Origin of the sequence: Pseudomonas sp. B5(2017), from assembly GCF_002112825.1 — a bacterium.
GTDB lineage: Bacteria > Pseudomonadota > Gammaproteobacteria > Pseudomonadales > Pseudomonadaceae > Aquipseudomonas > Aquipseudomonas putida_Z.
In genome coordinates, this window is record NZ_NEIR01000006.1 from 283,536 (window position 1) to 338,509 (window position 54,974).

The following is a 54,974-nucleotide window of genomic DNA, read 5'->3' on the forward strand; positions in this document are numbered from 1 at the left end:
TGACCCTGCTCTGTGTGCTGCTGTTCCTGCCGCTGTCGTTGCTGCTGCGCTATGTCGAAAGGAGGCTGCAACATGGCCAGTTCGGCGTCTGAACTGCTGCTGCAGGCATTGCCGCAGCTGGCTGGCGGCGCGGCGCAGACCCTGGCCATCTCTGCACTGGGCATCCTCTTCGCGACGCTGGGCGGTGTGCTTTATGGCGTGCTGGCAACCTTGGGCAACCGGGCCCTGAACATTGCCTTGCAGGTGTACCTGGAGCTGTTCCGTGCCATCCCCGTGCTGGTCTGGCTGTACCTGGTGTTCTTCGGCCTGCCGATCTTCCTGGCCTTGAGCATCCCCAGCTTCTGGTGCGCGGTGCTGGTGCTGGGCCTGTGGGGCGCCAGCGAGGTGGGCGAGGTGGTGCGTGGCGCGTTGCGCTCGCTGCCGCGCGGCCAGCGCGAGGCGGGGTTGTCGATCGGCCTGGCCGGCTGGCAGCTGTATGGCTACGTGCTGTTGCCACAGGCGCTCAAGCGCATGACCCCGCCGACCATCAATATCTACACGCGGATCATCAAGACCAGCTCGCTGGCGGTGCTGATCGGCGTGGTCGAGGTAATCAAGGCCGGCCAGCAGATCATCGAACGCACCTACGAGTCGGTGCTGATCTACGGCGCCTTGTTCCTGTTCTTCTTCATCGTCTGCTATCCGCTGTCCGCCGCTTCACGCGTGCTGGAACGCCGCTGGGCCCACTCATGAGCGCATTGATCGAATTCCAGGGTTTCAACAAGTTCTTTGGCGAGCACCAGGTGCTCAAGGACGTCGACCTCCAGGTGGCGGCCGGCGAGGTGGTAGTCATCCTCGGCCCCAGCGGTTGTGGCAAAAGCACGCTGCTGCGCTGCCTCAACGGCCTGGAGCAGGCCCACGGCGGCCACCTGCGCCTGGCCGGGCAGGAGCTGCTCGACCCGCGCACCGATTGGCGCGAGATCCGCCAGCGGGTCGGCATGGTGTTCCAGAGCTATCACCTGTTCGGCCACATGAGCGTGATCGACAACCTGCTGCTTGGCCCGCTCAAGGTACAAAGGCGCGAGCGCGCCGAAGCCCAGGCCCAGGCCGAGGCGCTGCTGGCGCGGGTCGGCCTGCTGGACAAGCGCGACGCCTTTCCCCGGCAGTTGTCCGGGGGCCAGCAACAGCGCATCGCCATCGTGCGTTCGCTGTGCATGAACCCCGAGGTGATGCTGTTCGACGAGGTTACCGCAGCCCTCGACCCGGAAATGGTCAAGGAGGTGCTGCAGGTGATCCAGGGCCTGGCCCGCGACGGCATGACCTTGCTCATCGTTACCCACGAAATGGCCTTCGCTCGCGCGGTGGCCGACCGCATCGTGTTCATGGAGGCCGGCAGGATCCTTGAACAGGGCGACCCCGAGAGCTTCTTCACACGACCGCGGACCGCACGCGCGCAGCAGTTCCTGGAGAAATTCTCCTTCGTAGAAAGCCTGCCGAAGACACTGCACAAGGAACTGTCATGAAAACTGCCAACTTCACCAAACTGCTGGCGCCGTTGTTCGGCCTGGCCTTGCTGGCCGGCTGCAACAAGGCTGAAGAACCACCCAAGCCCGCGGCGGCCTCGCCGGCCACCAGCTACCTGGAAACCATCAAGGCCCGCGACAAGCTGATTGTCGGGGTGTTCACCGACAAGCCACCGTTCGGTTTCGTCGATGAGCAGGGCCGCTACGTGGGCTTTGACACCGATATCGGCCGGCGCCTGGCCAAGGACCTGCTGGGTGATGAAAACAAGGTCGAGTTCGTTGCCGTGGAGCCGGCCAGCCGTATCCCGTTCCTGCAGAGCGACAAGGTCGACCTGATCCTCGCCAACATGACCGTGACCCCGGAGCGCAAGGAAGCGGTGGACTTCACCAACCCCAACCTGCGCGTTGCCGTGCAGGCCATCGTCGCGGATGGCAGCCCGGTGCAGAAGCTCGACGACCTGGCCGACAAGACCATCATCGTCACCACCGGCACTACCGCTGATATCTGGCTGACCAAGAACCACCCGGACTGGAAACTGCTCAAGTTCGAGAAGAACAGCGAGTCGCTGCAGGCGCTGGCCACCGGGCGTGGCGATGCCTATGCGCAGGACAACCTGATTCTGTTCAGCTGGGCCAAGCAGAACCCGGGGTACCGCGTGCTGCCTGAGCTGCTGGGTGACGAGGCACCGATTGCACCGGCGGTTAAGAAGGGCAACACCGAGCTGCGTGACTGGGTGAATGCCGAGCTGGCCAAGCTGGGGGAGGAGAAGTTTCTGCTGAAGCTGTATGACCAGTATGTGCGCAAGGAACTGAGCGATGACACCAAGCCGGAAAGCGTGATTGTGGAAGGGGGCAAGTGGCAGGGTTAGTCGGGTAAATGAGGCCGTTGTGGGAGCGGGTTCACCCGCGAACACCGGCGAAGCCGGTGCCATACACCGCGTTGCCTGCTTCGCGGGTGAACCCGCTCCCACAAGGGCTGCAAAGCAGCCCCGGCAATCTCACTGGTTACGCGGCAGCCAATTCAACAGGAACTCATTTACTACCCGCGGATTCTCCAGGCTGGAGATATGCCCCGCAAACGGAATCTGCGCTGCCAGGCAGCCAATGATCCGCGCCATTTCATTGGACTCTTCCGGCGGCCGCGGAATGTCCTGGTCGCCGCAGACAACGATGGTCCGCTCACTGGCCAGTTCTCCCAGCCGCGACAACAGGTCTGGCCGGCCAAAGATCACCCGCCCCATCGGATCGAAACTGTGCCGAATCACCTCGGCGCTGCTCGCCTTCAATGCTGCGCGGAAGCCTTCGCGCACTTCCGGCACAGTCTGCCCGCCTGCATGGAAGAAGATCGGCACGACGATATCCAACAATGGCTCCGGGAACAGCCCCGCAGCACTGGCGGCGTCGAGCAGGCCGAAGTACTTGAGCCGGGTCGCCTCCGGCTCGGCGCCGAGGTAAGTGTCCATCAGCACCAGGCGGTCTACCCGCTCGGGGTGTTCCAGGGCCAGTTGCGCGCCCCACATGCCGCCGACCGACAGGCCGACCAAATGGCATTTGCCAATGTCCAGAGCGTCCAGCAGTGCCAGATGCTGGCGGGCCAGGGCGCCCATGTCGATGGTCGTGGCAGGCGGAGCATCGGAGCCGCCGTGGCCCCACAGCTCGGGGACGATGACGCGGAAGTGTGCTGACAAGGCTTCGATTTGTGGCTGCCACATCTCGGCGGACCACAGGTAGCTGTGGCCGAGCAGGACCGGGAAACCCTGGCCCTGATCGATGTAGCTCATGCGGGCGCCGTCGATTTCGATGAAGTGTCTTTGCATGCAGTGGGTCTCGGCTGGAAGTGTTGTAGGGAATTCGAAATTGTCGGGGGCCGCTTTGCGGCCCATCGCGACACAAGGCCGCTCCTACAAGGATTCGCCTTGAGTTGCGCGGTCCCCTGTAGGAGCGGCCTTGTGTCGCGATGGGCTGCAAGGCAGCCCCTACGGTGCTGGCACCAGACGCAAGGTACTCTGCGCCGGAATCACCCCCATCTGCGCCTTCTGGTACTGCCCCTGCACATACCCTTCGGCCTGATCCGCAAAATGCCTGTCGAACGGCACGCCACTCTGCCCGACCGGGTTGGTGGTCAGCGCCTGCCCGGCATCGGCAAAGTCGACCAGCCGCCGCGTCGACGGCCCATAGGTCACCGGCCATGGCGCCGGGCCGATCTTCGCCGAGAGGTTGTTCGGCACTTCATGGGTGCCCGGTGCGGCGAATGGGCCGACGTTGAACAGCAGGTTCAGCGGCTTTTTAACCCCCAGCGGGTGGTTGTGGGTCAGGGTATGGGCCTTGCCCCACTGCCAGCTGGCCGGGTCACTACCCAAGGTCTCCCGCAGGTGCTTCAAGCTGTTCTGCCACGCCGTGCGCACCACGGCGGTACGGTCGGTGCGCTGGTTGGCTCCGCGGGTGTTCCACCACGGCGAATCGGCATCCGCCGCCAGGCGCGGCAGGGCTGCGTCGATGGCGCGGGTGCTGATCAGCACCGGGAACCAGGTGTCGCCCAGCTCGTCATGCAGGGCCGCGAATGCCAGCTCGTAGAGGAACTGGTTGAACAGCGTGGCACTGGTCGAGTCGAGCGGGTAGTCGCCGCTCCAGGCTGCCAGTTGCTCGACCAGTTCCTTCTCTTCGTCACCTTCGGCCACTGCGCGCAGCGTTGCCAGCAGTGGTGCAAGGGTGCGCGGGCCATGGTCGCTGGCAGTGTCCAGCTGCAGCGCCTGGCTGTTTTGGGTATCCCACTTCACCTCGGCGTTGGCCAGGTGGCGGTCGAGCTGGCGGCCTCGGTCCGGCAGGTTGTAGTAACCGGGTATCGGCACCGCGGCCGGAGGCTGGTAGTTGGCCGAGACAATGTAGCCGCGCGCCGGGTTCTCCTGCTGCGGGTTGACGCTGAAGGGATAGAAGCCGAGCTTGTCGGCCTGCGCACTGGCACCGTCAAGGATGAACGCGGGGTCGACGCCGTCGGGACGGATCGGCAACTGCGCCGCCGCCCACCAGCCGATATCGCCACGGGCATTGGCCCACACCAGGTTCAGCCCCGGCGCATGCACCTTGGCCGCGGCCTCGCGCATCTTGCCCAGGGTATCGGCGCGGTTGAGCTGGTAGAAGCCGTCGATGATCGGGTTTTCGGTCTCCAGGAACGCCCACCACATGGCGATTGGCGTGGGCCCGGCAGTGGCGCCCAGCACGTCGTTGACGATCGGGCCATGGGGCGAGCGGCGCAGGCTGAGGGTGACCGGTGCTTCGCCTTTGACGGCAATCTGTTGCTCGGTCTTTTCCAGCGCCTGCCATTTGCCATCGACCATCACCTGGTTGGCGTCGGCCGGGTTGGTGCGCTCGGCGATCAGGTCGACGTCGTCGTTCTGGAACATGGTCAGGCTCCAGCCGAAGTCGCGGTTGTGACCGAGCAGGGCGAACGGGTTGAGCGCTTGGAAGTAGCCATACAGGTTGAAGCCCGGCGCCGACAGCTCGGCCTCGTACCACACCGCCGGCACCGCAAAACCGATGTGCGGGTCGCCGGCCAGCAGCGGCCTGCCGCTGCGGGTGCGGCTGCCGGCCACGGCCCAGGCGTTGCTGCCCTCGAATTGCGGGATGCCCGCATCGCCCAGCGCGTCATGGCTGAGGCGGGCGAGGGCCTCCAGGCTTTGCCAGTCGGCAGCGGCTAGCGGTGTACTCAAGGCGCCCTCGGGCTGCCAGGCGAGATCGAAGATGTTCAGGTACTCAGGGCCCAGCTGGTCGCGGATGTAGGTCAGCGCGGGCTCGGTGCGAAACGCGGCGGCAAAGCTGTAGGCCAGGTAGCCGGCGATGCTCAGGGTGTCTTCGGCGCTGAATGGGCGCGGGGTAATGCCGAGCAGGTCGAATTCCATGGGCTTGGGGTGGCTGGCCTGCCAGCTGTTCACTCCGTCGAGGTAGGCTTGCAGGGCTTGCCAGGCGGGCGATTGCCGGTCCTGACGCTTGGCCATCAGTGCTGCCTGTTCGCGTATGCGCAGGCTGCGGAACAGGGTGTCGGTGGGCAGCAGCTTGTCGCCCAGCACCTCGGCCAGCTCACCCCGGGCCAGGCGGCGCAGGATCTCCATCTGGAACAGCCGGTCCTGGGCATGCACGTAACCGAGGGCACGGTACAGGTCCGGCTCGCTCTGCGCCTGCAGGTGCGGCACGCCGCGGGCATCGTAGCGCACGCTGACCGGCGCCTGCAGGCCGGCAATGGCCACCTCGCCCTCGCGTTGCGGCAGCTTGCCCTGCACGTACCAGTATCCGGCGCCGGCGGCCACGGCAACCACCACGGCCAACAGGGTCAGGCTGCGCTTCATGCAGGCTCCTTGTGCGTTCAAGCGAAAAATGTGGTCCGATGATCGGCGGATTCGCGAACAGAGCATAGCCCCAGGAAGGAGTTTCCATGTCCCTCAGCGAAAAACAGAAAATGCTTACAGGCCAGCTCTATCACGCTGGCTGCCCCGAGCTGCAGGCCGAGCAGATCGCCAACAAGCACTGGATGCACCGCTACAACAGCAGTGTCGAATTGCTCAACGACGCACGTCATGGGCTCCTGGTAGAGCACTTTGGCCAAGTCGGTGAAGGCGCGGTGATCCGCCCGCCGTTCTATTGCGACTATGGCTACAACATCAGCGTCGGCCGTAACACCTTCATGAATTTCAACTGCGTGATCCTCGATGTGCTGCCGGTGCATATTGGTGATGACTGCCAGATCGGCCCCAACGTGCAAATCTATACCGCCGACCACCCGCTCGACCCCGAGGTGCGCCGCACTGGGCTGGAGAGTGGCCGGCCGGTGACCATCGGCAACAACGTGTGGATCGGCGGCGCGGCGATCATCCTGCCGGGGGTGACCATTGGCGATAACGCCGTGGTGGGTGCCGGTAGTGTGGTCACCCGTGACGTGCCGGCAGGCGCGGTGGTGGTGGGCAACCCTGCGCGGGTGCGTCAGCCGGCCCAGGGGCAGTAGCAGCCCACCGCCAGGGTATTGGAGGCACTCACCTGGCGGCCGTCGAGTAGCGCTTTGAGGATCGGCTCGATGAAGCTGTTGCTGGCATTGCACACGGCGCCTTCGCTGTAGGGGCCGAAGTAGGCCAGGTGGCCTTGCCGGTCCCAGATGGCCACGGCCGGAGAGGCGGGCAGGTGTTCGCTGCCGGGCACGCTGGCGAGTGGCTTGAGGGCGGTGAGGTTGGCGGGCAGCTGGCCGTGGCTGTCGGGCTTTTGCAGTACGTGGAAGGTCACGCCCTGGCTGGCGAACTGGTTGACCAGGTCGCCCAAGTGCTGCTGGTTGCCGACGTTGCACGGGCAGGCCGGGTCCCAGAAATGCACTACCCGGATCGGGCCGGGGCCGGCCAGCTCGGGGGGCAACTGCAGCTGGCTGCCGTCGAACAGCGTGGCCTGGTTGTCGAACGGGCGCAGGTAGCGGGCCTGGAAGGTGGTGTAGGCCTGCCAGAGGATGATGGCGCCGACGATGAGGACGAGAGCCATGCACAGTGGTTTGATGATCCGAGTCTTCATGAAGGTTCCGCGGCCCCCTGTAGGAGCGGCCTTGCGTCGCGATGGGGTGCGAAGCGCCCCCAGGATTTGTGCCCCACGCTGAGATTGCCGGGGCCGCTGTGCGGCCCTATCGCGACACAAGGCCGCTCCTACAGGGGATCGGTGGTTGATGTTCGATGGTGAGCAAGCTTGCCATGGCGCGGGCCAGAGCTGAATATCCCAGATCAATACTTGCTTCACTGTGGATGTACCCAATGCCCGCTGCCTTTCACCCCGACCTCCTGCGCACCAGCCTGGCGCCGTTGACCGTTCGCCAGCCGTTGTCGGTGCAGGCGCAGGACTACCAGCGCTTCTATGGCCTGAACCTGTCGGCCCACAGCTGGCTGGGCGGCTTCCAGGCCGCAGGCTTCGAGCTGGTCGGGCAGGCCTGGCTACCCGAGCAGCCGAGCGCGACGCTGTTCCTGCTGCACGGCTATTACGACCATATGGGCCTCTACCGGCATGTGATCGATTGGGCGCTCAAACAGGGTTTCGCCGTGATCAGTTGCGACCTGCCCGGCCATGGCCTGTCCAGCGGCGAGCGGGCCAGCATCAGTGATTTCGCGGTTTACCAGCAAGTGCTGGAGGCTTTGTTCGAACAGGCGCGCACGCTGCAACTGCCGCGCCCCTGGCACCTTTGCGGGCAAAGCACCGGTGGCGCCATCGCCGTGGACCACCTGTTGTACCAGGGCGCGCGCAGCCCCATCGATGGTCAGGTCATCCTGTTGGCGCCGCTGGTGCGGCCCTGTGCCTGGCGCTGGTCGAAGCTGAGCTATCACGTGTTGCGTCACTTCGTGAATGGCATCGAGCGGCGCTTCAGCGAGAACACCAATGACCCGACCTTCCTGCCGTTCCTCGAAGCCGACCCGCTGCAACCGCGCCGCCTGCCAACGGCCTGGGTGGGCGCCTTGATTGCCTGGGTCAAACGCATCGAGGCCGCGCCGCGCAGCACGCGGCGGCCGTTGATCGTGCAAGGAGAGGCGGATGGCACAGTGGACTGGCCGTACAACCTCGAAGTACTCAAGGCCAAGTTCGCCGAACCGCAGATTCTGATGCTGCCCGAGGCCCGTCACCACCTGGCCAACGAGCTGCCGGGCATTCGCCAGCGCTACTTCGACTTCATCGACCAGCGCCTGGGCTGATCACTTCAGGTCGCTGCTGCTCTGGCCAACCGCCAGGCCTGCGCGAACGGCGGCCAGGGCGGCCTGGTAGTAAGCCTTGCCGTCTGGCGACTCGGCAAAGGTGGCGAACTCTTCCAGCTCGGCATCGGACAGGTCGCGATAGACATACAGCAGGGTGTTGTTGAGGTCTTCGCCGATCTGGCCCATCAGGCGCTGGCGCTGGCCGTCGAGCAGGTTCTGAGCCTGGCCGCCGCCGAACAGGCCGGGGATCATCGAGCTGAGGCTGTCGGCCGCCACGCCGGCGATGGCCAGGCTCACTTCGGCGCCGGCTTCGCGCGCCGGCAGGGCCTGGGCCAGGTGGCCGATTATCAGCAGGCGGTCATCGCTGGCCTGGATCTTTGGCAAGCCCTTGGCATTCCTGGCCAGTTCGTCCTTGCGTGTGGCCTTGAGCTCCGCAGCCACCACCTTGCGCCCCAGCGGCGACCGGAAGAAGGCCAGCGCCGGTGCCGGGTTGGCCAAGGTTGCGCGCAGCTGTGCCTGGGCGCGACGGTCCACCGCCTGGGCCTGGAAGCGCTGGTTGCTGTTGTTTACCAGCGCTTGGTACACGGCGGGTGGCAAACTGTTGCGGTAGCGTTCCTGGGCGGCGGTCAGGGCATCATTGAAATGGGCGCGCTGGTCGGGCCAGCCGGCGGCCTTGTACAGTTGATCCAGGTTGTCTGCCCAGACAGGCACGGTGCAGATCATCAGCAGAATCAGGGAAAACAGACGGCGCATTCAGGACTCCTGTCGGCAGGTGGCTATTGTCCGTGGCCGGGCGCCGGTTTGTCGAGATATCCGCGTGCTTCTCGGCCAAGTGGCGCTGTGCGCCGGCATGGCTAATGGATATGATGCGCGCCATGCACATCTCCCCTGAACACCCGATGCTTGCGGCCGTCGTCGACGATCTGGTCACCCATGGCTGGTCCCAGCAGGCGCTTTTTCTGCCTGCCGACCTGGTGCGCGCGCTCGCGGCCGAGTGCCGGCGCCGTGATGCCGAAGGCGAACTCAACCCCGCAGGGGTTGGGCGCGGTGCTGCCCAGGAGGTGCGCGAGGCCATTCGCGGCGACCAGATCCAGTGGATCGACCCTGGCCAGGCCGAGGCCTGCGACCAGTACCTGAGCGCCATGGACCAGCTGCGCCAGGCCATCAACCAGGGCCTGTTCCTCGGCCTGGAAGACTTCGAATGCCATTTTGCCTTGTACCCGCCAGGGGCGTTCTATCGCCGGCACCTGGACCGCTTCCGCGACGATGACCGGCGCATGGTGTCGGCAGTCCTGTACCTGAATGAAGGCTGGCAGCCGCAGGACGGTGGCCAGTTGCGCATGTTCCTGGCGGACGGTGTCGAGCATGATGTCGAGCCGGTGGCGGGCTGCCTGGTGGTGTTCCTGTCGGGCGAGGTGCCCCATGAGGTGCTGCCGGCAGGGCGTGAGCGGCTTTCGTTGACCGGCTGGTTCCGGCGCCGTGGCAATGACCCCTTCTGACCTGCCCAAGGTGCTGGTCAGCGCTTGCCTGCTGGGGCAGCCGGTGCGCTATGACGGCCGCGCCAGTGGCCACCCCGACCTGTTGCAGCGCTGGCAGGCCGAAGGGCGCGTGGTGCCGTTGTGCCCGGAAGTGGCCGGTGGCTTGCCGACTCCACGGCCACCTGCAGAGATACCGGGCGGGCAGGGTGGGGAGGTGCTCGACGGTGGCGCGCAGGTGCTGACGGTGGCGGGCGAGGATGTCAGTGCCGAGTTCCTGGCCGGGGCGCAGCGGGCGCTGGAGCTGGTGCACCAGCATGGCATTCGTGTGGCCGTGCTGAAGGCTGGAAGCCCTTCGTGTGGCAACCGGTTGACCTATGACGGCACGTTCAGTGGTGTGAAGGTGGCCGGGGAAGGGGTGACCACGGCATTGCTGCGGCGGGCGGGGGTGCTGGTGTTCAGCGAGCTGGAGCTGGACGAGGCACAGCAGGCTCTGGCCGGGCTTTCAGCTTAAGCCTGTTCCGGCCCTCTCGCGGGTGAACCCGCTCCCACAGGGACATCACAAGCCTTGAGGGCTGTGGAGAACTTGTGGGAGCGGGTTCACCCGCGAAGAGGCCGGTACAGGCAGCAAAAATCCTATTGCCCGGACGCAGTCTCAGGCACACCCTTGAACCACTTCTGCTCAAGCTCGGCAGTCCGCCCGCTGTCCTTGAGCCGCTGCAGTGCATTGTTCACCGCGCTCTCGAACGCCGGGTTGTCCTTCTGGAACGGGATCACCAGCTGCTTCTCGCCAAACGGCAGGCTCACATCGAGCGGGCCGTCACCTTTTGGTGATTCGCTCGACGGGGTCAGTGCGATGTCGTACTTGCCACTCTCGACACCGGGCAGTACCTCTGCCGCAGGGGCTTCGATGAACTCGGCGCGCAGGTCCAGTTCCCTGGCCAGGTCCTGGCCAAACTCGATCTCGAAACCGGTCAGGTGGTCATTTTCCTTGAATGCGTACGGCGAGTTATTCGCCTGTACGGCAATGCGCAGTTCGCCCCGGTCGGCAATTTCGTCTATCAGCTCGGCCTGAGCCAATGGCGTGATCAGTACCGCCAGCATTACTCCTATGATCGAACGCATTAAAGCCCCTTTCTCTTTGGCAGATGAATAACCTTCGCCACGGCTTTCTTCCTCGCCGTGGTCGAGCGCAGCCTATGACCTTGAAGCCTCGGCATTGTTTAACCCGGATTGAAATATTTCTGCCTGACGATGTGAACATCTGGGCAAACATATCAACTAAGGTGAACCACCGCCGCCACTGGAATACTGGCAGCGGTCAATAAGTGAATCACAGGAGAAGTGAATGAACAGCCTATTTTCGCGTGCTGCCGTTGCTGGTCTGTTGATGGGAGCGTCAATGTTCGCCAGTGCCGCAGATGCCCTGAAGAGCCAGGAGCCGCCCAAGGATGCCAAGGTCTTCATCGTTTCCCCCGCCGATGGCGCCACGGTCGACAAGACCTTCACCGTCAAGTTCGGCATCGAGGGCATGGCGCTCAAGCCTGCGGGCGACAGCACCCCGCACACCGGGCACCACCACCTGCTGGTGGATGTGGATAAAGAGCCGGTGGCCGACATGGCGCTGCCATCCAGCCTGATGCCACAGGCCGGCACCGCGCTGCCGGATGGCCCGCAAGTGCTGCACTTCGGCAAGGCGCAGACCGAGACCAGCATTACCCTCACCCCGGGCAAGCACACCCTGCAGCTGGTGCTGGGTGACCAGTATCACGTGCCGTTCAAGCCGAGCGTCGTGTCGCAGAAGATTACTGTCGACGTGAAATAGGTGTCGGGTTCTTCGCGGGCTCGCCCGCTCCCACATGATCACCACTGGCTTCAAGGCTGGTGTGGACCCTGTGGGAGCGGGCAAGCCCGTGAAGCAGGCGACACCAATGTCACAGGCAAAAAAAGGGAGGCCACCAGGGCCTCCCTTTTTCATGCCGCCAGCGAACTTAGAACAGGACGCGGGAACGGATGGTGCCCTTGACCTGTTGCAGCTTCTCTTGCGCCAGGTCGGAGTACTCGGCGTCAACGTCGATCACCACGTAACCGACTTTCTCGTTGGTCTGCAGGAACTGACCGGAGATGTTGATGCCGTTCTCGGCGAAGACCTTGTTGATCTCGCTGAGCACGCCAGGGATGTTTTCGTGGATGTGCAGCAGGCGGTGCTTGCCTGGGTGCGCCGGCAGGGCAACTTCCGGGAAGTTGACCGAGGATACCGAGGTACCGTTGTCGCTGTACTTGACCAGTTTCTCGGCCACTTCCAGGCCGATGTTGGCCTGGGCTTCGGCAGTGGAACCACCGATGTGCGGGGTCAGGATCACGTTGTCCAGGCCACGCAGCGGGCTTTCGAACTGCTCGTCGTTGGAGCGCGGCTCCACCGGGAACACGTCGATGGCGGCGCCGATCAGGTGCTGGTCCTTGATGGCGGCGGCCAGGTGGTCGAGCTCGACCACGGTGCCGCGTGCGGCGTTGATCAGGATCGCGCCCTTCTTCATCGCGCGGATTTCCTTCTCGCCGATCATCCACTGGGTGGACGGCAGCTCAGGCACGTGCAGCGAAACGATGTCGGCCAGGCCCAGCAGCTCGTTCAGGCTGGTGACCTGCACGGCGTTGCCCAGTGGCAGCTTGGTCAGCGGGTCGTAGAAATACACCTGCATGCCCATGTTCTCGGCCAGGACCGACAGCTGGGTGCCGATCGAGCCGTAACCGACGATACCCAGCTTCTTGCCGCGGATTTCGAAGGAGTTGGCCGCGCTCTTGATCCAGCCGCCACGGTGGCAGGAAGCGTTCTTCTCGGGGATGCCGCGCAGCAGCAGGATGGCTTCGGCCAGTACCAGTTCGGCTACCGAACGGGTGTTGGAGTATGGCGCGTTGAACACGGCGATACCGCGCTCGCGGGCAGCTTCCAGGTCGACCTGGTTGGTGCCGATGCAGAAGCAGCCAACGGCGACCAGTTTCTTGGCGCAGTCGAAGATCTCTTCGGTCAGCTGGGTGCGCGAACGGATGCCGATGAAGTGGGCGTCGGCGATCTTTTCCTTCAGCTCGGCTTCCGGCAGCGAACCAGTGAGGTATTCGATGTTGGTGTAGCCGGCGGCCTTGAGGGTATCGACCGCGTTCTGGTGCACACCTTCAAGAAGAAGGAACCGGATCTTGCTCTTGTCGAGAGAAGTCTTGCTCATCTGCGTAAACCTGTATCCCGGAGAAAAAATGGCGAGGGTGATGCCAGGCGCAAAGGCAGCCTTAGCATGAACAGCGGGAGGGCTATGCTAGCATACGCGACACAATCTGAGCTTATCCCGACAGGTGAAGAGTGCTCAGGGTGACTATGAATAAGTCGAGAGTTCCAGCGATGACTCACCCCGCTGTTATTGATGAACTGATGACCCTTGTCGACCCTGGCAAGGTCCTGACCGACGCAGCTTCCCTGGAAGCCTATGGCAAGGACTGGACCAAGCATTACCCACCGGCGCCCAGCGCCATCGTCTTCCCCAAGACGGTGGAGCAGGTGCAGGCGATCGTGCGCTGGGCCAACACGCACAAGGTGGCGCTGGTGCCGTCGGGCGGGCGTACCGGGCTTTCCGCAGGCGCCGTGGCGGCCAATGGCGAAGTGGTGGTCGCCTTCGACTACATGAACCAGATTCTCGGCTTCAATGCCTTCGACCGCACCGTGGTCTGCCAGCCAGGGGTGATTACCCGCCAGTTGCAGGCCTACGCCGAAGAACAGGGCCTGTATTACCCGGTGGACTTCGCTTCCAGCGGTTCCAGCCAGATTGGCGGCAATATCGGCACCAATGCCGGCGGAATCAAGGTGATTCGCTACGGCATGACCCGCAACTGGGTGGCCGGGCTGAAAGTGGTCACCGGCAAGGGTGAGCTGCTGGAGCTGAACAAGGACCTGATCAAGAACGCCACCGGCTACGACCTGCGCCAGCTGTTCATCGGTGCCGAAGGTACCCTGGGCTTTGTGGTCGAGGCCACCATGCGTCTGGACCGTGCGCCGCGCAACCTCACCGCGATGGTGCTGGGGACCCCGGATTTCGACTCGATCATGCCGGTGCTGCATGCCTTCCAGGGCAAGCTGGACCTGACCGCCTTCGAGTTCTTTTCCGACAAGGGCCTGGCCAAGATCCTGGCGCGTGGCGATGTGCCGGCGCCGTTCGAGACCGACTGCCCGTTCTATGCGCTGCTGGAATTCGAGGCCAGCACCGAGGAGGTGGCCAACGAAGCCCTGGCCACCTTCGAGCACTGCGTCGAGCAAGGCTGGGTGCTGGACGGGGTGATGAGCCAGAGCGAGACCCAGCTGAAAAACCTGTGGAAACTGCGCGAGTACCTGTCGGAAACAATCTCGCACTGGACCCCGTACAAGAACGACATTTCTGTCACGGTATCGAAAGTGCCATCGTTCCTGCGCGATATAGATGCCATCGTCGCCGAACATTACCCGGATTACGAAGTGGTGTGGTACGGCCACATCGGCGACGGCAACCTGCACCTGAACATCCTCAAGCCCGAGCACATGAGCAAGGATGACTTCTTCGCTTCGTGCACCAAGGTCAACAAGTGGGTGTTCGATATCGTCAAGCGCTACAACGGCTCGATCTCGGCCGAGCACGGCGTGGGCATGACCAAGCGAGACTACCTGGGCTACAGCCGCTCGCCCGAAGAAATCGCCTGCATGAAGGCAATAAAGGCCGTGTTCGACCCTAACGGCATCATGAATCCGGGTAAGATCTTCGCACCTGAATAGAAAGCAGTATCCAGAGGAGTCGGCCATGAGTTACCAGCACCAGTACGTAGACGGCACACGCATTCACTTCCCGCTGGGCAAGGTGGTGTGCATCGGCCGTAACTATGCCGAGCATGCCAAGGAGCTGGACAACCCGATCCCCACCGAACCGCTGCTGTTCATCAAGCCGGGCAGCTGCGTGGTGCCGGCCGAGGGCGGCTTCAAGATTCCGGTCGAGCGTGGCTCGGTGCACTATGAGGCGGAAATTGCCGTGCTGCTGGGCAAGCCGCTGTCGACTCATCCGAGCGAGGAAGAGGTGCTGGACGCCATTTCCGGTTACGCCCCGGCGCTGGACCTGACCCTGCGCGATGTGCAGGCCAAGCTGAAGGAAAAAGGCCTGCCATGGGAGTTGGCCAAGTGCTTCGACGGCGCCTGCGTACTGCCGCCGTTCGTGTCAGCCGCCAGCTTCGAGGACGTGACCGACATCCCGGTGCGCCTGACCGTCAACGGCGAAGTTCGCCAGGACGGTAACAGCGCGATGATGCTGAACCCGATCGTGCCGATGATTCAGTACATGGCCGCGCATTTCTCGCTGCAGGCGGGGGATGTGATCCTTACCGGCACCCCGGCGGGCGTGGGGCCGTTCAATGTCGGTGACGAACTGGTGCTGGAGCTGCCGGGTGTGAGCCGCTTCGAAAGCCGGGTGCTCTGACTCGAAACCGCGTCGCCTTCTTCGCGGGTAAACCCGCTCCCACAGGAATATCACAAGCTTCAAACCTGTGGAGAACCCTGTGGGAGCGGGTTCACCCGCGAAGAGGCCGGTCCTGTTTACCGATTTTTCACACCTGATCCGGATAATGCGCGAACCTACGCCCATTTCCCCAGGACCCCTGCATGCCATCTCCCTCCAGCGCCCCGGCAACCCCCAAGCGTCGTTTCTTCCTGCGCTGGCCCTTCGGCCTGGCCGCGGCGGCGGTAATTGGCTATGGCGTGGCCGTGGCCATGCACTGGGATGACCGCGGCGCGTTGTGGGTCAAGGAAAGCTTCGAAAGCACCGCCGAGCGCAGCGAAAGCGTGTGGCTGCCGGACTACCAGGTCGACATCGATGCCAAGCCGCTGCCGGGCATGGACGACGATGAAGCTTCGGATGTGGCCTTCAACCCGCGTACCCGCACCCTGTTCGCAGTCATGGGCAAGAACCCGATCCTGGTCGAACTGAGCCTGGATGGCGATGTACTGCGCAAGATCCCCCTCAACGGCTGGAACAATCCGGAAGGCGTCGCCGTGTTGGAAGACGGCTTCCTGGCAATCACCGATGAGCGCCTGCACGACCTGACCGTGGTCAAGGTGGATGCGCAGACCACCTCGTTGAACCATGATGATTTCCAGAGCCACGACCTGGGCCAGTCGGTGAAGAGCAACAAGGGCTTCGAGGCGGTGGCCTGGGACCCGCTGCGCCAGCGCCTGGTCATCGGCGAGGAGCGCCCGCCAAGGCTGTACACCTGGAACACCGATGGCCGCAGCCCGCTCACGGGCGAAAAGCAGCCGTTGCCCAACGATGAACTGGACCTGCGCAACCTCTCGGCGCTGGGCGTCGACCCGCGTACCGGCCACCTGCTGGCGTTGTCGGCCGATTCCAACATGCTGCTGGAGCTGGACGAGCAGGGTCAGCAGGTCAGCTTCATGACCTTGCTCGGCGGTTTCAACGGCCTGCAGGACACCATTCCGCGTGCCGAAGGGGTGGCCATGGACGACAAGGGCAACCTGTACATGGTCAGCGAGCCGGCCCTGTTCTATCGCTTCAGAAAGAACTGAGCCCAACATCCGACTTTTCGGATGCTGGCATTAAGCTTTACTTCAGTTGTTCATGGTTAGATTCGCCACCCCTATGTCGAGTCTGCCCTCATGCGCCGTTTCGTTCGCCTGTTCCTTGTCCTGGCCGCCATCGGCCTGCTCCTGCTCGGCCTGGCCGGGCAGGAGTTCCGCCTGTTCGAGCGTGGCTGGTTCAACCTCAAGGCCTGGTGGCAGCCCGCCGAGCAGAGCATCGGCCTGGACCGCTACCGGGTGGTGGTGGAGGCGCAGCCGGTCGAAGGGCTGGATGACGACATATCGGCGCTGACCTACGACCCCGACCGCAAGACCCTGTTTACCGTCACCAATGCCCGCTCGGAGCTGATCGAGCTGTCGCTGGACGGCCGCATCCTGCGCCGGGTGCCGCTGACCGGCTTCGGCGACCCGGAAGCCGTGGAGTACGTCGGGCCCAACAGCTATGTGATCACCGACGAGCGTCAGCAGCGGCTGATTCGCGTGCGCCTGGAGGACGACACGATGTTCCTCGATGCCGGCGATGCCGAGCAGCTGACCCTGGGCATTGGCCTGAACGGCAACAAGGGCTTCGAGGGGCTGGCTTACGATTCGGCGGGCAAGCGCCTGTTCGTGGCCAAGGAGCGTGACCCAATGCTGATCTACGAGGTGCATGGCTTCCCGCACGACAATCCTGAACAACCCTATGCGGTGCATGTGGTGCAGGACCGCAAGCGCGATTCGCGGCTGTTCGTGCGGGACCTGTCGAGCTTGCAGTTCGATGAGCGCAGCGGGCACCTGCTGGCGCTGTCGGACGAGTCGCGGCTGGTGCTGGAGCTGGATGTGGAGGGCCGGCCGCTGAGTACCTTGTCGTTGCGCAAGGGGTTCCAGGGGTTGCAGGCGACGGTGCCGCAGGCGGAGGGGATTGCGATGGATGAGGCAGGGACCATCTATCTGGTCAGTGAGCCGAACCTGTTCTATGTGTTCAAACAGCCAGCGGAGTGAGCAGGTGGGGCTGCTTTGCAGCCCATCGCGACACAAGGCCGCTCCTACAGGAAATCGCGTACCCCTGTAGGAGCGGCCTTGTGTCGCGAAACGAGGGCGAAGCCCTCGCAGAAGGTTACTCGGCCTTGAGGCTCTTCACGCCCTCAGAGGTACCCAGCAGCAGCAAATCTGCCGGACGCGCCGCGAACAGGCCGTTGGTCACCACGCCAACGATGGCGTTGATCTGCGCTTCCAGCTCCACCGGGTTGGTGATTTGCAGGTTGTGCACATCGAGGATCACGTTGCCGTTGTCGGTAACCACGCCCTCACGGTACACCGGGTCACCACCCAGCTTGACCAGTTGGCGCGCCACGTGGCTGCGGGCCATCGGGATCACTTCGACCGGCAGCGGGAAGGCGCCCAGCACCGGTACCAGCTTGCTGGCGTCGGCGATGCAGATGAAGGTCTTGGCCACGGCGGCGACGATCTTTTCGCGGGTCAGGGCTGCGCCGCCGCCCTTGATCAGGTTCAGGTGCGCGTCGCTCTCGTCGGCGCCGTCCACGTAGAACTCCAGTTCGCTGACGCTGTTCAGCTCGTAGACCGGGATGCCATGGCCCTTCAGACGCTGGGCAGTGGCTTCGGAGCTGGCGACCGCGCCGTCGAAGGCGGTCTTGTGCTGAGCCAGGGCGTCGATGAAGAAGTTGGCGGTCGAACCGGTGCCGACGCCGACGACGCTCTTTTCATCCAGCTTGGGCAGAATGAAGTCGACAGCGGCCTGGGCGACGGCCTGTTTGAGTTGGTCCTGGGTCATGCGGGCTCCGAGAGGGGCAGGGCGGTTTTGAAAGGAGCCTAGTATAACGGCTCGGGCGGCTTTGCTGTGGTCGCCCGACGTAGCGCTGGGGTAGACTCCCAGCCCTTGTCCCGCGGCCCAGTGATGCATTCCCGATGCTCGAACAGTACGTCAAGAAGATCCTCACCTCGCGCGTCTACGACGTTGCGGTCGAAACCCCGCTGCAGAGCGCCGGGCAGCTGAGCAAGCGCCTGGGCAACCAGATTCTGCTCAAGCGCGAAGACCTGCAGCCGGTGTTCTCGTTCAAGATCCGCGGGGCCTACAACAAGCTGGCCCAACTGACCCCGGAAGAACTGGCCCGTGGCGTGGTCACCGCCTCGGCCGGCAACCACGCCCAGGGCCTGGCCCTGGCTGCGCGCGAGATGGGCATCAAGGCCACTATCGTGATGCCCAAGACCACCCCGGAAATCAAGGTCGAAGGCGTGCGTTCGCGGGGCGGCAAGGTGGTGCTGCATGGCGACTCGTTCCCCGAGGCGCTGGCCTATTCGCTGAAACTGGTCGATGAAAAGGGCTTCGTCTACGTGCACCCCTACGACGACCCGCACACCATCGCCGGGCAGGGCACCGTGGCCATGGAGATCCTGCGCCAGCACCCAGGCCAGCTGGACGCGATCTTCGTGCCGGTGGGTGGCGGCGGCCTGATCGCCGGCATTGCTGCCTACGTGAAGTACCTGCGCCCGGAAATCAAGGTGATTGGCGTCGAGCCGGACGACTCCAACTGCCTGCAGGCGGCCATGGCGGCCGGCGAGCGCGTGGTGCTGCCGCAGGTCGGGCTGTTCGCCGACGGCGTGGCGGTGGCGCAGATCGGTCAGCACACCTTCGATATCTGCCGCCATCATGTGGATGAAGTGGTCACCGTCAGTACCGACGAGATCTGCGCGGCTATCAAGGATATCTACGATGATACCCGCTCGATCACCGAACCTGCCGGTGCCCTTGGCGTGGCGGGCATCAAGAAGTACGTCGAGTTGTACGGTGTGGCCGGGCAGACCCTGGTGGCCATCGACTCCGGTGCCAACGTCAACTTCGACCGCCTGCGCCATGTGGCCGAGCGTGCCGAGCTGGGCGAAAAGCGCGAAGCGATCATCGCCGTGACCATCCCTGAGCGCCCGGGCAGCTTCAAGGCCTTCTGCGAGGCTATCGGCAAGCGCCAGATCACCGAATTCAACTACCGCAAGCACACCTCCGACGAGGCGCATATATTCGTCGGCGTGCAGACCCACCCGGAAAACGACCCGCGTGCGGCACTGGTACAGCAACTGACCGAGCAGGGCTTCCCGGTTACCGACCTGACCGACAACGAGCTGGCCAAGCTGCATATTCGCCACATGGTCGGTGGCCATTCGGCCGGTGCCAGTGACGAGATGGTGCTGCGCTTCGAGTTCCCCGAGCGGCCGGGGGCGCTGTTCAACTTCCTCAACAAGCTGGGCGGGCGCTGGAACATCTCGATGTTCCATTACCGCAACCATGGTGCCGCTGACGGGCGCGTGGTGGCGGGGTTGCAGGTGCCGGAGGACGAGCGCCACCTGGTGCCGGCGGCGCTGGCGAAGATCGGCTACCCGTACTGGGACGAGACTGACAACCCGGCTTACAAGCTGTTCCTGGGCTGAGCGGCTAAGCTAAGCCAGAAATCTCGCTTTTTGTAGGAGCGGCCTTGTGTCGCGATGGGCCGCAAGGCGGCCCCGGCAATGTGTGATGATGGCCGAGATCCCGGGGCCGCTTTGCGGCCCTTTCGCGACACAAGGCCGCTCCTACAAGGGTTAGGGGCTGCTGCATAAATGGCCTGACAAAGGACAATTCGGACATGGAACACCTGACCACCCTCAAGACCCTGCACATCCTCGCCACCGCGCTCCTGCTGCTGGGTGCTCTGGGCCTGGCGCTCTGGACCGTGCGCGCCCGCCGCCAGGGCGATGCCGAGGCCTACGCCAAGCTGCTGCGTCGGCCCCTGGTGTTCGTCTGGCTGGTGATGGGCCTGTGCCTGGTGAGCATGCCGTTCACCGGCTGGTGGCTGGTGCACCTGGTGGGCTGGCCGCTGGGGCAGACTTGGGTGCTGGCGTCCAGCGTCATCTATACGCTGGGCGCGTTTGCCGTGTGGTGGCTGCTGGTGCGGTTGAACCGGCTGCGCAAGGCCGAGGTGGTGGGGTTGCGCTTTACCCTGGCACTGGCGGTGTTCAGTGGGGTTTGCTTCCTGTCCATCGCCGGGCTGATGGGGGCCAAGCCGGTCTGACAGCTTTGTGCTGTATGTGCTGGCCTCTTCGCGGGTAAACCCGCTCCTACAGGGTCTGAGCAAGGCTTGAGGGCTGTGCAGTACCTGTGGGAGCGGGTTTACCCGCGAAGAGGCTGGCACAGTAAAACCTCAATCCCGCAGCGAAACCACAGGCCACCCGCGCATCTCGGCCTCCGCCCGCAGCTTCGGGTCGGGGTCCACCGCCACCGCATGCGCCACTCGCTGCAACAACGGCAAATCGTTCATCGAGTCGCTATAGAAATAGCTGTCCTCAAGATCGAAGCCGTTCTCCAGCATCCAGCGTTCCAGCCGCGTCACCTTGCCTTCACGGAAACACGGTATATCGGTACTACGCCCGGTATAGCGGCCATCACGCATCTCGCATTCGGTCGCCAGCAACACGCGAACCCCCAGGCGCCGGGCAATCGGTGCGGTGACGAAGCGGTTGGTGGCGGTGATGATCACCAGCTGGTCGCCGGCCTCGCGGTGCTGCTGCAGCAAGCTCAGCGCCTTGGGCAGGATGATCGGCTCGATGCAGTCGCGCATGAAGTCGCGGTGCCATTCGTCGAGCCGGGCTACCGGTGTTGCCGCAAGGATTTCCATGGAAAAGGCCAGGTAGGCCTGCAGGTCCAGGGTGCCGTTCAGGTATTCCTGATAGAAGCCATCGTTGCGTTGCTTGTAGGTAACCGGGTCGAGGATGCCGCGCTGGCAAAGGTAGTCACCCCAGGCATGGTCGCTGTCGCCACCGAGGAGGGTATTGTCCAGGTCGAATAAAGCCAGGCGCATCGCGGTCACTCGCATAAGCCACAGGGTAGGCCCGCAGAATACGGAGTTTTCACGCTGCTGCACATAAGCTTGGCGGGCGCGTTGCTGCGCTCGCAAGCTTTGTGGAACAATGCGGTGACATGCGTTTGCGAGGTTGCTGCCGTGATCGACCCGGATGGTTTTCGCCCCAATGTCGGGATCATTCTCACGAATGATGCCGGGCAGGTGCTATGGGCTCGACGGATCAACCAGGATGCCTGGCAGTTTCCCCAGGGTGGCATCAACCCTGACGAGACGCCGGAAGATGCCCTGTACCGCGAGCTGAACGAAGAAGTTGGCCTTGAACGCGATGATGTGGAAATTCTTGCCTGCACCCGTGGCTGGTTGCGTTATCGTTTACCCCAGCGACTGGTGCGTACGCATAGCCAGCCGCTGTGCATCGGCCAGAAGCAGAAATGGTTCCTGCTGCGTCTGGTCAGCAACGAACAACGGGTGCGGATGGACCTGACCGGCAAGCCGGAATTCGACGGCTGGCGCTGGGTCAGCTATTGGTACCCGCTGGGCCAGGTTGTGACATTCAAGCGCGAGGTCTACCGACGCGCCCTGAAAGAGCTAGCACCGCGTCTGCTGACGCGCGACTGACGACGGAGTTCGACCCCGAGCCATGCTCAATACGCTGCGCAAGATCGTCCAGGAAGTAAACTCCGCCAAAGATCTCAAGTCGGCGTTGGGGATCATTGTCTTGCGTGTCAAGGAGGCCATGGGCAGCCAGGTCTGCTCGGTCTACCTGCTCGACCCGGAAACCAACCGCTTCGTGCTGATGGCCACCGAAGGCCTGAACAAGCGCTCCATCGGCAAGGTCAGCATGGCCCCCAACGAAGGCCTGGTCGGCCTGGTCGGTACCCGGGAAGAGCCGCTGAACCTGGAAAACGCTGCCGACCACCCGCGTTACCGCTACTTTGCCGAAACCGGCGAGGAAAAATTCGCCTCCTTCCTCGGTGCGCCGATCATCCACCACCGCCGCGTGGTCGGGGTATTGGTCATCCAGCAAAAGGAGCGCCGCCAGTTCGACGAGGGCGAAGAAGCCTTCCTGGTCACCATGAGCGCCCAGCTGGCAGGGGTTATCGCCCACGCCGAGGCCACCGGCTCGATCCGTGGCCTGGGCCGCCAGGGCAAGGGTATCCAGGAGGCGCGCTTCGTCGGTGTACCGGGCTCGCCAGGCGCCGCCGTGGGGCGCGCAGTGGTGATGCTGCCGCCAGCCGATCTGGAAGTGGTACCGGACAAGACCGTCGATGACATCGACGCCGAGCTGAAGCTGTTCCAGAACGCCCTCGAAGGTGTGCGCGACGATATGCGCAAGCTGTCGGCCAAGCTGGCCACCCAGCTGCGCCCGGAGGAGCGTGCACTGTTCGATGTGTACCTGATGATGCTCGAAGACGCGGCCCTGGGCGGTGAGGTGACGGAGGTCATCAAGACCGGCCAGTGGGCTCAGGGCGCACTGCGCCAGGTGGTGGGCGAGCACGTCAACCGCTTCGAGCTGATGGACGATGACTACCTGCGCGAGCGCGCCTCCGACGTCAAGGACCTGGGCCGGCGCCTGCTGGCCTACCTGCAGGAAGCCCGCGCGCAGTCGCTGGTGTATGCCGACAACACCATCCTGGTCAGTGAAGAGCTGACCCCGGCGATGCTCGGTGAAGTGCCGGAAGGCAAGCTGGTCGGCCTGGTCTCGGTACTGGGGTCGGGCAACTCCCACGTCGCCATCCTGGCTCGCGCCATGGGCATCCCCACGGTGATGGGCCTGGTCGACTTGCCTTATTCCAAGGTCGACGGCATCGAGATGATCGTCGACGGCTACAAGGGCGAGGTGTTCACCAACCCCAGCGAAGTGCTGCGCAAGCAGTACAGCGACGTGGTCGAGGAGGAGCGCCAGCTGGCCCAGGGCCTGGATGCCCTGCGCGAACTGCCGTGCGTTACCCCGGACGGCCACCGCATGCCGCTGTGGGTCAACACCGGCCTGCTCGCCGACGTGGCCCGTGCCCAGCAGCGTGGCGCCGAAGGGGTGGGGCTGTACCGCACCGAAGTGCCGTTCATGATCAACCAGCGCTTCCCCAGTGAGAAAGAGCAGCTGGCCATCTACCGCGAGCAGCTGGCGGCCTTCCACCCGCTGCCGGTGACCATGCGTACCCTCGACATCGGTGGCGACAAGTCGCTGTCGTACTTCCCGATCAAGGAAGAAAACCCGTTCCTCGGCTGGCGCGGCATTCGCGTCACCCTCGACCACCCGGAAATCTTCCTGGTACAGACCCGCGCCATGCTCAAGGCCAGCGAGGGGCTGAACAACCTGCGTATCCTGCTGCCGATGATTTCCGGCATCCATGAGCTGGAAGAGGCGCTGCACCTGATCCACCGCGCCTGGGGCGAGGTGCGTGACGAAGGCACCGATGTGCCGATGCCACCGGTTGGCGTGATGGTGGAAATTCCTGCGGCGGTGTACCAGACCAAGGAGCTGGCGCGGCAGGTGGACTTCCTGTCGGTCGGTTCCAACGACCTGACCCAGTACCTGCTGGCGGTGGACCGCAACAACCCGCGGGTCGCCGACCTGTACGACTACCTGCACCCGGCGGTGTTGCAGGCGCTGAACACGGTGGTGCGCGACGCCCATGGCGAAGGCAAGCCGGTGAGTATCTGCGGTGAGATGGCCGGTGACCCGGCAGCGGCGATCCTGTTGATGGCCATGGGCTTCGACAGCCTGTCGATGAACGCCACCAACCTGCCGAAGGTGAAGTGGATGCTGCGTCAGGTGAATATGAGCAAGGCCAAGGAGCTGCTGGTGGAGGCCTTGAGTCATGACAACCCGCAGGTTATCCACAGCTCGCTGCAACTGGCCCTGAAAAACCTTGGGTTGGCGCGGATGATCGGGCCTGGGGCCAATAAAACCCTCTGAATGTGGGGTGACTGTTCCGGCCTTTTCGCGGGTAAACCCGCTCCCACAGGTACAGCGCAGCCTTCAGATGCGGCGCAGTACCTGTGGGAGCGGGTTTACCCGCGAAGAGGCCGGAGCAAGCAACATCAAATTATCAGACCAGCAACTCAACTTCCCCCAAGTGCCCACCAAAGGGCCCGAAACTGCGTTCAACCAGTCGCCTTTTGCCCTGATCATCCACAATCAGTGCCGTGCTCGCCCGCGTCCCGTAGTTCTGGCTGGCAATGAACACACTCGACAGCAGCTTCTCGGTCGCCAACCCCACGCCCGTCTCCGGCAACTCGCCCTCCGGCGCCGGTTCGGCATCGGCCAGCAACGCCAGCAAGCGCTGTGGCTCTGGCGTTTCCAGTAACCCTTCCAGCCCACTGCGCGCCTTCACCAGCTTCGGCCAAGGCGTATCCAGCCCGGCATTGGAAAGCCCGTAAACCCCGGCCTCCAGCAAGCGCGGCGCTGCGTCCCGGGCATGCAGATAGCCCAGCTGCTGCCCATCGCCCGCCAGCAGGTTGAACCCTGAATACTGCCTGCTGCGGCTGGCCACCTGGTCCAGATAGGCCTCGACCCCCAACTCCCCTTGCAGATACGCCGCCACCAGCTCGCCCCGCGAGCGCGGCCCCAAAGCCTGCGCCGGGTCGCGAATATTGGTCAGCGCCGCGAACCGCCCCTGCGGGCCGACGCCCAGCCAGGTGCCGCCGGCCTCCAGGTCGCGCCCGGCATATACCCCGGGTGCATCCTCCCAGGCCGCCAGGGCCTGGGTGGGGCGGGCATAGAACTCATCGCGGTTGGCCGCCACGATCAGCGGCAGGGCATGCCCCGGCCGCCAGGCGAATACGATCAGGCACATCGGTCGGGCCTCTGGGTTTTTTGCCACTGTACCCACAGCGGCGGGAAGGATCCATCCTGACACACTGTTCACTAGAGCCCCGAGCCCGGCTTCCGTTACCATGCCGCATTGTTTTTTCGGGGAAGACGAATGGAATTCGTGCTCTATCTGCTGTTGGGCGCCTGCGCCGGTGTGCTGGCCGGGCTGTTCGGCGTGGGCGGCGGTATCATCATCGTGCCGGTGCTGGTGTTCAGCTTCACCTTGCAGGGTTTCGATGCCTCGGTGCTGACCCACCTGGCTGTCGGTACGTCGCTGGCAACCATCGTCTTCACCTCGATCAACGCCGTGCTCGAGCACCATCGCAAGGGCGCGGTGCAATGGCCGATCTTCGCCTGGATGACCCTCGGCATCCTCCTCGGGGCCGGTGTCGGCGCCAAGACCGCCTCGCTGATCCAGGGGCCACTGCTGCAAAAGATCATCGGTGTGTTCGCCCTGGTCATCGCCGCGCAGATGGCCCTGGACCTCAAGCCCAAGGCCAGTCGCGGCATCCCCGGCAAGCCCGCGCTGATCGGTGCAGGTGGGGTGATCGGCTGGGCTTCGGCCATTTTCGGCATCGGCGGCGGTTCGCTGACCGTGCCGTTCCTGACCTGGCGCAGCCTGCCCATGCAGCAGGCAGTGGCCACGTCTTCGGCCTGTGGCCTGCCGATTGCCTTGGCCAGTGCCCTGAGTTTCATGCTGCTGGGTTGGCACGAGGAGCACCTGCCGGCCCACAGCCTGGGTTACGTGTACCTGCCGGCGCTGCTCGGCATTGCCGTGACAAGCATGTTTTTCGCCCGCTTCGGCGCGCGCCTGGCGCACAAGCTGTCGCCACGTTTGTTGAAACGCCTGTTCGCAGCCCTGCTGTTCTGTGTCGGCCTCAGCTTTTTGATTTGAATCGAGAGGAAGTTCCATGCTGCCTTACCCGCAGATAGACCCCGTGGCCGTGGCCATCGGGCCGCTGAAAATCCATTGGTACGGCCTGATGTACCTGGTCGGCATCGGCGGTGCCTGGCTGCTCGCCTCGCGCCGGCTGAACCGCTTCGACCCCACCTGGACGCGCGAAAAGCTCTCCGACCTGGTGTTCTGGCTGTCGATGGGTGTGATCGTCGGTGGTCGCCTGGGCTACGTGCTGTTCTACGACCTGCACGCCTACCTGGCCAATCCGACGCTGATCTTCGAGGTGTGGAAGGGTGGCATGTCGTTCCACGGCGGTTTCATCGGCGTGATGCTGGCGGCCTTGTGGTTCGGCAAGCGCAACAACAAGTCGTTCTTCGAGCTGATGGACTTCGTCGCGCCGCTGGTGCCGATCGGCCTGGGGGCCGGGCGCATCGGCAACTTCATCAACGCCGAGCTGTGGGGCAAGGCCACCGACGTGCCATGGGCGATGGTCTTCCCACCGTTCAGCGACCCGGCGCAGCTGCCGCGTCACCCATCGCAGCTGTACCAGTTCGCACTCGAAGGTGTGGCGCTGTTCCTGATCCTCTGGGCGTTTTCGCGCAAGCCGCGGCCGACCATGGCGGTATCCGGCATGTTCGCGCTGTTCTACGGCATCTTCCGCTTCATCGTCGAATTCGTCCGCGTACCGGATGCCCAGCTTGGCTACCTGGCCTGGGGCTGGCTGACCATGGGTCAGATTCTGTGCGTGCCGATGATCCTGGCTGGCCTTGGCCTGATCTGGTGGGCTTATAATCGCAAGCCTACGGCGAAACCCGCCTGATTAATCCCACGGCAGGGGCGATCCCCCTGCCGTTTTTGCTACAGGTAAGCCATGAAACAGTATCTGGACCTGGTCCGCGACGTCATCGACAACGGCACGCTGCAGGGCAACCGCACCGGCATCCGCACCATCAGCCTGCCGGGCGCCATGCTGCGTTTCGACTTGCAGAAGGGCTTCCCGGCCATTACCACGCGCAAACTGGCGTTCAAGTCGGCGATCGGCGAAATGGTCGGTTTCCTGCGTGGCGTGAAGAACGCCGGTGAATTCCGCGAACTGGGCTGCAAGGTCTGGGACCAGAACGCCAACGAGAACGCCCAGTGGCTGGCCAACCCGTTCCGCCAGGGCCATGACGACCTGGGCGAGATCTACGGCGTGCAATGGCGCCAGTGGCCGGGCTACAAGCGCATCCCGCTGAGCAACCCGGCCGCCATCGAAATGGCCGAGAAGGCGGGCTTCCGCCGCATCGCCCAGGACGAGGAGGACGGCGTCGCGTTCGTCATCCTGTACAAGGCCATCGACCAGGTGCGCCAGTGCCTGGACACCATCGCCAATGACCCGGGCAGCCGGCGTATCCTGTTCCACGGCTGGAACTGCGCGCAGCTGGACGAAATGGCCCTGCCGCCGTGCCACCTGCTGTACCAGTTCCACCCGAATGTGGAGACCAGGGAGATTTCCCTGACCCTCTACATCCGCTCCAACGACCTGGGCCTGGGCACGCCGTTCAACCTCACCGAAGGCGCGGCGCTGCTGTCGCTGTTCGGCCGCCTGACCGGCTACACCCCGCGCTGGTTCACCTACTTCATCGGCGATGCCCATGTGTATGAGAACCACCTGGACATGCTCAACGAGCAGCTCAAGCGTGAGCCGCTGGAAGCGCCGAAGCTGGTGATCAGCGACCGTGTGCCGGCGTTTGCCGAGACGGGCAAGTACGAGCCGGAGTGGCTGGAGAAGATCGAGCCGAGCGATTTCTGGCTCGAAGGGTATGAGCATCATGCGCCGATGACGGCGCCGATGGCCGTCTGATGTTCTAGATTGCCGGGGGCGCTTTGCGCCCCTTTCGCGACACAAGGCCGCTCCTACAGGAGATCGCGTAGCCTGTAGGAGCGGCCTTGTGTCGCGATGGGCTGCAAAGCAGCCCCAGAATCTCAATGCCCGTGGCTTCGCCCCACATGCGAATGCTCGGTATCCGGCACCGATACCGCCCCGTTCGTCTCCAGTTGCTGCAAGATCGCGCATTCCGCCCCTTGCGCATTGCAGCGCCGCCGCAGCTCCACCAGCTGTTCCTGCAACGCCACCAGACCATCGATCCGTGCCTGCACATGCTCGATATGTTCGTCGATCAGCGCATTGACACTGCCGCACGAATCATCGGGGCTGTCGCGCAGGCGTAGCAGGCTGCGGATTTCATCCAGGGTCATGTCCAGGGTGCGGCAGTTGCGGATGAACGTCAGCCGCTCGACGTGGGCCTGGGTATACAGCCGGTAGTTGCCGTCGCTGCGCGCCGGCTCCGGCAGCAGCTGTTCACGCTCGTAGTAGCGGATGGTTTCCACGGCGCAGTCGGTGGCTTTGGCCAGTTCTCCGATCTTCATCACGAAATTCTCCAGCAAGTGGCTTGACCCTATAGTGGCTACAGGGTGTTCACTTGGCAACAGGCTCAAATTAAGGATGACCCCATGAACCAGCCTGTCAGCCACGAACACAAGCACGATCACCACGCCCACAGCTGCTGTGGCAGCGCTGCTGCGCCAGCCTCGGTCCAGCTGAGCGAAAAGGCCAGCAGCCACGCCCAGTTCAGCCGTTTTCGCATCGAGGCCATGGACTGCCCTACCGAGCAGACCCTGATCCAGGACAAGCTGGGCAAGCTGGCCGGTATCGAGCAGCTGGAATTCAACCTGATCAACCGTGTGCTTGGCGTGCGCCACACCCTGGGTGGCACTGCTGAAATCGAGCAGGCCATCGACAGCCTGGGCATGAAGGCCGAGCCGCTTGGCGCCGAAGACGATGGCACGGCCAGCGCGCCACAAGTGGTCAAGACCCGCTGGTGGCCGCTGGCGCTGTCCGGTCTTGCCGCGATCGCCGCCGAAATCGTGCACTTTGCCGCGCTGGCCCCGGAGTGGGTGGTGGCGGCGTTGGCGCTGGCAGCGATCCTCGGCTGTGGCCTGGGTACCTACAAGAAGGGCTGGATCGCCCTGAAAAACCGCAACCTCAACATCAACGCGCTGATGAGCATTGCCGTGACTGGCGCGGTGCTGATCGGTCAGTGGCCGGAAGCGGCCATGGTGATGGTGCTGTTCACCGTCGCCGAGCTGATCGAAGCCCGCTCGCTGGACCGCGCGCGCAACGCCATTGGCGGCCTGATGCAGCTCACCCCGGACATGGCCACCGTGCGCCAGGCCGATGGCCAGTGGCGGGAAGTGGAGGTGCGGGAGGTGGCCATCGGGGCCCTGGTGCGGGTGCGCCCCGGCGAACGAATTGGCCTGGACGGAGAAGTGACCAGCGGGCAATCCACCGTCGATCAGGCGCCGATCACCGGCGAAAGCCTGCCTGTGGAGAAGGCCGTGGGCGACAAGTTGTTCGCCGGCACCATCAACCAGGCAGGGGCGCTGGAGTTCCGCGTTATCGCTGCTGCCGGGCAATCGACCCTGGCGCGGATCATCAAGGCCGTCGAGGAAGCGCAAGGCGCGCGGGCGCCTACCCAGCGTTTCGTCGACCGCTTCTCGCGCATCTACACCCCGGTAGTGTTCGCCATTGCCCTGGCTGTTGCGGTGATACCGCCGCTGTTCATGGCCGGTGCCTGGTTCGACTGGGTCTATCGCGCCCTGGTGCTGCTGGTGGTGGCCTGCCCATGCGCCCTGGTGATCTCGACCCCGGTGACCATCGTCAGCGGCCTGGCTGCCGCCGCGCGCAAGGGCATCCTGATCAAGGGTGGCGTGTACCTGGAAGGCGGGCGCCAGCTGGACTTCCTGGCCCTGGACAAGACCGGCACCATCACCCACGGCAAGCCGGTGCAGACCGACGCCAAGGTACTGGAGCCGCTGTTCGAAGGCCGCGCGCAAGCCCTGGCCGCCAGCCTGGGCGAGCGTTCGGATCACCCGGTTTCCCGCGCCATTGCCCAGTTCGGCAAGGAGCAAGGCCTGGCCTTGAGCGAGGTCGATGACTTCGCCGCCCTGGCCGGGCGCGGCGTGCGCGGTACCATCGCGGGTGAGGTTTACCACCTGGGTAACCACCGTCTGGTCGAGGAGCTGGGGCTGTGCTCGCCCGAGCTCGAGGCCCAGCTGGATGTGCTGGAGCGCCAGGGCAAGACCGTGGTGCTTCTGCTCGACCGCTCCGGCCCGTTGGCGCTGTTCGCGGTGGCCGACACGGTGAAGGAAAGCAGTCGCCAGGCCATCGCCGAGCTGCATGAGTTGGGCATCAAGACTGTCATGCTGACCGGTGACAATCCGCATACCGCCCAGGCCATCGCCACCGTGGTGGGCATCGACCGTGCCGAAGGCAACCTGCTGCCTGCCGACAAGCTCAAGAGCATCGAAACCCTGTACGCCCAGGGCCATCGGGTGGGCATGGTCGGTGACGGCATCAACGACGCCCCGGCGCTGGCTCGTGCCGAGATCGGTTTTGCCATGGCGGCAGCCGGTACCGACACCGCCATCGAGACCGCCGATGTGGCGCTGATGGACGACGACTTGCGGAAAATCCCTGCCTTCGTCAGGCTGTCGCGCCAAAGTGCGGCGATCCTCATGCAGAACATCGTTCTGGCGTTGGGCATCAAGGCGATATTCCTGGCGATCACCTTTGCCGGCATGGCCACCATGTGGATGGCGGTGTTTGCCGACATGGGCGTGAGCCTGCTGGTGGTGTTCAACGGCTTGCGCCTGTTGCGCAAATAGAGGACGTGCATGCTGAGTTCGGAGCTTAAAGCCTTCTACATGGTGGCCCGCCTGGGCAGCATCACCCTGGCGGCGAAGAAGCTCGGCCTCAGCCAGCCCACGGTGACCACGCAGATTCGCAACCTGGAGAGCCAGTACGCGGTGGAGCTGTTCTACCGCGGCGGGCGGCGCCTGGTGCTGAGCGAGGAGGGCGTGCGCCTGCTGCCGATGGTCAAGGCACTGCTGCAGCAGGAGGCCGACATCGAGTTCGAGCTGCGCAACAGCGGCCAGGCCCAGGGCAGCCTGCGCATTGCGGCCACGGCGCCTTACTACATTCTCGACCTGGTGAAGATCTACCGCGAACGCCTGCCGCAGGTGGAAGTGGCGGTGGAAATCGGCAACTCGCAGCAGGTGCTGGAGATGCTCGAGGACTACCGGGTGGATATCGCCGCTTCGTCGCAACTGCTGGACGACGCTCGGCTGGTGCGGCGGGTGCTGGGGACTGACCCGTTGGTGGTGGCGGTGCATCGAAACCACCCGCTGGCGCACCGCCAGGCGGTGTCCATTGACGTGGTGGCCGGGCATTGCCTGCTGATGCGCGAGAAGGGCTCGACCACACGCAAGCTGACCGAGCAGATGATGCAGGAGGCCGGGGTGAAAGCCGGGGCGTTGCTGGAGATTGGCAGCCGCGAATCGATCCGTGAGGCGGTACTGCGCAATATCGGCATCAGCGTGATTGCCCGGCACGAGGTGCCGCACAACCCTGAGTTGCGGGTGCTGGCGCTGGAGAACGCGCCGGTGATGCATGAGTACCTGTATTGCCTGAAGGAGCGGCGCCAGGCCCGGTTGCCAGCGGCCTTCCTTGGGGTGGCGCAAGAGGTGGTGGGTTCGCAGTTCTAGGCCCGATCGTTTCTCGGGAAGTGGTGTAACTGAACTAGCCGAAGGCCTGCGGGCGAAAGAGGATGGTCATCGTGGTTCCCGGCTTACGTTGAGTTTGCGGACCCGACTTTCACCAGAGAAACCAAGATGACCAAGGCCACTCGACGTTACATGCAGTTGTAGGCCTTTGAAGCAGTCAGCGATAATCCACGGGCCAAGCAAACGGTAAACTCAGTGGCCAGATCCATGATGAGTTACACTGCTGTCTGAGAGACGATCAAGTATTCAAGTTCCTCACGCTCGCCACGGTTTCTATCACCTTACGCCAATGCGACAGCGTATTTAAAGCCGCAGTTGCGTTTGGGTTGTTGGACAGCGCCATTAGAGCGTCTTCCAAAGGCATATCACCGAACTCGTCAAAAAATCCTGCTTTTCTCCATTTAGTTATTTTGGTGAAATGCTTGGGTAATATATTTCTTCTATCTTTAAACCCGAGTCTCTCTATTTCGGCAAATGCGTGTTGATATGAGTGATATTTCGCCTCCAGTTTAAGCTCTGGATGGTTTTCGAGGATTTTATTTTCGAAGGGGCTGTCGCGGGGTATTTTTGAGAGTTCCTGCACATATTGCTTGTACCGCTCTGTCGAAAAGTTCAAATATTTCTCATACTTTCTATCAGTCCACTGGTATATGACTTTTTTATATTCTCCGTTCTTAAGTCGAAAAACGTCATTTTTAGTTCCAAACTTGATGGCATGTTTTTTTGCTAGAACCCCTGTGGCTAGCTTTGCCAATGCAGGAATTCGTACGTGCCCGCTGGGGTCGGTATAGTTTATTGGGTCTCCGTTGCAAAAGGCATAAGTGTTAAGACCACCAGCCATAAATGGACTAAACCTGTCAGGGGAAGTAAACCTCATCAAGAGTAAATGGTGGAGTCTAATGCCTAAAATATAGCCGCCCAAAAAAGTATCGAGGATACCACCTTGGTAAAGTGCCAGCGGAAGTGCGCGATCTCTGGTGTCGATATAACCGTAGCAGGAGTAGACAAGCTGCGTCGAAGGCTGCTTTCCCTGTGGTGATAAAAGAAGCGTGCTGCCAGTGTTGTCTGTTCCTTTAAGTAGATGAGATGCTGATTTGGGACTCGAACTTTCACTCAGTGCAGTCCCGGCGGCTGAAATTAAGCGGTGTCCACGGTCTGATTTTAAAACGACTGATAGACGCGTGTTGTCGTAAAAGAATTTATTCATGTTCACTGCTCATAAGGGTTTCAGCTTTTATTGAAGCATCTTGGTTCGGGACTTCAAACTGATAGAAATATCAGGTTGTGCCGGCATGCTGCCAATGGCGTAGACGATGGCACCAGCGCGGTCATCTCGAGTGCGGGCTAAAGGCGTAGCTCAAGGCGGCTAGGTCGCCGGTTTATGCTGATGTCGCGGGTTTACCCGTGAAGAGGCTGGCGGCCTGCTGGTCATTAGCAAATCTGCCTATACCACTATCACCCGCTTTTGCCCTAAAGCCACAGAACCTTCGCACAGCCTTCCTAGCATGGCCCCCATCTCTTCGATGAGGCCCTGCCATGAATCACACCACCCCCGGCGCACAGATGAAAGTGCGCAATATCCACAAGCGCTTCGGTGCCTTCACGGCGCTGAACGATGTCTCGCTGGACATCGCCGCCGGCGAACTGGTGTGCCTGCTCGGGCCGTCCGGCTGCGGCAAGACCACCTTGCTGCGCTGCATCGCCGGCCTGGAGCGCCAGGACCGCGGTACGTTGTACATCGGCGAGCGCGATATCTCCGAGCTGCCACCCCAGGCCCGTGACTACGGCATCCTGTTCCAGTCCTACGCGCTGTTCCCCAACCTCACCGTCGAAGCCAACATCGCCTATGGCCTGACTGGCAGCGGCCGCGAGCAGGCTCGCCAGCGAGTGGCCGAAATGCTCGAACTGGTGGGCCTGGCCGGCAGCGAGAAGAAGTACCCCGGTCAGCTTTCCGGTGGCCAGCAGCAGCGTGTGGCCCTGGCCCGTGCGCTGGCACCGTCGCCGTCGTTGCTGCTGCTGGACGAGCCGATGTCGGCGCTGGACGCCCGGGTGCGCGAGCACCTGTGCACCGAACTGCGCCAGCTGCAGCGCCAGCTGGGTATCACCACGCTGATGGTCACCCACAACCAGGACGAGGCCATGCTGATGGCCGACCGCATTGCGGTGATGAACAACGGCCAGGTCGAGCAGTACGCCACCCCGCAGGAAATCTACGACCAGCCGGCCACGCCGTTCGTTGCCGAGTTCGTCGGCCAGGGCAACTGGTTGCCGTTCCAGCGCAGCAGTGACAGCCATGCCCAGGTCGGTGGCATGAACATGCGTCTGGCACCAGGTTCGGCCCGACCCAGCAGCGGCCGGCTGTTCTGCCGCCCGGAGGCGATCACGGTCAACCCGGCGGTGCACGAAGAAAACCTTTTCCCGGCCATGGTCCGTGAAATCACCTTCCTCGGTAACCGCTGTCGCATGAGCTTCGAGCTCAAGGCGCTGCCTGGCCATGCACTGCTGGCGGAGCTGGCCCCCGAGGCCATGCCGCGGCTGGGCTCGCAGGACATCTGGGTGGCGCTGCCGCCGCAGAGCCTGCAGGTGTTTGCCTGAGATGGCCGCGCCAATGTCCCTGCCGCTGAGCCAGGCCAAGGCCACGCCGCGTGCTGGCGTCGCCCTGGGCGACCGGTTGTTCGTCGTCGGCGGCAAGAGCCTGCTGCTGATCCTTCTGGTGCTGGCGGTGCTGATGCCGCTGCTGGCGATCTTCTGGCGCGGCTTCAGCGCAGAAGCGGGCCAGGGTGGCGGCCTGCTGGCGGCCCGCGAGCTGTTCGCCAGCGAAAACTTCCACTGGCTGCTGGGCAACAGCCTGACGGTGGCCTTCACGGTGGCTGCCATCGTGGTGCCGCTGGCCTACCTGTTCGCCTATGCCCTGCAACGCACGCTGATTCCGGGCAAAGGCCTGTGGCGGGGGATTTCGTTGCTGCCGCTGCTGGCGCCGTCAATGCTGCCGGCCATCGCCCTGGTCTACCTGTTCGGTAACCAAGGGCTGCTGCGCGGGTTGCTCAGCGACAACATCTATGGCTTCTGGGGCATTGTGCTGGGCGAGGCCATCTACACCTTCCCGCATGCCCTGATGATCCTGCTGTCGGCGCTATCGCTGGCCGATGCACGCCTGTTCGACGCAGCGTCCAGCATGGGTGCCGGCCCTTGGCGAGCGTTCACCAGCATCACCTGGCCGGCCACGCGCCAGGCAGTATTCGCAGCGCTCTGCCTGGTGTTCACCCTGACCATCACCGACTTCGGTGTACCGGTCGTGGTCGGCGGCGACTATCAGGTGCTGGCCCTGGAAGCCTACAAGGCTGTGGTCGGCCAGCAGCAGTTCGGCCGCGGCGCGCTGATCGGCATGGTGCTGCTGTTGCCGGCGCTGTTCAGCTTTACCGTCGATGCCTGGCTGCGCCGGCGCCAGGGCGAGGCCATGAGCGGCCGTGCCCAGGTGTTCGAGCCCAAGCCGTCGCGGGGCCGTGATGCCTGCTTCCTGGCGATCGTGCTGCTGGTGTGCGCGGCATTGCTGCTGGTGATCGGCATGGCGGTGTATTCGTCGCTGGTCACTTTCTGGCCCTACAACCTGTCGCTGTCGCTGCGTCACTACATGTTCGAGGACACCGCCGGTGGTGGCTGGCTGGCCTACCGCAACAGCGTGACCATGGCCATCGGCACCGCGCTGATCGGCAGCATCGTGATCTTCACCGGCACCTACCTGATGGAGAAGACCCAGGGCCAACGCCTGCTCAACCAGGCGCTGCGCCTGCTCAGCTTCATCCCCATGGCCGTGCCGGGCCTGGTGCTGGGCCTGGGCTACGTATTCTTCTTCAACCTGAACGGCAACCCACTGCATGTGTTCTACGGCGGCATGGGGCTGCTGGTGGTGTGCACCATCGCCCACTACCTGACTACCGCGCAGATGACCGCGACCACCGCCCTGCGCCAGCTCGACGGCGAGTTCGAGGCCGCCGCGCTGTCGCTGAAGGCGCCGCTGTACAGGCACTTCCTGCGGGTTACCGTGCCGATCTGCCTGCCGGCGCTGCTGGACATCATTCGCTACCTGTTCGTCTCGGCGATGACCACCGTGTCGGCGGCGATCTTCCTGTACAGCCCCGACACCATCCTGGCTGCCGTCGCCGTGCTGAACATGGATGACGCCGGCAATGTCGGTGGTGCCGCCGCCATGTCCACCCTGATCCTGCTGACCAGTGCCGGCGCGTCACTGCTGCTGGCCGCAGCCTCACGCGGCCTGCTGCGCCGCTCCCAAGCCTGGCGCCAACGCGCCGCGACCGTCTGACCTGTAAGGAACCTACCCATGTACAAGCACCTTGCACTTGCCGCTGCCGTTTCCGCCGTGTTCAGCCTGCAGGCTTCGGCCGCTGGTACCCAGCTGACGGTCTACACCGCCCTGGAAGCCGAACAGCTGAAGAGCTACAAGCAGGCCTTCGAGAAGGCCAACCCGGACATCGAGATCAAGTGGGTTCGTGACTCCACCGGCATCATCACCGCCAAGCTGCTGGCCGAGAAAGACCGCCCGCAAGCCGACGCAGTGTGGGGCCTGGCTGCTTCCAGCCTGGCCATCCTCGACCAGAACGGCATGCTCGAAGCCTACGCACCGAAGGACCTGGGCAAGATTGCCGCCAATTACCGCGATGCTGCCAACCCACCAGCCTGGGTCGGGATGGACGTGTGGGCCGCGACCATCTGCTTCAATACCATCGAGGCCGAGAAGCAGGGCCTGAGCAAGCCGGTGAGCTGGCAGGACCTGACCAAGCCCGAGTACAAGGGCAAGATCGTCATGCCGAACCCGGCCTCGTCCGGCACCGGCTTCCTGGATGTCAGTGCCTGGCTGCAGACCTTTGGCGAGCCGCAGGGTTGGGCGTACATGGATGCGCTGCACCAGAACATCGGCCAGTACGTTCATTCCGGTTCCAAGCCGTGCAAGCTTGCCGCAGCGGGTGAATTCCCGATCGGTATCTCGTTCGAGTACCCGGCCGTGCAGCTCAAGCGCCAGGGCGCGCCGCTGGACATCGTGCTGCCGAAGGAAGGCCTGGGCTGGGAGATCGAGGCGACTGCGGTGATCAAAGGTTCGCCAAAAGCGGATGCGGCCAAGCGCCTGGCTGATTTCTCGGCAAGCCCGGCGGCCATGGAGCTGTACAAGGAGAACTTCGCCGTGCTGGCTGCCCCGGGTATTGCCAAGCCGCAGACCGAACTGCCGGCGGACTATGAACAGCGCCTGATCAAGAACGACTTTGCCTGGGCCTCGAAGAACCGTGACCAGATCCTGGCCGAGTGGCGCAAGCGCTATGACGGCAAGTCGGAGAAGGTGGCTCAGCAGTAACCTGTATCGGCCTCTTCGCGGGCGCGCCCGCTCCCACAGGTACCGCGCAGTCCTTCAGCTGTGTGCGATCCTTGTGGGAGCGGGCATGCCCGCGAAGAAGCCACTGCTGCAATCCAGCCAGGAATAAACAGTGATGCCCACCCCAGCCCAGATCATCGACAGCACCTTCGCGCTGTACGAACGCCACGGCAGTGACGACTACATCGGCGAAGCCATCACCCAGCTCGAACACATGTCCCAGGCCGCGCAACTGGCCATGGCAGAAGGCTTCGACGACGAAGTGGTGCTGGCGGCGTTCTTCCACGACATCGGCCACCTGTGCGGCGGTGACGCCAGCATGGGCGGCTATGGCGTGGTCAGCCATGAGCGCATCGGCGCCGAGTATTTACGCCGCTGCGGTTTCGGCGAACGCATGGCGCGGCTGGTGCAGTATCACGTGGAGGCCAAGCGCTACCTGACTTTGCGCCAGCCTGGGTATTACCAGCGGTTGAGTGAGGCGAGCCGGCGGACCTTGGAGTATCAGGGGGGCGTGATGAGCGAGGACGAGGCGGATGTGTTCGAGCGGGATCCGCTGTTCGAGGTGAGCTTGCGGATGAGGGAGTGGGATGAGCGGGCCAAGGTGGTCGGGGTGACGGTGATTGACCTGGATGGGTTGAAGCGGAAGGCTTTGGCATTACTTTGAGATGTGGGCTGCCTGTGCGGGCCTCTTCGCGGGTGAACCCGCTCCCACAGGAATAGTGCACATCTCAAGGAATGTGAGATACCTGTGGGAGCGGGTTTACCCGCGAAGAGGCCAGACCTGCTTGATCAAAACTGTGAAACCAGCGCCTCCAGCTGTTCCTGCCGCTCAGCCTGGTTCAGCTTCGCCCCAGGGTTGAGGGTGGACCACTGCGGATGCGCCCGCGCCTTGCTCAGCGCCTCCGGCAACTTGCCCTCCCGCCAGGCCTTCTCATCCAGCTCCCCCAGCCGAATGCTGTCCTGCGCCGCATGCCCGCGGTTTTCCAGCGCCACCATCAACTGCTGCTGACGCAAGGCCAGCAGGCGCAACACCGTGTCGTCCACCGTCAGCTCGCGCTTGCCCTTGAGCTTGCCCATCAACCGCGACCCATAGTTGCGCGCCGTCTGCAGCGCGCCGCCGGCAATCGCTCCGGCCAGGGCGGCAGCCCCCAGTGTCAGGCCGCCGACCAGCAGGTCCACCCCGGCACCCGCCGCAGCACCGGCGGCCACACCACTGCCCAGGCGCACGCCCAGCAGCTTCAAGGTTTCGGGATTGAACAGGTCATCGCCCCAACGGCCATCCAGCAACGGCAGGTCGCTGGCATAGGCGTCCTCGCGGCGGAAGGCATACAGCTTGAGCAGTGCCTCGACACAGCGCTGCTCGCGCTGGCGCACCTCTTGCCGCAATGCCTCGATGGCCCGGGCTTCGGCAGCCGGTTCGGCCTCGACGCTGCGCCGGCAGGCGGCGCAGTCCAGCAGCAGCTCGGCAATCAGGCGCTTGCCGCTGTGCCGGCGCGCCAGGCGCTGTGCCTGCTGGTCGTCGATCAGCCGCTGCAGGGCCGGGCGGGCGTCTTCCAGCAGCAGGGCCAGGCTTTCGTACAACCGGCGCTCGCCATCCTCTGGCGGGGCCACGCTGTCGAACCGCACCAACGCGTGAAGCCCAAGCCTGGCAAGGGCTTCACGCCATTGCGGCTCGCGGTGCTGGTGGCTGGCGACGAAGTTCAGCACCGGTAGCAGCGGCTTGCCACAACTGGCCAGCACTTCCAGTTCGTCGCGGTATTTGGCCAGCACCGGTTCGCGGGCATCGATCACATACAAGCCGGCATTGCTGGCAAGCAGCTGGCGCAGCACCTTGGCCTCCTGCTCGAAACGCTGGCGTGCCTCGCTGCCTTGCAGAAAGCGCTCGAGGCGGGCCGGGCCGTCCAGGCGCTCGCCCGGGCGCTCCAGGCGTTCGAGGTAGTCGAGCAGGGCGATGGCGTCTTCCAGGCCCGGGGTGTCGTACAGCTCGAGCAAGGGTTCGCCGTCCACCGACAGCCGCGCACCTTCCACATGGCGGGTGGTGCTGGGGCGGTGGGAGACTTCGCCAAAGCCGACGTCACGGGTCAGGGTGCGCAGCAGCGAGGTCTTGCCGACGTTGGTGTGGCCGACCACGGCCAGTTTCAGCGGCTCAGTCATGGCCATGCTCCAGCCAGGTCAGCGGCGAGGTATCGGCATGCGCCAGGCCAAGGCGGTCGAGGGCTTCGTGCCAGTCGCCCAGGCGCTGGGCGTCCAAGGCCTCGCCCGGTGCGGCCTGCAGTAGCCAGATGCGGGTGGCGCCGGCATTGCGTGCCAGCTCGGCGAGCAGCGCCAGGCTGCCGCGGTCGGGCGAACGGCGCGGGTCGCAAGCGATGGCCAGGCGTGCCGGCGGAAAACGGCTGAGCTGTTCGAGCAGGCGGTTGCGCGATTCGCGGCTGTCGAGCACGCCGGCACTGGTCACGCTTTTCGGCAGGGCGGGTGGCCAGGGGTGCTGGTCGTCCAGCTCCAGGCCGACCAGCAGGGCACCGCTGCTGCCGCTTTCCAGCTGGCCAGCGGCAAACTGCGGCAAGGCCTCGGGCGCGGCATCCTGGACGCCGATGCGTTCGCTGCGTGGCATCAGCGCTTCACGCAGCTGTGCGTAGCCGGGCAGGCTGAGGTCCAGCGCCAGGTGTTGGCGGCCTTGACGCCAGCGCCACAGACACAGCCCGGCCAGCAGCAGACGCGGCAGCAGGCCGTACACCAGCACCACGCCAAGCAGCCAGCTGGCCCAGGCCTGGCGCGCCAGGTCCAGGGCCGGCTGGCTGTCGCCACTGGCGCGGATCATGGTCTCGTCGGGTACCGTGAAGCCCAGTAACGAGGGCAGCGCGCCCAAGGCTTGGGTCAGGTGGATGAACGGGTCGGCGGCGAGCAGGGTGGTCTCCCAGACAAAGCCATAGCGCCGGGTTGCCAGCAAGGCCAGTAGCATGCCCAGTGCGGTGATCATCGCCAGCAGCCACAGGCCATGCACCAGCAGGCCGAGCAGCCAGCGGTTCAGGCGCTGGCGTTGCAGCAGCACCAGCAGCGCCGGTGCCAGGTGCGCGGCCTTGGCGTCACGGGCAAAGCGTTCGCTCAGCCACAGCCACAGGCGGCCCAGCCCCGCGCCATGCTCGCCGCTAAGGGCAAAGCCGATGGCCCAGCCCAGCAGCATCAGCAGGTTCAGGCCGAGCAGGCTGCCCAGGGCCCAGAACACATTCACCGGGCGCTGCCCGTCGCCCAGGGCGGCCAGTGCCAACCCTGCGCCGCTGAGCACGGCCAGCACCAGCAAGGCCAGCAGCGCCAGGCGTGCGCCCTGTTTCCAGTGGCGCAGGGCGGTGCTGATGCCGTCGCGTTCGGCCAGGAACAGGGCACGGGTTTCGATGCGGGCCGCCAGGTCACCGCCTGCCTGGCGGGCGCGGCGGTTGGCTTCCTGGTCCTCCAGGGGGCCGGCATGTTCCTCGCGCAGGCGTACCGCTTCGGTGAGCCAGCGCTTGTCCAGTGAAGTCGGTGCGGTCACAAGGTCTTCCATTGCACAGGTCAGGGCAGAAGCATAACCCACACGGAAAATTGTGAGCTTCGCTAGATAGATCTCGACAGTTAGCTAGATATCTTCACCGGGTTGTTTGGTATTCTCGCCAGCATGAAAAAACCACTTCCCCTCTGCCTGATTGCTGCCATTGGTGCGAACCGTGTAATTGGCATCGATAACCGCATGCCCTGGCATTTGCCGGGGGATTTTAAATTTTTCAAAGCTCAAACGATGGGTAAGCCCATCATCATGGGGCGTAAGACATGGGACTCTCTTGGCCGTCCTTTGCCGGGGCGCTTGAACATCGTTGTAAGCCGCCAGGCGGGCCTGAAGCTCGATGGGGCGGAAGTCCTACCCTCTCTGGCTGAAGCTATTGAACGGGCAGATAGCTGGGCAAGAGAAAATGGGGTGGATGAGCTTATGCTGATTGGCGGCGCCCAACTCTATGGGCAAGCCCTAGAGCAGGAGCTAGTGGACCGGATGTACCTGACCCAGGTTGACTATGCTCCAGAAGGAGATGCGTGGTTTCCCAAGGTCGACGATTCCAAATGGAAGATTATTTCCCAAGATCCCCAGCCTGCTGAAACTGACGCACCCAGTTACCATTTTGAAGTTTGGGATCGTCGCTGATCAATTTGGGGCCGCATAGCGGCCCCTTTGATTTTTAAGTATGACTCAGCTCGGCATGTTCATCGCCAGCCAGCACATCCTTGTCGGTCTCTTTCAGCAGTTGGCTGGTCACCACCCCTGCGGTCATCGAACCGTTCACGTTCAACGCCGTGCGGCCCATGTCGATCAGCGGCTCCACCGAAATCAGCAACGCCACCAGCTCCACCGGCAAGCCCATGGCCGGCAGCACGATCAGCGCGGCGAAAGTCGCACCGCCACCTACGCCGGCAACACCTGCCGAACTCAAGGTGACGATGGCCACGAGGGTGGCGATCCACAGCGGGTCGAAGGTATCGATGCCCACCGCCGGCGCCACCATCACCGCCAACATTGCGGGATAGAGGCCGGCGCAGCCGTTCTGGCCAATGGTGGTACCGAAAGATGCGCTGAAGCTGGCAATCGACTGCGGTACGCCCAGGCGGCGGGTTTGCGCTTCGATGTTCAGCGGAATGCTGGCGGCGCTGGAGCGGCTGGTGAAGGCGAAGGTCAGCACCGGCCACACCTTGCGGAAGAAGCGCAGCGGGCTCACGCCGGTGGCGGCGAGGATAACGCCGTGCACCACGAACATCAGGGCCAGGCCCAGGTACGACACCACCACGAAGCTGCCCAGCTTGAGGATGTCTTCCATGTTCGAGCTGGCCACCACCTTGGTCATCAGCGCCAGTACGCCATACGGGGTCAGCTTCATCACCACCCGCACCAGGCGCATCACCCAGGCCTGCAGGGTGTCGATGGCCGACAGCGCGCGTTCGCCTTTCTCGGCATCGTCCTTGATCAGCTGCAGCGCGGCCAGGCCGAGGAACACGGCAAAGATCACCACGCTGATGATCGAGGTCGGCTTGGCCCGTGCCAGGTCACCTACCGGGTTGCTGGGGATGAACGACAGCAGCAGTTGCGGGATGTTGAGGTCGGCGACCTTGCCGGCGTAGTCGCTGTGGATAACCTGCATGCGCGCGCTTTCCTGCGCGCCGGCCACCAGGCCTTCGGCGCTCAGGCCGAACAGGTTGGTCAGGACGATGCCGATCAATGCGGCGATGGCGGTGGTCAGCAGCAGGGTGCCAATGCTCAGCACACTGATGCGGCCCAGTGACGAGGCATTGTGCAGGCGCGCCACGGCACTGAGGATCGAGGCGAAGATCAGCGGCATGACGATCATCTGCAACAGGCCGACGTAGCCGTTGCCGACCAGGTCGAGCCAGCTGATGGTGGCCTTGAGTACGGGGTGGCCAGCGCCATAGACGGTATGCAGGATCAGGCCGAACACCACGCCCAGCACCAGGCCCAGCAATACTTTCCTGGCCAGGCTCCAGTCGGTGCGGCGGGTTTGTGCCAGGCCCAGCAACAGGGCCAGGAACGCCAGCAGGTTAAGGGACAGCGGCAGGTTCATTGAAGCTCCAGCAGAAAAAAGCAGAAGAGGCATCGCCTCTGTGAGCGATTACGAACGGAAATGCTAACAGGCTGAAAACAAACGAATTTATACCCAAATGGAATGTGCATAGTCGTTTATGGAATAACGGCGTGTCGCGGATTGCAATGAACACGGCGTTTGCAGCTGCATGGAGGTCGTTATCAAAGGCTGCCGGCGGGGATTGTTGCACTAGCGTTTCTGGGTCATTTCAGGAGATTCGTACATGAAGTTCGCTCCGAAAGCCGTCGCCATCGGCCTGTCCCTGCTGTTCAGTATCGAAACCTTCGCCACCGAGCTCAAGCACTGGCCCGCCGAGGCAGCCAGGCAGCTCGACGGCATGATTGCCGCCAATGCCAACAAGGGTAACTACGCTGTCTTCGACATGGACAACACCAGTTACCGCTACGACCTTGAAGAGGCCTTGCTGCCGTTCATGGAAAACAAGGGCCTGCTGAGCCGCGACAAGCTCGACCCCTCGTTGAAGCTGATGCCGTTCAAGGACACCGCCGAGCACAAGGAAAGCCTGTTCAGTTACTACTACCGGCTGTGCGAAGTGGACGACATGGTCTGCTACCCGTGGGTGGCCCAGGTGTTCTCCGGCTTTACCCTGCAGGAGCTGAAGGTGCAGGTGGATGAGCTGATGGCCTCCGGCAAACCGATCCCGGCCACCTATTACGAAGGGGACCAGGTCAAGGCCATCGAGGTACAGCCACCCAAGGTCTTCAAGGGCCAGGCCGAGCTGTACAACAAGCTGATGGAGAACGGTATCGAGGTCTATGTGATTTCCGCTGCTTCCGAGGAGCTGGTGCGCATGGTCGCGTCGGACCCCAAGTACGGTTACAACGTGAAGCCGCAGAATGTGATTGGCGTGAGCCTGTTGCTGAAGGACCGCGCCAGCGGCCAGTTGACCACCGCGCGCAAGCAGATCAGCGCCGGGCACTATGATGCCAAGGCCAACGTGGGGCTGGAGCTGACCCCGTACCTGTGGACCCCGGCCACCTGGATGGCAGGCAAGCAGGCGGCGATCCTGACCTATATCGATGAGTGGAAGAAACCGGTGCTGGTGGGGGGCGATACGCCGACCAGTGATGGCTACATGCAGTTTCATGGGGTGGATGTGGGCAAAGGTGGCATCCACCTGTGGATAAACCGCAAGGCCAAGTACATGGACCAGATGAACGGGATGATTGCCAGGAATGCCGCGGCGCAGGCCAAGGAAGGGCTGCCGGTGACGGCGGACAAGAACTGGGTGATCGTGACGCCGGAGCAGATTCAGTAAGCCATGTGGTGCCTGTGCTGGCCTCTTCGCGGGTAAACCCGCTCCCACAAGGACTCCGCAGCCTTTGAGCCAGGCACTGTACCTGTGGGAGCGGGTTTACCCGCGAAAGGGCCCTTACAGGCATAAAAAACCGGCGCCCAGGGCGCCGGTTCTTCATTCATACCGTCAGAGCCTCACAGCCCTTCCAGCATCGCCTTGTTACGCACAGCGCCCTTGTCGGCACTGGTCGCCAGCAGGGCATAGGCCTTCAGCGCGGTGGTCACCTTGCGTGGGCGTACTTCAGCCGGTTTCCAGCCCTTCTTGTCCTGCTCGACACGGCGCTCGGCCAGCTCTTCGTCGCTGACCTGCAGGTTGATCGAACGATTCGGGATGTCGATCAGCACCTTGTCGCCGTCGCGCACCAGGCCGATGGCGCCGCCAGCGGCGGCTTCCGGCGAGGCATGGCCGATCGACAGGCCCGAGGTGCCGCCCGAGAAGCGGCCGTCGGTGAGCAGGGCGCAAGCCTTGCCCAGGCCCTTGGACTTCAGGTACGAGGTCGGGTACAGCATTTCCTGCATGCCCGGGCCACCTTTCGGGCCTTCGTAGCGGATGATCACGATGTCGCCGGCCTTCACTTCGTCGGCGAGGATGCCGCGTACGGCGCTGTCCTGGCTCTCGAAGATCTTCGCGGTGCCTTCGAACACCAGGATCGACTCGTCGACACCGGCGGTTTTCACCACGCAGCCATCCACCGCGATGTTGCCGTACAGCACGGCCAGGCCGCCTTCCTGCGAATAGGCGTGCTCGACACTGCGGATGCAGCCGTTCTCACGGTCGTCATCCAGGGATTCCCAACGGGTCGACTGGCTGAATGCCGTCTGGGTCGGGATGCCGGCAGGGCCGGCCTTGAAGAAGGTGTGCACGGCTTCGTCATCGGTCTGGGTGATGTCCCACTTGGCGATGGCTTCTTCCATGCTGCGGCTGTGCACGGTCGGCAGGTCGGTGTGCAGCAGGCCGCCACGGGCCAGCGAGCCGAGGATGCTGAAGATGCCGCCGGCACGGTGCACGTCTTCCATGTGATATTTCTGGATGTTCGGCGCAACCTTGCACAGCTGCGGCACCTTGCGCGACAGGCGGTCGATGTCGCGCAGGTCGAACGCCACCTCGGCTTCCTGGGCGGCAGCCAGCAGGTGCAGGATGGTGTTGGTCGAGCCGCCCATGGCGATGTCGAGCATCATGGCGTTCTCGAACGCCTTGAAGTTGGCGATGTTGCGCGGCAGTACCGACTCATCGTTCTCGCCGTAGTAGCGCTTGCACAGCTCGACGATGGTGCGGCCGGCGGTGAGGAACAGCTGCTCGCGGTCGGCGTGGGTGGCCAGGGTCGAACCGTTGCCCGGCAGGGCCAGGCCCAGGGCTTCGGTCAGGCAGTTCATCGAGTTGGCGGTGAACATGCCGGAGCACGAACCGCAGGTCGGGCAGGCGCTGCGCTCGTATTCGGCGACTTTTTCGTCGGAAGCCGAGGAGTCGGCGGCAATGACCATGGCGTCGACCAGGTCCAGACCGTGGCTGGCCAGCTTGGTCTTGCCGGCTTCCATCGGGCCGCCGGAGACGAAGATTACCGGGATGTTCAGGCGCAGGGCGGCCATCAGCATGCCGGGGGTGATCTTGTCGCAGTTGGAGATGCACACGATGGCGTCGGCGCAGTGGGCGTTGACCATGTACTCCACGGCGTCGGCGATGATCTCGCGGCTTGGCAGCGAGTAGAGCATGCCGTCGTGGCCCATGGCGATGCCGTCATCGACCGCGATGGTGTTGAATTCCTTGGCCACGCCACCGGCGCGTTCGATTTCGCGGGCGACCAGCTGGCCCAGGTCCTTCAGGTGCACGTGGCCCGGGACGAACTGGGTGAACGAGTTGGCGATGGCGATGATCGGTTTCTTGAAGTCTTCGTCCTTCATCCCGGTGGCGCGCCACAGGGCACGGGCGCCGGCCATGTTGCGGCCTTGGGTGGAAGTCTTGGAACGATAATCAGGCATGAAACACTCCTGGCGGCTTAATCAGGTCACAAAAAGGGGAGTGAGCTTCTCTTGTCCTTTGTACCGCAGGCCGGTTGCCACTGGCACGGATGGGGCCGAAGACCTCGCGGGATCGCCGCGTGCTTGGGCAGAGCTCATAAACCCGCCGGGGATGACTGGCGATGAATAGGCCGATTCTACACCGCTGGCGCGGCGAGGGAATGCAGATGTGGATAGCTGGCGGGGAGATTGCAGCAGGAAAGGGCCGCTTGGCGGCCCTTTTTAGCGGATATCAGCTGTTTGGCAGCAACCGGCAGGTGATGCTCTTGATGTAGCGGGTTTCGGCGATGGCCGGGTGCACCGGGTGGTCCGGGCCTTGGCCGCCGCGTTCGAGCAACTGCAGGTTGCGGTCCAGGTGACGGGCGCTGGTCAGCAGGATGTTGTGCAGGTCGTCCTCGGGCAGGTGCATCGAGCACGAGGCACTGACCAGGATGCCGTCCTTGGTCAGCATGCGCATGGCCTGCTCGTTCAGGCGGCGGTAGGCCGCTTCGCCGTTCTTCAGGTCTTTCTTGCGCTTGATGAAGGCGGGTGGGTCGGCAATGATCACGTCGAAGCGCTCTTCGGCGGCCTTCAGTTCGCGCAGGGCCTCGAATACATCGCCTTCGATGCAGGTCAGTTTCTCGCTGATGCCGTTCAGCGCGGCGTTACGCTCCACGCCGTCCAGGGCAAAGCCCGAGGCGTCGACGCAGAACACTTCGCTGGCGCCGAAGGCACCGGCTTGCACGCCCCAGCCACCGATGTAGCTGAACAGGTCGAGCACGCGCTTGCCTTTCACGTACGGCGCCAGGCGTGCACGGTTCATGCGGTGGTCGTAGAACCAGCCGGTCTTCTGGCCTTCGCGTACCGGGGCTTCGAACTTGACGCCGTTCTCTTCCAGCGGCACCCAGTCCGGCACTTCGCCATAGACGGTCTCGACATAGCGCTGCAGGCCTTCGGCGTCACGTGCGGAGGAGTCGTTCTTGAACAGGATGCCGCTTGGCTTGAGCACCTGTACCAGGGCTGCAATCACGTCGTCCTTGTGCGCTTCCATGGTGGCCGAGGCCAATTGCACCACGAGGATGTCGAAGAAGCGGTCGACAACCAGGCCTGGCAACAGGTCGGAATCGCCATAGACCAGGCGGTAGCACGGTTGGTCGAACAGGCGCTGGCGCAGCGACAGGGCGACGTTCAGGCGGTGCACCAGCAGCGACTTGTCCAGCGGCAGCTTGGCGTCGCGCGACAGCAGGCGGGCGCAGATCAGGTTGTTCGGGCTCAGTGCGACGATACCCAGCGGCTTGCCGTTGGCCGCCTCGAGAACAGCCTGCTGGCCGGCCTGGAAGCCTTGCAGCGGGGTCGCGCTGACGTCGACTTCGTTGCTGTAGACCCACAGGTGGCCGGCGCGCAGGCGGCGGTCGGCATTGGCTTTGAGGCGTAGGCTGGGCAGGGACATGACGTCGCTCCGGGAAAAAAGAGCGGGATTATAGCCTGTTGCCGGGCCGCATGCCCGTTGTGGGAGCGGCCTTGTGTCGCGAAAGGGCTGCGCTGCAACCCCAGGGTTTCAGCAGCGCTGCATGGATTGCCGGGCCGCTTTTGCGGCCCTTTCGCGACACAAGGCCGCTCCTGCAGGTCTCGCGTTGGCCATGAGATGGCGTCAGGCTGCCAATGCCTTTATCAGTTGCTGGTTGAACGCCGGAATGTCATCGGGTTGGCGGCTGGTGATCAGGTTGCCATCGACTACCACTTCTTCATCCACCCAGTCTCCGCCGGCATTGCGGATGTCGTCCTGCAGGGTCTTGTAGCTGGTCAGCCGCTTGCTCTTGGCTAGCCCGCACGACACCAGCAACCAGCCACCGTGGCAGATCACCGCCAGCGGCTTGCCAGCCGAATCGTGGCTTTTCACCAGTTTCTGCGCGGTGGGGATCAACCGAATCGTGTCAGAGTTTTGCACGCCGCCGGGCAGCACCAGGGCATCGTAGAGGTCCAGGTGGGCGCTTTCGAAGGTTGCGTCCACGGCGAATGCGTCGGCTGGCTGGTCGTGGTTCCAGCCGCGTACCGTGCCCTCCTTGTCGCTGAGGATGTCCACCACCGCGCCGCTCTGTTCCAGGGCCTCGCGAGGGCCTGTCAGTTCCACTTGCTCGAAGCCGTCGGTGACCAGGAAAGCTACTCGCTTGCCGTTCAGTTCTGCACTCATGGGCCTTGCTCCTTTCCTTGATGAATATGAGAAAGAGGCACGGATGGATAAAGTAAAGTTCCGGCGCAACGATTCAGTGGTTGGTCCATTTCCGGTCTGGAGGGTTAGAATCGCCGGTCCCAAACGAGTGTGCACGTATGTCCCAAGAACTCAGCGCCGAACAGATCCAGCAAGCCTTGCAAGGCATCACTATCCCGCCGCAACCGCAGATCATGGTCGATCTGCAGTTCGAGCAGTACATGCCTGACCCGGACCTGGAAACCATCGCCAAGCTGATTTCCCAGGACCCGGGCCTCTCGGGTGCCTTGCTCAAACTGGTCAACTCCCCGCATTTCGGCCTTTCCAACAAGATCGGTTCGATCCAGCGCGCGGTGAACCTGCTGGGCAGCCGTTCGATCATCAACCTGATCAACGCCCAGTCGATCAAGGGCGAGATGAGCGACGAGACCATCGTTACCCTCAACCGCTTCTGGGACACCGCCCAGGACGTGGCGATGACCTGCCTGACCCTGGCCAAGCGCACCGGCATCCAGGCGGCGGACGAGGCCTACACCCTGGGCCTGTTCCATGACTGTGGCGTGCCGCTGATGCTCAAGCGCTTCCCCGACTACATGGATGTGCTGGAAGAGGCCTATGCCAAGGCCGACGAGGAAACCCGCGTGGTCGACACCGAAAACCGCGCGTTCAATACCAATCATTCGGTGGTCGGCTATTTCACTGCCAAGTCCTGGCGCCTGCCCGAGCACCTCAGCGCGGCCATTGCCAACCACCACAACGCCGTGGCGGTGTTCCGCGACGAGAGCTCGCGCAATACCCAAAGCCAGCTTAAAAACCTGCTGGCGGTGCTGAAGATGGCCGAGCACATCTGCGCATCTTACCGGGTGCTGGGCAACCAGGCCGTGGACCACGAATGGAATGTGGTCGGCCCGCTGGTGCTCGATTACATTGGCTTGTCGGAATACGATTTCGAAAACCTCAAGCAGAACATTCGCGAGTTGGGCGGGCACTGACACATGCCGGAATTGCCAGAAGTAGAAACCACCCGGCGCGGTATTGCGCCCCACCTGGAAGGCCAGCGCGTCAGCCGGGTGGTGGTGCGTGACCGGCGCCTGCGCTGGCCGATTCCGGAAGACCTGGATGTGCGCCTGTCGGGGCAGCGCATCGTCAGTGTCGAGCGGCGTGCCAAGTACCTGTTGATCAATGCCGAGGTCGGCACCCTGATCAGTCACCTGGGCATGTCGGGCAACCTTCGCCTGGTCGAGCTGGGCTTGCCGGCGGCCAAGCATGAGCACGTGGATATCGAGCTGGAGTCGGGGTTGATGCTGCGCTACACCGACCCGCGCCGCTTTGGCGCGATGCTGTGGAGCCTCGACCCGCTCAACCACGAACTGCTGCTGCGCCTGGGGCCGGAGCCGCTGACCGACCTGTTCGACGGCGAGCGGCTGTTCCAGCTGTCCCGTGGGCGGTCGATGGCGGTCAAGCCGTTCATCATGGACAACGCGGTGGTGGTGGGGGTGGGCAACATCTACGCCACCGAGGCGCTGTTTGCCGCCGGCATCGACCCTCGTCGGGAAGCGGGCGGGATTTCCCGGGCGCGTTACCTGAAGCTGGCGATCGAGATCAAGCGCGTGCTGGCGGCGGCGATCGAGCAGGGCGGCACCACGCTACGCGACTTCATCGGTGGCGACGGGCAGCCGGGGTACTTCCAGCAGGAATTGTTCGTGTACGGGCGGGGCGGGCAGCCGTGCAAGGTGTGTGGCACGGAGTTGCGCGAGGTGAAGCTGGGGCAGAGGGCGAGTGTGTATTGCCCGCGATGCCAGCGCTGAGGCAAGTTACTCGGTACCTCTTGTGGGAGCGGCCTTGCATCGCGAAAGGGCCGCACAGCGGCCCCGGCAGTTTCTGCTGCGAAGCTGAAATCCTGGGGCCGCTTCGCGCCCCATCGCGACGCAAGGCCGCTCCCACACAGGGACCGCGTAGAGGCGGCCAGGCAGCGATCAGGCCTTGCCAGTAATCCGGCGGTACTTGGCCATCAGCTCTTCTTCGGTTTCCGGGTGCGCTTCATCCAGCGGGATGCAGTCGACCGGGCAGACCTGCTGGCATTGCGGCTCGTCGTAATGGCCCACGCACTGGGTGCACAGGTTAGGGTCGATCACGTAGATCTCTTCGCCTTGGGAGATGGCCTCGTTCGGGCACTCGGGTTCGCAGACGTCGCAGTTGATGCAATCGTCGGTGATGATCAGGGACATGGGGACTCCGGCCGGGGCTCTGCGCCCGGGCATGTTCAACGCAGTGGGCACAATTGTGCCGCATTCGCGCCCGCAGTGCACGCGGGCGCGATGATCAGCCGCTAAAGGTCACTTCTTGAAGCGTTCGGTCAGCGCATCGGCCACCACCGGGTGGACGAACTTGCTGATATCACCGCCCAGCGCGGCAATTTCCCGGACCAGGGTCGAGGAAATGAACGAGTAGCGCTCCGAAGGCGTGAGGAACAGGCTCTCGACGTCGGGGGCCAGTTGCCGGTTCATGTTCGCCAGCTGGAACTCGTACTCGAAGTCGGACACCGCACGCAGGCCACGCAAGAAGACGTTGGCGCCCTGTTCCTTGGCGAAATGCGCCAGCAGCGAGGAGAAGCCGATGACTTCGACATTGGGCAGGTGCTTGGTGACCTCACGGGCGAGCTCCACCCGTTGTTCCAGCGGGAACAGCGGGTTTTTCTTCGGGCTGGCCGCCACCGCGATGATCACGTGGTCGAACAACCGCGAGGCGCGCTCGACCAGGTCGCCATGGCCTTTGGTAATGGGGTCGAAAGTACCCGGGTACAACACTCGGTTCATCGCGTCATCCTGGCTGGAGTGCGTTGGGGAGTCGGATGGTAGCGCAGCGACGGCGCCCCGGCCAAGTCATGCGGCCGGCTGATGGCACTATAGACAGGGGGCCTGTTCCTTGTCATGCGCTGTGTGCCAGGCGGGCGACCAGCGCTTCGGTGAGCCTGGCGCTGATGGCATACACCGACAGTTGCGGGTTGGCGCCGATACTGGTGGGGAACAGCGAGCCGTCGTGAACCGACAGGTTTTCCAGCTGGTGATGACGGCCAAGGCTGTCGCATACCGCCTGGCGCGGGTCGTCGCCGAGGGCGCAGCCACCCATCACGTGAGCGCTGCCCAAGCGCGTGCGGAACGGCTCCAGGCGCAACTTGTGGATCATGGCCAAGGCCTGCTCCAGGTTGGACGCGGCGCTGGCATCGCTGTGCACGGGGGTGACCTGGTTGGCGCCGGCGGCGAACTGGATCTGCGCCATGCTGCGGTAGGCGCGGCGCAGGCCGTCGCGCAGGTAGTCGGTGACCGGGTAATCGAGCACCGGTGAGCCATCGCCGCGCAGCTCCACGGCCCCGCCCTGGCTTTGTGGGTGGAAGCCGTCACGCAGCAGCGCCAGCATCACGTGGGTATGTGGCAGTTCGGCCATGCGCCGGGCATTCTCGTGGCCGTGCCCGCCCAGCAGGGTGCTCGCCAGGGCCGGGTGCAGCGGTGGTACTTCCAGCTTGTAGCCAACCGGGCCGTCGCTGCCGCCTTGCCATTGGAAATGGTCGCTGTAGATGGACTGCGGGGCGCCATAGTAGGGGTCGATACGGTCGTTGAAGCGTGCTGCGCTGAAGTTGACCAGGTGCAGGAAGGTACGTTTGCCCAGACGGCCATGCGGGTCGGGCGCGTCGGAACGCAGCAGCAGGGCCGGACTGTTGATGCCGCCACCGGCAAGGATGTAGTGACGCGCGCGAACGCGGACCTGCCGGCCTGTGGCGTGTATGCCCTGGCTATCCAGCGCCTGGCATGACAGGCCCTGGATGCGCTCGCCGTTGTGCTCGAAGCGCTCGGCCCGAGCCAGGTACAGCAGCTCGCCGCCTTGTTCGAGGGTGGCGGGAATACGCGTGACCAGCATCGACTGCTTGGCATTCACCGGGCAACCCATGCCGCAGTAGCCCAGGTTCCAGCAGCCGCGCACGTTGCGCGGGATCACCGCCCAGCGGTAGCCCAGCTGTTCGCAGCCACGGCGCAGCACGTCGTTGTTGGCGTTCGGTGGCAGGGCCCAGGGGGTGATGCCCAGTTCCTGCTCGATGCGCTCGAACCAGGGGCGCATCTGCTCCTCGCCCAGGCCGCTCACGTTGTGGGCTGCGGCCCAGTGCGCCAGGGTCTGTGGCGGCGTGCGAAAGCTCGAGGTCCAGTTGACCAGCGTGGTGCCGCCCACGGCGCGGCCCTGGAGGATGGTGATGGCGCCGTCCTTGCTCATGCGGCCCAGGCCTTCCTGATACAGGCTGGCATAGGCTTCGTTTTCCAGCAGGTGGAAATCGCTGCTGGTCTTCAGCGGGCCTTCTTCGATCAGCAGCACCTTGAAGCCGGCAGTGCTGAGCATTTGCGCGCTGGTAGCGCCACCGGCACCGCTGCCGATCACGGCAACGTCGGCTTCCAGCGTGAGGTCGTGCTCCAGGCGCGAGGCGTCGTGGGTGATCCAGCCGCTTTCCAGGCCTTGGCGAAACGGGTCGGGTACAGGCATTGGCGCTGCTCTTGTTGTTTTCAGATTTTCGGTGGCCCGGGGTAGCCGCAGGCAGCCCAGGATTCGGGGCGTTCGTACCAGGCCATCTGCAGCAACTGCAGCAACGAGGCGTGGCCCATGCGCAGCAGGTTCAGCGAGCTGTCCTGCCAACGTTGCAGGAAGGCCGTGACCTGCGCGGCGCTGGCTCGTTCCCAGGCGCCCCAGACACCGGTCAGGGGGCCGCGGGTGAGCGGCAGGTTGAGCACGTCGAACAACTGCCGGGTGAGTTTGAGCATTTCTGGCGACAGCGCCGCCAGCTTGTGGTCGAGGCTATGCAGCACCAGTGTCTCGGCGGCTTGGGTGCCGGCCAGTACCACCGGGATCAGCGCGCGCAGCAGCGGCAGGTCGTCGTCGCGCAGTGCCTGGTAACCCGTTGCGGCTGTCTGTGCGCTGCAGCCGACCAGGCTGGTACCGGCCAGAAAGACGCTGGCGCCAAGGCTGAAGCGCAGCAGTTCGCGGCGGTGCATGGGCCGGCCCTCAGCGGATGAAAAGCTTGAAGACCAGGCGCTGCAAGGCTTTGCCATAAGGCGGGTAGATCAGCCGGGCAGCGTTGAAGCGTTGCTTGGCCAGCACCGCCTTGGCCTTGCTGAAGGTCAGGAAACCGTCATGGCCATGGTAATGGCCCATGCCTGAAGGGCCGATGCCGCCGAACGGCAAGTCATCCTGGGCCACGTGCAGCAGGGTGTCGTTCAGGCACACTCCGCCGGAGTGGGTGTGGCGCAGCACCTGCTCCTGGGCTGCGCGGTCATAGCCGAAGTAGTAAAGCGCCAGCGGGCGCGGGCGCTGGTTGATGTAGGCCAGTGCCTGCTCGAGGCTGTCGTAGGGCACCAGGGGCAGCAATGGGCCGAAGATTTCGTCCTGCATCACCTGCATGCTGTCGTTCACCCCCAGCAGCAGGTGGGGTGGCAGGCGCCGGCCCTGGCGGGTTTCACCGGGGTACAGGTCGAGTACCTGCGCACCTTTGGCGTGGGCATCGTCCAGTAGATGCTGCAAGCGCTGCAGCTGGCGCTGGTTGATGATGGCGGTGTAGTCGGGGTTACCGGCGATGCGCGGGTACAGCCGGCGTACGGCGCGCTGGTAGGCGTCGCTGAAGGCCTCCAGGCGCTCGCGTGGCACCAGCACGTAATCAGGGGCGACGCAGGTCTGGCCAGCGTTGAGGGTCTTGCCGAAGGCGATGCGCTCGGCGGCGCTGTCCAGCGGTACGTCGGCCGAGACTATGGCCGGCGACTTGCCACCCAGTTCCAGGGTGACGGGGGTCAGGTTGTGCGCCGCAGCCAGCATTACCTGGCGCCCCACGCTGGTGGCGCCGGTGAACAGCAGGTGATCGAACGGCAAGCGGGCAAAGGCCTGGCCTACCTCGACCTCGCCGAGCACCACGCTGACCAGATCGGTGGGGAACACCTGCTCCAGCAGTTGCTTGAGCGCCAGGCCAGTGGCGGGCGTGGCTTCGCTGAGCTTGAGCATGACCCGGTTGCCGGCGGCCAGGGCGCAGGTCAGCGGGCCGATGGCAAGGAACAGCGGGTAGTTCCACGGCACGATGATGCCGACCACGCCCAGGGGTTGGTAGCGCACCTGAGCGCTGGCCGGCTGGAAGGCCAGGCCGACCTTGCGCCGGCTGGCGCGCATCCAGCGCTGCAGGTGCTTTTCGGCGTGGCGCAGGCCTTGCACCGAGGGCAGCAGCTCGGCCAGCAGGGTCTCGTCGGCGCTGCGCCCCTCAAAGTCCTGGCCGATTGCCTCGATCAGTTCGGCCTGGCCGGCCAGCAAGGCTTCCCGCAGGCTTTTCAGCCATTGGCGCCGCTGCGTCGCCGCTGGCAGGGGGTTGTCGGCAAAGGCCTGGCGCTGGGTGGCGAACGTCGCCGCAAGGTCGAGGTCGGATTGCACAGGGGGCAAGGCACTGGGCGAGTTCATGGCGGCGTCGAGTCCGGGCAGGGAATCCCTAGAGCCTATACTCTAATTTGTACGATGGTGCGAATTTTTCCGCGTTGTCGAGCGGTGCATTCCACCGCCAATACGCCGTAAGATGACCCTTTGATGAAGGCCCGCAGACTGGGAGCTGAGCATGGCCCCGCGCATGAAGACCCGAGAGCGCATCGTGCAGAACAGCCTCGAGCTGTTCAACCAGCAGGGCGAACGCAGCGTCAGTACCAACCACATTGCCGCGCACATGGAAATTTCGCCCGGCAACCTGTATTACCACTTCCCCAACAAGCAGGCGATCATCGCTTTGCTGTTCAGCCAGTACGAAGAGCTGGTGGACAGCTTCCTGCGCCCGCCGCAAGGCCGCGCGGCGACCGTGGAGGACAAGCGCTTCTACCTCAAGGCCCTGCTGGCGGCGATGTGGAACTACCGTTTTCTGCACCGCGACCTGGAGCACCTGCTGGACAGCGACCCGGAACTGGCCGCCCGTTATCGGCGCTTTTCCGAGCGCTGCCTGCGCCAGGGCCAGGCGATCTACCGCGGCTTCGTCG

Annotated in this window: 53 protein-coding genes (2 of these 53 cut by a window edge); 31 read left to right on the forward strand and 22 right to left on the reverse strand. The window is 63.8% G+C overall.

All coding sequences use genetic code 11. The features are described from left to right. The 4 genes in view from CAG00_RS11725 to CAG00_RS11740 are tightly spaced (each overlapping or abutting the next) and all read left to right on the forward strand, a layout consistent with a single transcriptional unit that may run on beyond the window. Window positions 1–92: the 3' end of an amino acid ABC transporter permease gene (locus CAG00_RS11725; protein WP_085664351.1), read on the forward strand. It extends 574 nt beyond the left edge of the window; only the last 92 of its 666 coding nucleotides appear in the window; its start codon lies beyond the left edge, outside the window; it ends in the stop codon at window positions 90–92. Next, the gene (locus CAG00_RS11730) at window positions 73–732 is read left to right on the forward strand and encodes an amino acid ABC transporter permease (RefSeq protein WP_025341019.1); all 660 of its coding nucleotides are present in this window, start codon (window positions 73–75) and stop codon (window positions 730–732) included. Before CAG00_RS11725 ends, CAG00_RS11730 begins: the two co-directional genes overlap by 20 nt. After that, a complete protein-coding gene (locus CAG00_RS11735; RefSeq protein WP_054573408.1) occupies window positions 729–1,502 on the forward strand; it encodes an amino acid ABC transporter ATP-binding protein in 774 nt (257 codons plus the stop codon). The genes CAG00_RS11730 and CAG00_RS11735 overlap by 4 nt, the downstream gene beginning before the upstream one ends. Further along, entirely contained in the window at window positions 1,499–2,371 is an 873-nt protein-coding gene (locus CAG00_RS11740) for a transporter substrate-binding domain-containing protein (RefSeq protein ID WP_085664319.1), read from the forward strand. Before CAG00_RS11735 ends, CAG00_RS11740 begins: the two co-directional genes overlap by 4 nt. Before the next feature lie 129 nt (window positions 2,372–2,500). Here CAG00_RS11740 and CAG00_RS11750 read toward each other — a convergent pair whose 3' ends face one another. Next, window positions 2,501–3,319 (reverse strand): alpha/beta fold hydrolase, encoded by an 819-nt coding sequence (locus CAG00_RS11750; RefSeq protein ID WP_085664352.1) that lies wholly within the window; start codon window positions 3,317–3,319, stop codon window positions 2,501–2,503. Window positions 3,320–3,478: 159 nt separating this feature from the next. Next, window positions 3,479–5,842 (reverse strand): penicillin acylase family protein, encoded by a 2,364-nt coding sequence (locus tag CAG00_RS11755; RefSeq protein ID WP_085664320.1) that lies wholly within the window; start codon window positions 5,840–5,842, stop codon window positions 3,479–3,481. Window positions 5,843–5,928: 86 nt separating this feature from the next. Here CAG00_RS11755 and CAG00_RS11760 point away from each other — a divergent pair, with 86 nt between their 5' ends. Then, on the forward strand, window positions 5,929–6,495 hold the full coding sequence (locus CAG00_RS11760) for a sugar O-acetyltransferase (protein WP_025341014.1): 567 nt from the start codon (window positions 5,929–5,931) through the stop codon (window positions 6,493–6,495). Here CAG00_RS11760 and CAG00_RS11765 read toward each other — a convergent pair. Beyond that, complete coding sequence (locus tag CAG00_RS11765; protein WP_085664321.1) at window positions 6,474–7,043, reverse strand: DUF6436 domain-containing protein; 570 nt, start codon at window positions 7,041–7,043, stop codon at window positions 6,474–6,476. The genes CAG00_RS11760 and CAG00_RS11765 overlap by 22 nt on opposite strands. 233 nt (window positions 7,044–7,276) lie before the next feature. Here CAG00_RS11765 and CAG00_RS11770 point away from each other — a divergent pair, with 233 nt between their 5' ends. After that, on the forward strand, window positions 7,277–8,203 hold the full coding sequence (locus CAG00_RS11770; RefSeq protein ID WP_085664322.1) for an alpha/beta hydrolase: 927 nt from the start codon (window positions 7,277–7,279) through the stop codon (window positions 8,201–8,203). Here CAG00_RS11770 and CAG00_RS11775 read toward each other — a convergent pair whose 3' ends face one another. Then, entirely contained in the window at window positions 8,204–8,956 is a 753-nt protein-coding gene (locus tag CAG00_RS11775) for a DUF2059 domain-containing protein (protein WP_003258544.1), read from the reverse strand. Window positions 8,957–9,069: 113 nt separating this feature from the next. On the opposite strand from CAG00_RS11775, the gene CAG00_RS11780 reads away from it, so the two are divergent. Both CAG00_RS11780 and CAG00_RS11785 read left to right on the forward strand, forming a co-directional pair. After that, window positions 9,070–9,702, forward strand: coding sequence for a 2OG-Fe(II) oxygenase (locus CAG00_RS11780; protein WP_084785356.1), 633 nt, complete (start codon window positions 9,070–9,072; stop codon window positions 9,700–9,702). Further along, window positions 9,689–10,192, forward strand: a complete 504-nt coding sequence (locus tag CAG00_RS11785; protein WP_085664323.1) for a DUF523 domain-containing protein — start codon at window positions 9,689–9,691, stop codon at window positions 10,190–10,192. Before CAG00_RS11780 ends, CAG00_RS11785 begins: the two co-directional genes overlap by 14 nt. A 122-nt stretch (window positions 10,193–10,314) precedes the next feature. Here the strand turns inward: CAG00_RS11785 and CAG00_RS11790 are convergent, their stop codons facing one another. Next, window positions 10,315–10,803: an ABC transporter substrate-binding protein gene (locus CAG00_RS11790; RefSeq protein ID WP_085664324.1), complete on the reverse strand. Its 489-nt coding sequence runs from the start codon at window positions 10,801–10,803 to the stop codon at window positions 10,315–10,317. Between the two features lie 223 nt (window positions 10,804–11,026). Between CAG00_RS11790 and CAG00_RS11795 the strand changes: the two genes are divergently transcribed. Then, on the forward strand, window positions 11,027–11,503 hold the full coding sequence (locus CAG00_RS11795; protein ID WP_025341008.1) for a DUF4399 domain-containing protein: 477 nt from the start codon (window positions 11,027–11,029) through the stop codon (window positions 11,501–11,503). A gap of 166 nt (window positions 11,504–11,669) precedes the next feature. Here CAG00_RS11795 and serA read toward each other — a convergent pair whose 3' ends face one another. Next, window positions 11,670–12,899, reverse strand: coding sequence for a phosphoglycerate dehydrogenase (gene serA, locus CAG00_RS11800; RefSeq protein ID WP_085664325.1), 1,230 nt, complete (start codon window positions 12,897–12,899; stop codon window positions 11,670–11,672). A gap of 170 nt (window positions 12,900–13,069) precedes the next feature. On the opposite strand from serA, the gene CAG00_RS11805 reads away from it, so the two are divergent. The 4 genes from CAG00_RS11805 (at window position 13,070) to CAG00_RS11820 (ending at window position 17,254) form a co-directional block, all read left to right on the forward strand. Next, the gene (locus CAG00_RS11805) at window positions 13,070–14,467 is read left to right on the forward strand and encodes an FAD-binding oxidoreductase (protein WP_085664326.1); all 1,398 of its coding nucleotides are present in this window, start codon (window positions 13,070–13,072) and stop codon (window positions 14,465–14,467) included. A gap of 25 nt (window positions 14,468–14,492) precedes the next feature. Next, entirely contained in the window at window positions 14,493–15,158 is a 666-nt protein-coding gene (locus tag CAG00_RS11810) for a fumarylacetoacetate hydrolase family protein (RefSeq protein WP_019472496.1), read from the forward strand. Between the two features lie 182 nt (window positions 15,159–15,340). Beyond that, complete coding sequence (locus CAG00_RS11815; RefSeq protein WP_085614576.1) at window positions 15,341–16,261, forward strand: SdiA-regulated domain-containing protein; 921 nt, start codon at window positions 15,341–15,343, stop codon at window positions 16,259–16,261. Window positions 16,262–16,351: 90 nt separating this feature from the next. After that, window positions 16,352–17,254, forward strand: coding sequence for an SdiA-regulated domain-containing protein (locus CAG00_RS11820; protein WP_085664327.1), 903 nt, complete (start codon window positions 16,352–16,354; stop codon window positions 17,252–17,254). Between the two features lie 115 nt (window positions 17,255–17,369). Here the strand turns inward: CAG00_RS11820 and rpiA are convergent, their stop codons facing one another. Further along, the gene (gene rpiA / locus CAG00_RS11825; protein WP_013974672.1) at window positions 17,370–18,044 is read right to left on the reverse strand and encodes a ribose-5-phosphate isomerase RpiA; all 675 of its coding nucleotides are present in this window, start codon (window positions 18,042–18,044) and stop codon (window positions 17,370–17,372) included. A 134-nt stretch (window positions 18,045–18,178) separates the two neighbouring features. Between rpiA and ilvA the strand changes: the two genes are divergently transcribed. Together ilvA and CAG00_RS11835 are read left to right on the forward strand one after the other, a co-directional pair. Beyond that, window positions 18,179–19,693, forward strand: coding sequence for a threonine ammonia-lyase, biosynthetic (gene ilvA, locus CAG00_RS11830; protein WP_085664328.1), 1,515 nt, complete (start codon window positions 18,179–18,181; stop codon window positions 19,691–19,693). 194 nt (window positions 19,694–19,887) lie between these two features. Next, complete coding sequence (locus tag CAG00_RS11835; RefSeq protein ID WP_085592449.1) at window positions 19,888–20,313, forward strand: DUF2269 domain-containing protein; 426 nt, start codon at window positions 19,888–19,890, stop codon at window positions 20,311–20,313. 129 nt (window positions 20,314–20,442) lie between these two features. Here CAG00_RS11835 and CAG00_RS11840 read toward each other — a convergent pair whose 3' ends face one another. Continuing rightward, the gene (locus tag CAG00_RS11840) at window positions 20,443–21,099 is read right to left on the reverse strand and encodes an HAD family phosphatase (RefSeq protein ID WP_054573403.1); all 657 of its coding nucleotides are present in this window, start codon (window positions 21,097–21,099) and stop codon (window positions 20,443–20,445) included. Between the two features lie 141 nt (window positions 21,100–21,240). Between CAG00_RS11840 and CAG00_RS11845 the strand changes: the two genes are divergently transcribed. Continuing rightward, window positions 21,241–21,720, forward strand: a complete 480-nt coding sequence (locus CAG00_RS11845; protein ID WP_003249017.1) for an RNA pyrophosphohydrolase — start codon at window positions 21,241–21,243, stop codon at window positions 21,718–21,720. A gap of 22 nt (window positions 21,721–21,742) precedes the next feature. Beyond that, entirely contained in the window at window positions 21,743–24,022 is a 2,280-nt protein-coding gene (gene ptsP / locus CAG00_RS11850; RefSeq protein ID WP_013974668.1) for a phosphoenolpyruvate--protein phosphotransferase, read from the forward strand. A gap of 133 nt (window positions 24,023–24,155) precedes the next feature. Here the strand turns inward: ptsP and CAG00_RS11855 are convergent, their stop codons facing one another. Then, window positions 24,156–24,902 (reverse strand): NRDE family protein, encoded by a 747-nt coding sequence (locus CAG00_RS11855; protein WP_085664329.1) that lies wholly within the window; start codon window positions 24,900–24,902, stop codon window positions 24,156–24,158. A 129-nt stretch (window positions 24,903–25,031) separates the two neighbouring features. Between CAG00_RS11855 and CAG00_RS11860 the strand changes: the two genes are divergently transcribed. Genes CAG00_RS11860 through CAG00_RS11870 form a run of 3 tightly spaced genes read left to right on the forward strand, consistent with a single transcriptional unit; the run spans window position 25,032 to window position 27,660 of the window. Next, the gene (locus CAG00_RS11860; RefSeq protein WP_024087873.1) at window positions 25,032–25,814 is read left to right on the forward strand and encodes a sulfite exporter TauE/SafE family protein; all 783 of its coding nucleotides are present in this window, start codon (window positions 25,032–25,034) and stop codon (window positions 25,812–25,814) included. 16 nt (window positions 25,815–25,830) lie between these two features. After that, on the forward strand, window positions 25,831–26,637 hold the full coding sequence (gene lgt, locus CAG00_RS11865) for a prolipoprotein diacylglyceryl transferase (RefSeq protein WP_013974665.1): 807 nt from the start codon (window positions 25,831–25,833) through the stop codon (window positions 26,635–26,637). 51 nt (window positions 26,638–26,688) lie between these two features. Continuing rightward, window positions 26,689–27,660, forward strand: a complete 972-nt coding sequence (locus CAG00_RS11870) for a thymidylate synthase (protein ID WP_013974664.1) — start codon at window positions 26,689–26,691, stop codon at window positions 27,658–27,660. A gap of 122 nt (window positions 27,661–27,782) precedes the next feature. Here CAG00_RS11870 and cadR read toward each other — a convergent pair whose 3' ends face one another. Beyond that, entirely contained in the window at window positions 27,783–28,226 is a 444-nt protein-coding gene (cadR, locus tag CAG00_RS11875) for a cadmium resistance transcriptional regulator CadR (RefSeq protein WP_016712550.1), read from the reverse strand. An 84-nt stretch (window positions 28,227–28,310) separates the two neighbouring features. Here cadR and CAG00_RS11880 point away from each other — a divergent pair, with 84 nt between their 5' ends. Both CAG00_RS11880 and CAG00_RS11885 read left to right on the forward strand, forming a co-directional pair. Continuing rightward, window positions 28,311–30,524, forward strand: coding sequence for a heavy metal translocating P-type ATPase (locus tag CAG00_RS11880; RefSeq protein ID WP_085664330.1), 2,214 nt, complete (start codon window positions 28,311–28,313; stop codon window positions 30,522–30,524). A gap of 9 nt (window positions 30,525–30,533) precedes the next feature. Then, a complete protein-coding gene (locus CAG00_RS11885; RefSeq protein ID WP_085664331.1) occupies window positions 30,534–31,403 on the forward strand; it encodes a LysR family transcriptional regulator in 870 nt (289 codons plus the stop codon). Between the two features lie 256 nt (window positions 31,404–31,659). Here CAG00_RS11885 and CAG00_RS11890 read toward each other — a convergent pair whose 3' ends face one another. Continuing rightward, a complete protein-coding gene (locus CAG00_RS11890) occupies window positions 31,660–32,628 on the reverse strand; it encodes an RHS repeat-associated core domain-containing protein (protein ID WP_085664332.1) in 969 nt (322 codons plus the stop codon). A gap of 329 nt (window positions 32,629–32,957) precedes the next feature. Between CAG00_RS11890 and CAG00_RS11895 the strand changes: the two genes are divergently transcribed. The 4 genes from CAG00_RS11895 (at window position 32,958) to CAG00_RS11910 (ending at window position 37,468) form a co-directional block, all read left to right on the forward strand. Continuing rightward, window positions 32,958–34,016 (forward strand): putative 2-aminoethylphosphonate ABC transporter ATP-binding protein, encoded by a 1,059-nt coding sequence (locus CAG00_RS11895; protein ID WP_025340998.1) that lies wholly within the window; start codon window positions 32,958–32,960, stop codon window positions 34,014–34,016. A gap of 1 nt (window position 34,017) precedes the next feature. Continuing rightward, window positions 34,018–35,742 (forward strand): putative 2-aminoethylphosphonate ABC transporter permease subunit, encoded by a 1,725-nt coding sequence (locus CAG00_RS11900; RefSeq protein ID WP_085664333.1) that lies wholly within the window; start codon window positions 34,018–34,020, stop codon window positions 35,740–35,742. An 18-nt stretch (window positions 35,743–35,760) separates the two neighbouring features. After that, window positions 35,761–36,786 (forward strand): putative 2-aminoethylphosphonate ABC transporter substrate-binding protein, encoded by a 1,026-nt coding sequence (locus CAG00_RS11905; protein ID WP_085592463.1) that lies wholly within the window; start codon window positions 35,761–35,763, stop codon window positions 36,784–36,786. A gap of 133 nt (window positions 36,787–36,919) precedes the next feature. After that, window positions 36,920–37,468, forward strand: a complete 549-nt coding sequence (locus tag CAG00_RS11910; protein WP_085664334.1) for a phosphonate degradation HD-domain oxygenase — start codon at window positions 36,920–36,922, stop codon at window positions 37,466–37,468. Window positions 37,469–37,593: 125 nt separating this feature from the next. Here CAG00_RS11910 and CAG00_RS11915 read toward each other — a convergent pair whose 3' ends face one another. Both CAG00_RS11915 and CAG00_RS11920 read right to left on the reverse strand, forming a co-directional pair. Next, entirely contained in the window at window positions 37,594–38,958 is a 1,365-nt protein-coding gene (locus CAG00_RS11915; RefSeq protein WP_085664335.1) for a GTPase/DUF3482 domain-containing protein, read from the reverse strand. Further along, complete coding sequence (locus CAG00_RS11920) at window positions 38,951–40,342, reverse strand: DUF2868 domain-containing protein (protein ID WP_085664336.1); 1,392 nt, start codon at window positions 40,340–40,342, stop codon at window positions 38,951–38,953. Before CAG00_RS11920 ends, CAG00_RS11915 begins: the two co-directional genes overlap by 8 nt. 111 nt (window positions 40,343–40,453) lie before the next feature. Between CAG00_RS11920 and CAG00_RS11925 the strand changes: the two genes are divergently transcribed. Next, a complete protein-coding gene (locus CAG00_RS11925) occupies window positions 40,454–40,972 on the forward strand; it encodes a dihydrofolate reductase (RefSeq protein ID WP_085664337.1) in 519 nt (172 codons plus the stop codon). A gap of 34 nt (window positions 40,973–41,006) precedes the next feature. Here CAG00_RS11925 and CAG00_RS11930 read toward each other — a convergent pair whose 3' ends face one another. Then, window positions 41,007–42,398 (reverse strand): L-cystine transporter, encoded by a 1,392-nt coding sequence (locus CAG00_RS11930; RefSeq protein ID WP_085664338.1) that lies wholly within the window; start codon window positions 42,396–42,398, stop codon window positions 41,007–41,009. A gap of 244 nt (window positions 42,399–42,642) precedes the next feature. On the opposite strand from CAG00_RS11930, the gene CAG00_RS11935 reads away from it, so the two are divergent. Beyond that, entirely contained in the window at window positions 42,643–43,698 is a 1,056-nt protein-coding gene (locus CAG00_RS11935) for a phosphorylcholine phosphatase (protein ID WP_025340989.1), read from the forward strand. A gap of 173 nt (window positions 43,699–43,871) precedes the next feature. Here the strand turns inward: CAG00_RS11935 and ilvD are convergent, their stop codons facing one another. The 3 genes from ilvD to CAG00_RS11950 form a co-directional block, all read right to left on the reverse strand. Beyond that, on the reverse strand, window positions 43,872–45,713 hold the full coding sequence (ilvD, locus tag CAG00_RS11940; protein ID WP_085664339.1) for a dihydroxy-acid dehydratase: 1,842 nt from the start codon (window positions 45,711–45,713) through the stop codon (window positions 43,872–43,874). A 271-nt stretch (window positions 45,714–45,984) separates the two neighbouring features. After that, the gene (locus CAG00_RS11945; RefSeq protein WP_013974648.1) at window positions 45,985–47,181 is read right to left on the reverse strand and encodes a class I SAM-dependent rRNA methyltransferase; all 1,197 of its coding nucleotides are present in this window, start codon (window positions 47,179–47,181) and stop codon (window positions 45,985–45,987) included. Window positions 47,182–47,382: 201 nt separating this feature from the next. Next, window positions 47,383–47,922 carry a type 1 glutamine amidotransferase domain-containing protein gene (locus tag CAG00_RS11950; RefSeq protein ID WP_085664340.1) on the reverse strand — a complete coding sequence of 180 codons (540 nt, stop codon included), beginning with the start codon at window positions 47,920–47,922 and terminating at the stop codon, window positions 47,383–47,385. Window positions 47,923–48,113: 191 nt separating this feature from the next. Between CAG00_RS11950 and CAG00_RS11955 the strand changes: the two genes are divergently transcribed. Both CAG00_RS11955 and mutM read left to right on the forward strand, forming a co-directional pair. Next, window positions 48,114–48,932 carry an HDOD domain-containing protein gene (locus CAG00_RS11955; protein ID WP_176240881.1) on the forward strand — a complete coding sequence of 273 codons (819 nt, stop codon included), beginning with the start codon at window positions 48,114–48,116 and terminating at the stop codon, window positions 48,930–48,932. Between the two features lie 3 nt (window positions 48,933–48,935). After that, a complete protein-coding gene (gene mutM, locus CAG00_RS11960) occupies window positions 48,936–49,748 on the forward strand; it encodes a bifunctional DNA-formamidopyrimidine glycosylase/DNA-(apurinic or apyrimidinic site) lyase (protein ID WP_010955661.1) in 813 nt (270 codons plus the stop codon). A 168-nt stretch (window positions 49,749–49,916) separates the two neighbouring features. Here mutM and CAG00_RS11965 read toward each other — a convergent pair whose 3' ends face one another. The 5 genes from CAG00_RS11965 to CAG00_RS11985 form a co-directional block, all read right to left on the reverse strand. After that, complete coding sequence (locus tag CAG00_RS11965) at window positions 49,917–50,168, reverse strand: YfhL family 4Fe-4S dicluster ferredoxin (protein ID WP_013974644.1); 252 nt, start codon at window positions 50,166–50,168, stop codon at window positions 49,917–49,919. Between the two features lie 108 nt (window positions 50,169–50,276). Continuing rightward, complete coding sequence (coaD, locus tag CAG00_RS11970; RefSeq protein ID WP_003249065.1) at window positions 50,277–50,756, reverse strand: pantetheine-phosphate adenylyltransferase; 480 nt, start codon at window positions 50,754–50,756, stop codon at window positions 50,277–50,279. A 112-nt stretch (window positions 50,757–50,868) separates the two neighbouring features. Continuing rightward, entirely contained in the window at window positions 50,869–52,467 is a 1,599-nt protein-coding gene (locus CAG00_RS11975) for a GMC family oxidoreductase (protein ID WP_085664342.1), read from the reverse strand. A 20-nt stretch (window positions 52,468–52,487) separates the two neighbouring features. Beyond that, window positions 52,488–52,973, reverse strand: a complete 486-nt coding sequence (locus tag CAG00_RS11980; protein WP_085664343.1) for a twin-arginine translocation pathway signal protein — start codon at window positions 52,971–52,973, stop codon at window positions 52,488–52,490. 10 nt (window positions 52,974–52,983) lie between these two features. After that, entirely contained in the window at window positions 52,984–54,414 is a 1,431-nt protein-coding gene (locus CAG00_RS11985; RefSeq protein WP_085664344.1) for a coniferyl aldehyde dehydrogenase, read from the reverse strand. Between the two features lie 151 nt (window positions 54,415–54,565). On the opposite strand from CAG00_RS11985, the gene CAG00_RS11990 reads away from it, so the two are divergent. Further along, on the forward strand, window positions 54,566–54,974 hold the 5' portion of the coding sequence (locus CAG00_RS11990; protein WP_025340981.1) for a TetR/AcrR family transcriptional regulator. It continues 257 nt past the right edge of the window; only the first 409 of its 666 coding nucleotides appear in the window; the start codon lies at window positions 54,566–54,568; the stop codon falls past the right edge of the window.

What these genes read in the sequence shown, in the direction of transcription:
- CAG00_RS11730 (WP_025341019.1), top strand. Translation starts at nt 73, where the DNA reads ATGGCCAGTTCGGCGTCTGAACTGCTGCTGCAGGCATTGCCGCAGCTG.
- CAG00_RS11735 (WP_054573408.1), top strand. Translation starts at nt 729, where the DNA reads ATGAGCGCATTGATCGAATTCCAGGGTTTCAACAAGTTCTTTGGCGAG.
- CAG00_RS11740 (WP_085664319.1), top strand. Translation starts at nt 1,499, where the DNA reads ATGAAAACTGCCAACTTCACCAAACTGCTGGCGCCGTTGTTCGGCCTG.
- CAG00_RS11750 (WP_085664352.1), bottom strand. Translation starts at nt 3,319, where the DNA reads ATGCAAAGACACTTCATCGAAATCGACGGCGCCCGCATGAGCTACATC.
- CAG00_RS11755 (WP_085664320.1), bottom strand. Translation starts at nt 5,842, where the DNA reads ATGAAGCGCAGCCTGACCCTGTTGGCCGTGGTGGTTGCCGTGGCCGCC.
- CAG00_RS11760 (WP_025341014.1), top strand. Translation starts at nt 5,929, where the DNA reads ATGTCCCTCAGCGAAAAACAGAAAATGCTTACAGGCCAGCTCTATCAC.
- CAG00_RS11765 (WP_085664321.1), bottom strand. Translation starts at nt 7,043, where the DNA reads ATGAAGACTCGGATCATCAAACCACTGTGCATGGCTCTCGTCCTCATC.
- CAG00_RS11770 (WP_085664322.1), top strand. Translation starts at nt 7,277, where the DNA reads ATGCCCGCTGCCTTTCACCCCGACCTCCTGCGCACCAGCCTGGCGCCG.
- CAG00_RS11775 (WP_003258544.1), bottom strand. Translation starts at nt 8,956, where the DNA reads ATGCGCCGTCTGTTTTCCCTGATTCTGCTGATGATCTGCACCGTGCCT.
- CAG00_RS11780 (WP_084785356.1), top strand. Translation starts at nt 9,070, where the DNA reads ATGCGCGCCATGCACATCTCCCCTGAACACCCGATGCTTGCGGCCGTC.
- CAG00_RS11785 (WP_085664323.1), top strand. Translation starts at nt 9,689, where the DNA reads ATGACCCCTTCTGACCTGCCCAAGGTGCTGGTCAGCGCTTGCCTGCTG.
- CAG00_RS11790 (WP_085664324.1), bottom strand. Translation starts at nt 10,803, where the DNA reads ATGCGTTCGATCATAGGAGTAATGCTGGCGGTACTGATCACGCCATTG.
- CAG00_RS11795 (WP_025341008.1), top strand. Translation starts at nt 11,027, where the DNA reads ATGAACAGCCTATTTTCGCGTGCTGCCGTTGCTGGTCTGTTGATGGGA.
- serA (WP_085664325.1), bottom strand. Translation starts at nt 12,899, where the DNA reads ATGAGCAAGACTTCTCTCGACAAGAGCAAGATCCGGTTCCTTCTTCTT.
- CAG00_RS11805 (WP_085664326.1), top strand. Translation starts at nt 13,070, where the DNA reads ATGACTCACCCCGCTGTTATTGATGAACTGATGACCCTTGTCGACCCT.
- CAG00_RS11810 (WP_019472496.1), top strand. Translation starts at nt 14,493, where the DNA reads ATGAGTTACCAGCACCAGTACGTAGACGGCACACGCATTCACTTCCCG.
- CAG00_RS11815 (WP_085614576.1), top strand. Translation starts at nt 15,341, where the DNA reads ATGCCATCTCCCTCCAGCGCCCCGGCAACCCCCAAGCGTCGTTTCTTC.
- CAG00_RS11820 (WP_085664327.1), top strand. Translation starts at nt 16,352, where the DNA reads ATGCGCCGTTTCGTTCGCCTGTTCCTTGTCCTGGCCGCCATCGGCCTG.
- rpiA (WP_013974672.1), bottom strand. Translation starts at nt 18,044, where the DNA reads ATGACCCAGGACCAACTCAAACAGGCCGTCGCCCAGGCCGCTGTCGAC.
- ilvA (WP_085664328.1), top strand. Translation starts at nt 18,179, where the DNA reads ATGCTCGAACAGTACGTCAAGAAGATCCTCACCTCGCGCGTCTACGAC.
- CAG00_RS11835 (WP_085592449.1), top strand. Translation starts at nt 19,888, where the DNA reads ATGGAACACCTGACCACCCTCAAGACCCTGCACATCCTCGCCACCGCG.
- CAG00_RS11840 (WP_054573403.1), bottom strand. Translation starts at nt 21,099, where the DNA reads ATGCGCCTGGCTTTATTCGACCTGGACAATACCCTCCTCGGTGGCGAC.
- ptsP (WP_013974668.1), top strand. Translation starts at nt 21,743, where the DNA reads ATGCTCAATACGCTGCGCAAGATCGTCCAGGAAGTAAACTCCGCCAAA.
- CAG00_RS11855 (WP_085664329.1), bottom strand. Translation starts at nt 24,902, where the DNA reads ATGTGCCTGATCGTATTCGCCTGGCGGCCGGGGCATGCCCTGCCGCTG.
- CAG00_RS11860 (WP_024087873.1), top strand. Translation starts at nt 25,032, where the DNA reads ATGGAATTCGTGCTCTATCTGCTGTTGGGCGCCTGCGCCGGTGTGCTG.
- lgt (WP_013974665.1), top strand. Translation starts at nt 25,831, where the DNA reads ATGCTGCCTTACCCGCAGATAGACCCCGTGGCCGTGGCCATCGGGCCG.
- CAG00_RS11870 (WP_013974664.1), top strand. Translation starts at nt 26,689, where the DNA reads ATGAAACAGTATCTGGACCTGGTCCGCGACGTCATCGACAACGGCACG.
- cadR (WP_016712550.1), bottom strand. Translation starts at nt 28,226, where the DNA reads ATGAAGATCGGAGAACTGGCCAAAGCCACCGACTGCGCCGTGGAAACC.
- CAG00_RS11880 (WP_085664330.1), top strand. Translation starts at nt 28,311, where the DNA reads ATGAACCAGCCTGTCAGCCACGAACACAAGCACGATCACCACGCCCAC.
- CAG00_RS11885 (WP_085664331.1), top strand. Translation starts at nt 30,534, where the DNA reads ATGCTGAGTTCGGAGCTTAAAGCCTTCTACATGGTGGCCCGCCTGGGC.
- CAG00_RS11890 (WP_085664332.1), bottom strand. Translation starts at nt 32,628, where the DNA reads ATGAATAAATTCTTTTACGACAACACGCGTCTATCAGTCGTTTTAAAA.
- CAG00_RS11895 (WP_025340998.1), top strand. Translation starts at nt 32,958, where the DNA reads ATGAATCACACCACCCCCGGCGCACAGATGAAAGTGCGCAATATCCAC.
- CAG00_RS11900 (WP_085664333.1), top strand. Translation starts at nt 34,018, where the DNA reads ATGGCCGCGCCAATGTCCCTGCCGCTGAGCCAGGCCAAGGCCACGCCG.
- CAG00_RS11905 (WP_085592463.1), top strand. Translation starts at nt 35,761, where the DNA reads ATGTACAAGCACCTTGCACTTGCCGCTGCCGTTTCCGCCGTGTTCAGC.
- CAG00_RS11910 (WP_085664334.1), top strand. Translation starts at nt 36,920, where the DNA reads ATGCCCACCCCAGCCCAGATCATCGACAGCACCTTCGCGCTGTACGAA.
- CAG00_RS11915 (WP_085664335.1), bottom strand. Translation starts at nt 38,958, where the DNA reads ATGACTGAGCCGCTGAAACTGGCCGTGGTCGGCCACACCAACGTCGGC.
- CAG00_RS11920 (WP_085664336.1), bottom strand. Translation starts at nt 40,342, where the DNA reads ATGGAAGACCTTGTGACCGCACCGACTTCACTGGACAAGCGCTGGCTC.
- CAG00_RS11925 (WP_085664337.1), top strand. Translation starts at nt 40,454, where the DNA reads ATGAAAAAACCACTTCCCCTCTGCCTGATTGCTGCCATTGGTGCGAAC.
- CAG00_RS11930 (WP_085664338.1), bottom strand. Translation starts at nt 42,398, where the DNA reads ATGAACCTGCCGCTGTCCCTTAACCTGCTGGCGTTCCTGGCCCTGTTG.
- CAG00_RS11935 (WP_025340989.1), top strand. Translation starts at nt 42,643, where the DNA reads ATGAAGTTCGCTCCGAAAGCCGTCGCCATCGGCCTGTCCCTGCTGTTC.
- ilvD (WP_085664339.1), bottom strand. Translation starts at nt 45,713, where the DNA reads ATGCCTGATTATCGTTCCAAGACTTCCACCCAAGGCCGCAACATGGCC.
- CAG00_RS11945 (WP_013974648.1), bottom strand. Translation starts at nt 47,181, where the DNA reads ATGTCCCTGCCCAGCCTACGCCTCAAAGCCAATGCCGACCGCCGCCTG.
- CAG00_RS11950 (WP_085664340.1), bottom strand. Translation starts at nt 47,922, where the DNA reads ATGAGTGCAGAACTGAACGGCAAGCGAGTAGCTTTCCTGGTCACCGAC.
- mutM (WP_010955661.1), top strand. Translation starts at nt 48,936, where the DNA reads ATGCCGGAATTGCCAGAAGTAGAAACCACCCGGCGCGGTATTGCGCCC.
- CAG00_RS11965 (WP_013974644.1), bottom strand. Translation starts at nt 50,168, where the DNA reads ATGTCCCTGATCATCACCGACGATTGCATCAACTGCGACGTCTGCGAA.
- coaD (WP_003249065.1), bottom strand. Translation starts at nt 50,756, where the DNA reads ATGAACCGAGTGTTGTACCCGGGTACTTTCGACCCCATTACCAAAGGC.
- CAG00_RS11975 (WP_085664342.1), bottom strand. Translation starts at nt 52,467, where the DNA reads ATGCCTGTACCCGACCCGTTTCGCCAAGGCCTGGAAAGCGGCTGGATC.
- CAG00_RS11980 (WP_085664343.1), bottom strand. Translation starts at nt 52,973, where the DNA reads ATGCACCGCCGCGAACTGCTGCGCTTCAGCCTTGGCGCCAGCGTCTTT.
- CAG00_RS11985 (WP_085664344.1), bottom strand. Translation starts at nt 54,414, where the DNA reads ATGAACTCGCCCAGTGCCTTGCCCCCTGTGCAATCCGACCTCGACCTT.